This is a genomic window from Streptomyces sp. NPDC018964 (assembly GCF_044390325.1).
GTDB lineage: Bacteria > Actinomycetota > Actinomycetes > Streptomycetales > Streptomycetaceae > Streptomyces.
In genome coordinates this window covers 363,947-421,617 of the sequence record NZ_JBIRYZ010000002.1, presented here as the reverse complement: position 1 = coordinate 421,617, position 57,671 = coordinate 363,947, and the positions used below count along the sequence as shown (strand labels likewise).

Below are 57,671 nucleotides of genomic sequence, written 5' to 3'. Positions count from 1 at the left end.
GAAACTGCTGAACCGGACGCACGTGGTGGACGCGGTGGACTCGCTGCTGGCCGAGGGGCGGGCGCTGGCGGAGTCCCGGCTGTACCGGATGGTGCGCGACCACGGCCTGCCCGACCCGTGCTGGAACGTCGAGCTGCGGCTGCCGGGCGGACCCGGCCTCGGCGGTCTGGACGCGTACTGGCCGGAGCACGCGGTGGCGGTGGAGCTGGACACCCGCGCGCCGCGCCCGGGCCGGCGGCCCGACGACGAGGCCGAGTGGTCGGAGTACGCCCGCAAGCGCGAGCACCTGGAGCGCCTCGGCATCACGGTCGTCCACATCACCCCGCGCAAGCTGCGGGACGCGATGGAGCAGCAGGCGACGGTGGTCCGTACGGCGCTGATGGCCTCGGCCGACCACGGCCCGTCGGCGTATGTGGTGGTGCTGCCCCGATAGGGGGCCGGGGCGGCACCGTCAGGAGGGGAGGGGAGGGGCCGCCGGGCGGCCCCTCCCCGTGCGTGCGCGGGTCAGCGCTTCCTCAGCAGCAGTTCGGTGTTGCGGTCCCCCGGGTCGCCGGCCAGGTCCGTGCGGGAGCCGGGGACGTTGAAGGAGAGTTCGCGGTAGAGGGCGGCCAGGCCGGTCCGGGAGAGGTCGGTGAAGTCCGTGCGGTGCGGGGCCGAGGACTCGACGAGGGTGGTGAAGAGCGAGAGCGTGCCGTCCTTGTTGTCCACCAGCTCGATGACGCGGGCCAGTTGGGGGAACTCGACGTGGGAGGCGGTGGAGATCTCCCAGAAGGTGCCGCCGGACCCGGTGTGCGGGGTGATCGCGTTGCGGTGGATGTGGCCGTTGACCCAGGCGACCACGTTGCGGTGCCGGCCGAGCAGCGCGGCGACCTCCTCGCCGGTGTGGCGCCGTTCGCCGGGGCGGGCCGGGTCGGGCCGGGTGTTGTGCATGCTCGTGCTGGTGTGGTGGCTGAAGACGATGACGTACGCGTCGGGGTTCGCCCGCAGTGTCCGCTCCAGCCAGCGCAGCTGGGCCGTGCCGACGGAGCCGGTGTAGTGGCCGCCCGGGTCGGTGGTGTCGAGGCTGACGCCGAGGACGTCGTCGGTGACGCGGAAGGTGTAGTACTGGGTGCCCGTCTCGAGGTTGTCGGCGGTGTAGCCGTGGCCGACCGGGCCGGGGCCGCGGTGCGCCGGGTCCAGGTGGGCCCGCAGGTACTCGGCGGGGGTGAAGGGCGCGCGCTTCTCGTCGGGGGTGACGGAGCGCATCGAGCGGGCGTGGGCCTTGAGGAAGTCGCCGTAGCGCACGCCTTCGGGGTCGGTGGCCTTCGAGATGGTCCGCCGGAGCCGGTACGCCTCGTCCGCGGGGACGTCCATCAGCTTGCGCCCGCCGACCGCGAGGTCGGTGAGGTAGGGGTCGCCGTGGGAGGCGTAGCAGCCCAGCGGCATCGCGTCGTGGTTGCCGACGGTGGAGTACCAGGGCAGGTCGAGGCCGGGGCTGTCGACCTCGCGCAGGGCCGCCGCGAGGAAGCCGTCGAGGTGCGGGAAGCCGCGCCGCTTGTCGGCGTCGCGGAGTTCGGAGTCGGGGTGCCAGTACTGTCTCAGGCCGCTGTTCTGGACGCCCTCGTAGTGGTGCGGGTCCCCCGTGTTGGGGGTGACGCGGCCACCGCTGAGCACCGTCAGGAACCACTCCAGTTCGGAGCGGGCGTTGTTGTCCGTGTTGTCGCCGGTGGTCATCGCGAAGTGCAGCGGTGAGCCGGTGACGGGGGCGCCCCGCAGCGTGTTGATCCGTTCCACGAGGGCGACCGCGCCCTGGACGGTCAGCGCCTCCTGGGGCCGCCAGGCGTTGTCGGCCGCCGCCCGCAGGTACTCCAGGCGCAGCGGATGCTGGGCGTCGATGATGTGCAGGTCGGTGAGCTGGACGAAGGACACGAGCGGGGTGCGGCGGTCGGCGCGCCCGGAGCGCGGGCCGGCCAGGTCGTCGCGCACCACCCGGCTCCAGCCCGGTCCTTCGGCGAGGCGCCGGTATCCCGGGCCGCGGCGGGCGTCCGCCACGGCGTCGACGGTGGTGCCGCGGGTGTACGGGGCGAGCGGGGCGGCCGGTGCCTGCCGGGAGGAGGCGAGCACGGCCTCCTCCGCGGCGGGACCGGAGTCCGCCGCGGCGGCGGTGCCGCCGTCGGGCCACAGGGCGTAGCCGGCGCCGGCGGAGAGGGCCACCGCTCCGGTGGCGGCGAGGAGGGAACGGCGGTGGAGTCCAGTGGAGCCGGCGACTGAGCGTATGCGCGACATGGCGCTTGTCTCCCCGGGTGCGAACGCGTCGGCAGTGGTCGCGGGGCGCCCGCCGGGCGAACGTCCCGCTCGTACTGGATGCTTGGCACCGGGGGTGGCCCGGGCGTGAACGAGACGGCAACGCGCGACGCCGATCGCCGTACGTCGGTCCCGGACCGCCGCAGGCGTCGACGACCGCTCCCGCACTCGCCGGGGAGCGGTCACTCGGCGTTCATCTCACGGGGCAGCGGCCGGCCTCACCCCGCCTCCACCCGCCCGGCCGCGGGACGTTCCCGCCACAGTCGCAGCCCGATGTCGACCATGCGGACGCGGACCAGGTCCGGGACGGCGTCCAGGGGCTGCCAGGCGGCGAGGTCGGTGGAGCCGCCGATCTCGTTGCGGAGTTCGCCGCCGGTGATCCGGCCCTCGTAGACCAGCCGTACGCCGTGGTGGTCCACGGAGCGTCCGAAGCGGGCGGGGAAGGTGCGGCGGGTGGAGTGCACGCCGAGCAGCCCGGTGACCTCGACGCGGTAGCCGGTCTCCTCCTCGACCTCCCGCCGCACGGTGTCGTAGGGGTCCTCGCCGTGTTCCATGCCGCCGCCCGGCAGCACCCACTCGGGGACGCCGCCGGGGCCCGGTGACCGGGCGAGCAGGAACTGTCCGTCGCGCACCACCACGGCGTAGGCCGCCACCCTCAGATTCCGTCGCATCCGGGGACGCTAACCCGGCGGCCGGTGGCGCGTGGGCGACTTGTCGCCTTCGGCACCTCATCTCCCCATACGGGCACCGGGGGTTTTCCCCATACATCCATTTCGGTTCGGTCAACCCTCGCCAAACACCCGCCCCTTGCGTAAGGCTCAGCGATCGTCCGGAATCGCATTCCGGACCGTTGCGACCAGGGTCGATCGGCTCCGGTCGCCCCACGACCGTTCCTTTCCTTACAAGGGATGCCGATGACCCACTCCCCCCAGCGCGAACCGATACCGGGCGCGAGACGCGTGGCCCGCATCGCCGTGGCCGCCGGTCTCGTCGCCGCGCTCTCCGCGGCCGGGCCGATCCCCCTGGCCATGGCCGCCGACACCCCGTCGGCCGCCCCCGCCGACGCGGACGTCAAGTCCGCGCACGACAAGCTCGGCGCGGACGACGCGGACCTGCTCGCCGAGGCCAAGGCCGACGGCGCCAAGAACGTCACGATGATGATCGCCACCGCGCCCGGGAAGACCGAGCAGGTCGCCGGGCAGCTCGACGCGGTCAAGGGCGGTTCGGTCGGCCGAACCCACGACGAGCTCGGCTACGTCCGGGCCACCGTCCCCACCGGCAAGGCGGACGCGGCAATCACCGCCGCCACCAAGCTCTCCTCCGTGCACGGCGTCGACCTGCGCGAGGAGATCCCGCTGGACGACCCGACGCCGAGCGCGGACACCGCGAAGCGGGCCGGCGGCAAGGACCGCGGGCACGGCGACCGCGCCTACCCGGCTCCCGGCGAGCGGACGCCCGCGAAGAACCCGTACAACCCGTCCTTCGAGACCGGTGCCGTCGAGTTCGTCGAGGACAACCCGAAGGCGGACGGCCGCGGGGTCACCATCGGCATCCTCGACTCCGGTGTGGACCTCGGCCACCCGGCGCTGCAGAAGACCACCACCGGCGAGCGCAAGATCGTCGACTGGGTGACGGCGACCGACCCGATCGTGGACAGCGACCAGACCTGGCGCCCGATGGTCTCCTCCGTCTCCGGGCCCACCTTCACCTACGGCGGCAAGACCTGGAAGGCGCCCGCCGGTTCGTACCGGATCAGCACCTTCCTGGAGTCGTACACCACCGGCGGCGACGCCAAGGGCGACGCCAACCGCGACGGCGACACCACCGACTCCTGGGGCGTCCTCTACGACGCCGCCGCCGGCACGGTCCGCGTCGACCTGAACAACAACCAGGACTTCGGCGACGACACCCCGATGAAGCCGTACAAGGACGGCTTCCAGGTCGGGTACTTCGGCACCGACGACCCGAGGACCGACATCGCCGAGCGCCAGCCGTTCGTCGTGGAGATCCGCGAGGACGTCCCGATGGACCCCTACGGCGGTGACTGGACCGGCAAGACGGCCGACTTCGTCAACATCGGTGTCATCGAGTCCGAGCACGGCACCCACGTCGCCGGCATCACCGCCGCCAACGGCCTGTTCGGCGGGAAGATGGACGGCGCCGCCCCCGGCGCGAAGATCGTCTCCTCGCGCGCCTGCACCTGGTCCGGCGGCTGCACCAACGTCGCGCTCACCGAGGGCATGATCGACCTCGTCACCGAGCGCGGCGTCGACATCGTCAACATGTCCATCGGCGGCCTGCCGGCGCTGAACGACGGCAACAACGCCCGCGCCGAGCTCTACACCCGCCTGATCGACACCTACGGCGTCCAGCTGGTGATCTCCGCGGGCAACTCCGGCCCCGGCGCCAACACCATCGGCGACCCCGGCCTGGCCGACAAGGTCATCTCCGTCGGCGCGTCCGCCTCCAAGGAGACCTGGGCCGCCAACTACGGCTCCGTGGTGAAGACCAAGTACGCCATGATGCCGTTCTCCTCGCGCGGTCCGCGTGAGGACGGCGGCTTCACGCCGACGCTGGTCGCGCCCGGCGCGGCGGTCAACACCATCCAGACCTGGATGCCGGGCGCCCCGGTCGCCGAGGCCGGCTACGACCTCCCGGCCGGCTACGGCATGCTCCAGGGCACCTCGATGGCCTCCCCGCAGGCCGCCGGCGCCTCCGCGCTGCTGCTGTCCGCCGCGAAGCAGAAGCGCATCGACCTCACGCCCGCGGACCTGCGCACCGCCCTCACCTCCACCGCCGAGCACATCAAGGGTGTGCAGGCCTACGAGGAGGGCGCCGGCCTCATCGACATCGAGGACGCCTGGGACGCCATCCGCGACGGCGCCACCGCGCACGACTACACGGTGAAGGCGCCGGTCGACACCGCGATCGACCAGTTCCTGGCGACGCCCGGCTTCGGCACGGGCCTCTACGACCGTGAGGGCGGCCTGAAGGTCAGGCAGAAGAAGACGTACGACGTCACGATCACCCGTACGTCCGGCCCCGACCGCGCGATCCGGCACGAGCTGGACATCGAGAACGACGGGGACCACACCTTCCGCATCGTCGGCGACGACGACGTGCGGCTGCCGCTGAACGAGCCGGTCACCGTCAAGGTCCAGGCCGCGCCCCGCTCGGCCGGCATCAAGAGCGCGATCCTGGAGGCCGACGACCCGCGCACCGAGGGCGTCGACCGGCAGATCCTCACCACCGTGGTCGTCTCCGAGCCGCTGGAGCACACCTTCTCCACCTCCGGCACGGCCCAGCGCAACAGCAGCACCTCCTACTTCGTCACCGTGCCCGAGGGCGCGAAGACGCTGGAGGTCGCGATGAGCGGGCTGAAGGACGGCAGCCAGACCCGGTTCATCGCCATCCACCCGTACGGTGTCCCGTCCGACAGCACCTCGACGCCGGACTGCTACCACAACTACAACGACGGCAACGGCTGCCGCCCCGACGTGCGGTCGTACGAGAACCCGCAGCCGGGCGTGTGGGAGATCGAGGTCGAGTCGCGCCGCACCTCGCCGCTGCTCGACAATCCCTACGAGCTGGACGTCGCCGTGCTCGGCGCGGCCTTCGACCCGGAGACCGTGACCGTGTCCGAGGCGAAGGTCGGCGCGCCGGCCGCCGTCTCCTGGACGGTGACGAACGAGTTCGCCGCGCTGGAGGGCGAGCTGGTGGGCGGTCCGCTCGGCTCGTCGAAGACGGAGCGGCCGGCCATCGCGACCGGTGAGACCCGTACGACCACGGTCGAGGTGCCCGAGGGCGCCACCTCCCTCGACGTGGCCATCGGCAACGTCTCCGACGCCTCCGCCGACCTGGACCTGACGGTCTACGACGCCGACGGCAACCAGGTCGGCCAGTCCGCCGACGGCGACTCGGAGGAGTCGGTCTCCGTCGTCGAGCCGGCGGCGGGCACGTACACCGTGGAGGTCGTGGGCTACTCCGTCCCGGCCGGTTCCACGGACTACGACTACCGGGACGTGTTCTTCTCCGCCTCGCTCGGTTCCGTCGGCGTCGACGGCTCCGCGACGGTGGAGCTCGGCACGGGCGACTCGGCGACCGTCTCCGGCGACGTCACCGTCGCCGCGGCGGCCCCCGAGGGGCGTGCGTTCTTCGGACGGGTCCAGCTGGTGAACGCGCGCGGCACGGTCGCGGGCGTCGGCAGCGTGGCGATCGAGAAGGTCACTCCGTAGGGAACCGGCCGGTTCGGACAGGGGCGGGCGTCCGTTGCGGGCGCCCGCCCCTTCGTCGTGCTCAGCCGCAGGTGAGGGTGCGCGATGCGGGGAGCGAGGCGGTGATCCGGACCCGTTCGGGTGCGATGTCCGCCTCCCCGACGACCACCGTGTCCGGGTGGACGCCCTCGGCGGGCATGCCGACCAGCACCTGGTCGCCCTCGTGCAGCGGGGCGTCACCGACGGGGTCGTGGAGGAAGGTGACCTCGCCCTCGCCCTTGTAGTAGCGGCTCGCCCTCAGCGTGACGCGTTCCGCCCCGGCCCCCGGCATCTGGTCCACCGTCAGCACGGTGCCCTCGGCGACGAGGCGGGCGCAGGCGAGGTAGCGGGGACTGCCGAAGGCGGCCCCGCCCGCGTCCTTCCCTCCGGCCTCCTCGGAGTCGGCCTGCGCGGCGGAACTGCCCGCGTCCGAGTCGGCCGCTCCCCCGGTCTGCGTCACGAGCCACCCCATACCGACGACGACGGTGGCGGCAGCGGCGGCCACGAGGGCGCCGAGGGCGGCCTTGAGGGGCCGCCGCCGGCCGCGGTGCGGTCCGCGGGGGCCGCGTACGGTGCCGGGGCGCCCGCCGGCCGGGTGCCTCACCGCCGGCCGGGCGGCCGGCGGCCCGTCCCCGGAGCGGGGCCCGGCCTCCGGTTCCGGACCGGCCCCCGGCCCGCCGGCGAGCCGCCCGGCCCCGCCTCGCCCCGCCGGCGCACCGGCACCCTCCCCGTCCTCGGCCGCCCCGGCGAGAGCGTCCCCGATCAACGCCAGCTGTTCCCGCAGCACGGCGACGTCGACGACGGCCGCCCGGTGCGCGGCCACGACCCCCGGATCCTGCCGTGCCCGCACGGACAGGGGCTCGTCGAGAAGGACGGCCATCAGCGCGTCCATACCGCCGGGGGCGGGACCGTAGCCCTCTCGGTCATCGTGCGCGGAGCCGCCGCCGTGGGCGCGGCTGCCGCGCCCGGGAGCCCCGTCGCCGGGACTGTCACCCTCGCGCGCAGGGTCGCCGCCGCGGCCGACGGGCGCGGGGCCGCCGGACTCCCGGCTGCCCTGCCCAGACCTGCCGCCCTCACGGTCCTCGTGCGCAGGGCCGCCGCGACCGGCGGACGCGAGACCCCCGCGCCCGAGCCCCCCGTCGCCGGGGCTGTCGCCCTCGTCGCCCTCTCGCACAGGGCCGCCGCCGTGGACGCGGCTGCCCTGCCCAGGCCCCTCGTCACCGGAGCTGCCGGCTTCGTGACGGTCGTGCGGGGTGGGTTCTTCGTGGTGCGGGGTTTCCTGCTCGGGGCCGGGTTCGGCGGGGTTGTCGCGGGACGGGTCCCGGTGTTCGTCGTGGGCCGGCATGTCACACCACCTCGTCCTCGTGCAGGCGGGCGCGCAGGGCGCGTACCGCCGTGTGCAGCCTGCTCTTGACCGTGCCCTCCGGGACGCCGAGCTGCTCGGCGATGGACCGTACCGGCAGGTCGGCGTAGAAGCGCAGCACCACCACCTGGCGCTGCGCGTCGGGCAGCTCGTCCAGGCCGCGGGCGACGGCGAGGGAGAGCAGGCTGGTCTCCTCGCCGGACGGAACCGTCTCCGCCGGACGGAGCGCGGTGAGGCGCTCGCCCAGCCGCTCCTGGCGCCGCTTGGCGCGGTGCCAGTCCATGGCGAGGTTGGAGGCGACGACCGCCGCCCACGCCGAGACGTCCCGCGGCGCCTCCCGCCCGCTCGCGGCGCGCTCCAGCAGCCGCAGGCGGACCTGCTGCACCCCGTCCGGCAGGTCCGCCTGCGGTACCCCGCCCAGTGCGAGCACCGCCCGCACCCGGCGCTCCTGCGCCGCGTCCAGCGGGTCGTCGTCCGTGGCGACGTACGACGACCCCCGGCCGCGCCGGGTCCTTCCGCGCAGCACCGGCCACCCCCTCACGCTGTTTCCCCTACGACGCCGGTCCCGCCCGGAACGTTCGACGGGGTCCTCCGGATCCGGCCGAGGCGTACGTCACACCACGTGTGGACGGGGGCGGACCGGGCAGGGGACCTTGCGGTCCGCGGCCCCCGAAAGCTGAATTCATGCAGTTCAGAGGGGTGACGGCCGAAGGTTCGCAGCCGGTGGCCGCGGCCGGTGCGTCCCACGTGGTGGGCGGCACCCGCAAAGAATTGGACAGGCGGGCCGTGGTCGGCCGCATCATGGAAGAGCCTCGGCCAGGCATTCAGGAACAAACCAGGACACAGAGGGAGTCGCCGTGAGGGTCGGAATCGTCGGAGCCACCGGTCAGGTGGGCACGGTCATGCGCAGGATCCTCAAGGAGCGGAACTTCCCGGTCACGGAGCTGCGCCTGTTCGCCTCGGCCCGTTCGGCGGGTACGGAGCTGGACGGCGTGACGGTGGAGGACGCGTCCACCGCCGACTACAGCGGCCTGGACATCGTGCTGTTCTCCGCGGGCGGCGCGACCTCGAAGGCGCTGGCCGAGAAGGTCGCCGCGCAGGGCGCGGTCGTGATCGACAACTCCTCCGCCTGGCGCAAGGACCCCGAGGTCCCCCTCGTCGTCTCCGAGGTGAACCCGCACGCGATCGCGAACCGCCCCAAGGGCATCATCGCCAACCCGAACTGCACGACGATGGCCGCGATGCCGGTGCTGCGTCCGCTGCACGCGGAGGCGGGCCTCGAGGCGCTGGTCGTCGCCACGTACCAGGCGGTGTCGGGCTCCGGCCTCGCGGGCGTGGCGGAGCTGCACGGCCAGGCGCAGAAGGTGATCGACGAGGCCGACAAGCTGACCCACGACGGTGCGGCGGTCGACTTCCCCGAGCCCGGCGTCTACAAGCGCCCCATCGCCTTCAACGTGCTGCCGCTGGCCGGCAACCTCGTCGACGACGGCCTGAACGAGACCGACGAGGAGCAGAAGCTGCGCAACGAGTCCCGCAAGATCCTGGAGATCCCCGGGCTGAAGGTCTCCGGCACGTGCGTGCGCGTCCCGGTGTTCTCCGGGCACTCGCTGCAGATCAACGCCCGCTTCGCCCGCCCGATCAGCGTCGAGCGCGCGACCGAGCTGCTGGCGGACGCCCCCGGTGTCGTCCTCACCGACATCCCCACCCCGCTCCAGGCCGCAGGCCAGGACCCGTCGTACGTCGGCCGGATCCGCCCCGACGAGACGGTGGAGCACGGCCTCGCGCTGTTCGTCTCCAACGACAACCTCCGTAAGGGCGCGGCGCTGAACGCCGTGCAGATCGCGGAGCTGGTGGCGGCGGAGCTGAGCGCGTAACGCGCCGCGGGCATGACCGAGGGGGCCGTCCACCGGTGGGCGGCCCCCTCGGGGCGTTCGGAGCGCCGGATGCCGCCGCGGCCGGCCCACCGGCGCCGGCACGCGTCCCCACCCGCGTGCGGGGCCACCGGCCGGACCCGTTCCGGCAGGCCCGACACAGGGGAATCCCCACGGTCCGGCTCGGTCGTCGCCTCATCCCGGCGCCGCGTGGAAGGATGGCGCAACCCACACATATCGAGGAGATGACCGCGTGCCTGGCACAAACCTGACTCGCGAAGAGGCGCGGCAGCGGGCGAAGCTGCTGACCGTTGACTCGTACGAGATCGATCTCGACCTCTCCGGCGCGCAGGGTGGGGGCACCTCCCGCTCGAGCGAAGCCGAGAGTGGGGGAGGTACCTACCGGTCCGTGACCACGGTGCGCTTCGACGTCGCCGAGGACGGCGACGGCGCGGAGTCCTTCATCGACCTGGTGGCCCCCACCGTGCACGAGGTGACCCTCAACGGGGACTCCCTCGACCCCGCCGAGGTCTTCGCGGACTCCCGCATCGCCCTGCCCGGCCTGCTGAAGGGCCGCAACATCCTCCGGGTGAGCGCCGACTGCGCGTACACCAACACCGGTGAGGGTCTGCACCGGTTCGTCGACCCGGTCGACGGCCAGGCGTACCTGTACACCCAGTTCGAGGTGCCCGACGCCCGCCGCGTCTTCGCGAGCTTCGAGCAGCCCGACCTGAAGGCGACCTTCCAGTTCACCGTGAAGGCGCCCGAGGGCTGGACCGTCGTCTCCAACTCGCCCACGCCGGAACCGGTGGAGAACGTCTGGACGTTCGAGCCGACCCCGCGCATCTCGTCGTACATCACGGCCCTGATCGTCGGCCCCTACCACTCCGTGCACAGCGTCTACGAGAAGGACGGCCGGTCCGTCCCGCTCGGCATCTACTGCCGTCCGTCGCTGGCCGAGCACCTCGACTCCGACGCGATCTTCGAGGTCACCCGGCAGGGCTTCGACTGGTTCCAGGAGAAGTTCGACTACGCGTACCCGTTCGAGAAGTACGACCAGCTGTTCGTGCCGGAGTTCAACGCGGGCGCGATGGAGAACGCGGGCGCGGTGACCATCCGCGACCAGTACGTCTTCCGGTCGAAGGTGACGGACGCGGCGTACGAGGGGCGCGCGGAGACCATCCTGCACGAGCTGGCCCACATGTGGTTCGGCGACCTGGTCACCATGGAGTGGTGGAACGACCTGTGGCTGAACGAGTCGTTCGCCACCTACACCTCCATCGCCTGCCAGGCGGCGGCGCCGGGCTCGAAGTGGCCGCACTCGTGGACGACCTTCGCGAACTCCATGAAGACCTGGGCCTACCGCCAGGACCAGCTGCCGTCCACGCACCCGATCATGGCGGACATCCGCGACCTGGACGACGTGCTGGTCAACTTCGACGGCATCACGTACGCCAAGGGCGCGTCCGTGCTGAAGCAGCTCGTCGCGTACGTCGGCGAGGACGAGTTCTTCCGGGGCGTGCAGGCGTACTTCAAGCGTCACGCGTACGGCAACACGCGCCTGTCCGACCTGCTGGGCGCGCTGGAGGAGGCCTCGGGGCGCGATCTGAGGACCTGGTCGAAGCAGTGGCTGGAGACGGCCGGCATCAACGTGCTGCGCCCGGAGATCGAGACGGACGCCGACGGTGTCATCACCTCCTTCGCCGTCCGCCAGGAGGCCCCGGCGCTCCCGGCCGGCGCCAAGGGCGAGCCGACGCTGCGCCCGCACCGCATCGCGGTCGGCGCCTACGACCTCGACGCCGACGGCAGGCTGGTGCGCGGCGAGCGCGTCGAGCTGGACGTCGACGGCGAGCTGACGGCCGTACCGCAGCTCACCGGCAAGCGCCGCCCGGCGGTGGTGCTCCTCAACGACGACGACCTGTCGTACGCCAAGGTCCGCCTGGACGAGGCCTCGCTGGCGTTCGTCACCGAGCACCTGGGCGACTTCGCGGAGTCCCTCCCGCGCGCCCTGTGCTGGGCCTCCGCCTGGGACATGACCCGGGACGCGGAACTCGCCGCCCGCGACTACCTGTCCCTGGTCCTGTCGGGCATCGGCAAGGAGTCCGACATCGGCGTCGTGCAGTCGCTGCAGCGCCAGGTGAAGCTGGCGATCGACCTGTACGCGGACCCCAACGCCCGCGAGGCCCTGCTGGCCCGCTGGACCGACGCCACGCTGGCCCACCTGCGGTCCGCCGAGCCGGCGAGCGACCACCAGCTGGCGTGGGCGCGGGCGTTCGCGGCGACGGCCCGCACGCCGGAGCAGCTGGACCTGCTGGAGGGCCTGCTGGCCGGTACGCAGACCGTCGAGGGGCTGGCCGTGGACACGGAGCTGCGCTGGTCGTTCGTGCAGCGGCTGGCGGCGGTGGGCCGGTTCGACGAGGCGGAGATCGCGGGCGAGTACGAGCGGGACAGGACGGCGGCCGGTGAGCGGCACGCCGCGACCGCCCGCGCGGCCCGCCCGACCGAGGAGGCCAAGGCGGAGGCGTGGGCCTCGGTCGTCGAGTCCGACAAGCTGCCGAACGCCGTCCAGGAGGCGGTCATCGCCGGCTTCGTCCAGACCGACCAGCGGGAGCTGCTGGCGCCGTACACGGACCGGTACTTCGAGGTGCTGGCGGACGTCTGGGCGTCCCGTTCGCACGAGATGGCCCAGCAGATCGCGGTCGGCCTCTACCCGACGGTCCAGGTCTCCCGCGAGACCCTCGACAAGACGGACGCCTGGCTGGCCTCCGCCGAGCCGAACGCGGCCCTGCGCCGCCTGGTCTCGGAGTCCCGCGCGGGCGTGGAGCGCGCCCTGCGCGCCCAGGCGGCGGACGCGGCGGCGTCCTAGCCGGTAGGTCCCACGCGCGTCAGGGGCGCCCGGTGTTCGCACCGGGCGCCCCTGCCCAAACACCCCTTCCAGCCCCGCTCCGGGGCCAGCGGCGGCGCCGTCACACCGACGCGTGTCGCGCCGCCGGCGGTCTCCCGGTGGACCGTCACGCGCTCCCCTGTCGCGAAGGGGCGTTCGCCGGGGCCGGGCAGGGGGCCGTGACCCTCGCGCCGGACCTCTCCGGCCGTTCCGCGGCGCGGGCCGGCCGGGCGCGCGGGCCGGCCTGTCCCGCCACCGTCGCGCCGAACGCCAGCGCCATGCCCGCCAGTTGCGGCGGTGTCAGGCTCTCGCCGAGGGCCGCCCAGCCGGTCACCGCCGCCGTGAGGGGGCTGAGCGGGCCGAGGAAGGTCACCTGGGTGGCGGTGAGGCGGCCGATGCCCCGGAACCAGAGCCAGTACGCGATCGCCGTGTTCACCAGGGCGAGGTAGAGGTAGCCGCCGACCGCCGGGGCGTCCAGGGCGGGGGGCGCGCCCTCGGCCAGGAAGGCGACGGGTGCGATCAGCAGGCCTCCGGCCGTGAGCTGCCAGCCCGTCAGGGCGAGCGGGCCGACGCCCTCCGGGCGGCCCCAGCGCTTGGTGAGGACGGTGCCGGCGGACATCGAGGCGGTGGAGGCGAGGGCCGCGGCGACACCCGGCACGTCCAGCGCGCCGGCCGCCCTCAGGACCACCAGGCTGACGCCGAACGCGGCCACGACGCCGGTGACCACATGGCGGGCCGTCGGCCGCTGCCCCAGCAGCAGCGCCGAGAGGCCGACCACGAGCAGGGGGCCCACCGAGCCGACCACCGCCGCCATGCCGCCGGGCAGCCGGTACGCGGAGAGGAACAGCAGCGGGAAGAAGGCACCGATGTTGAGCGCGCCCAGCACCGTCGCCTTCCACCACCAGGCCCCGCGCGGCAGCACCCGGACCAGTGCGAGCAGGACCAGCCCGGCGGGCAGGGCGCGCACCAGACCGGTGAACAGGGGGCGGTCGGGCGGGAGGAACTCCGTGGTCACGGCGTAGGTGGTGCCCCAGGAGACGGGAGCGAGGGCGGTGAGCGCGGCGAGGGTGGCGCGGTTCGCGGCCATGACGGACGCACCTCTTCCAAATAGGTCAACGATAAGTAGCTTAGTCGCAAGCCACTTGCCTTCAAGCCACTTTCTTGCGGATGACCCGTTCCCGGCGGATACTCCTGCCCATGACCGCAGAACAGCGCCCCCAGGACCCCGTCGACGCGATCATCGAGCAGTGGGCGCGGGTGAGGCCCGATCTCGACACCGCCGGCATGGAGGTCTTCGGGCGCGTCTTCCGGCTCGCGCGCGCCATGGGCGACCGGATGGAGAAGGAGTACGCCGCGTACGGGATCTCCCGCGGGGAGTTCGACGTCCTCGCCACCCTGCGCCGCTCCGGGGAGCCCTACACCCTCTCCCCCCGCCAGCTCTCGGCCACGCTGATGCTCACCACCGGCGGGATGACCGGCCGCCTCGACAAGCTGGAGCGCGCGGGACTGCTCCGCCGCTCCCCCGACCCGCGCGACCGCCGCGGACTGCAGGTCACGCTCACCGAGGCGGGGCTGCGCCTGATCGACGCGGCGGTCGGCGCGGGGCTCACCGTCCAGACGGAGGCCCTGTCCGCCCTGGGCGGGGAACGGGCGGGGGAGCTGGCCGGTCTGTTGCGGGAGCTGCTGCTCGCGACCGAGCGGTAGGGGCCCGCCCCTCCTCAGCCGGTGAGCGCGGTCTCGGTCCCGGCGGGTCCCGCCGGGACCGACGCGCGGGGCGCGTATCCGTCGGGGCGCACCGGCACGGTCGTACGACGGGCGCCGGACGCCCCGCGCGCTCCGCCGCCGGCCGTCGCCCGCGCGCGCCCCTGTCGTCGTACGGCTCCGGGGCGATCGGCGGCGCGCGGCGGCCGCCGTGCGGGGCCGGTGGAGGAGTCGCCCACGCCGTTGACGGTGGGCGCGCTCTCGGGCCGCTCGGCGAGCCGGACGTCCGCCGGGAGCAGGGGCGTGACGACGGAGGCGCCGGGAGGGACGGGCCGGCCGTGCGGGCCCGCCGCCTCACCGCACGGTGAACGCGCCGAGGGCGCCGCTCCGTCCCGTACGGCGGACGCGCGTGCGTACGGGAGGGTCGGCGCCCTCGTGGAAGTGCGCGGGGCCGCTCGCGGGCGGCCTGCCCCGGGTCAGGCCTTGGCCTCGGCCTTGGTGGCGATGTTGGAGCTGGTCGGGTCCTTCTTCTGGTGCGACTTGTCGCCGACCATCACCAGGGCGGCGATGATCACGAACAGTGCGATCGGGGCCACGACATAGAGGCCCAGCGTCTCGATGACGCTCAGGCCCGTACCGGGGTCGTCGCCGTCGTCGCGGGTGAGCGCGAGCGCGGGGGACGACATGAGCAGCATCATCAGCGTCGTACCGGCTGCCAGGGCGCCGGCGCGCAGGGCGTTCTTCTTGTCCACGGTGCCCAAACTATCCAACGCGGTCGGGCTCCGCGCGGGCGGGGTGTCCTAAGGGGCCCGGCCGGTGCGGGCCGGGGGCGGGGTGCGCGGTCCGGCGCTCGCGGGGGACTCCCCCGGAGGGGGCGCCCCCTGCCCCGTACCCCCGGCCGGCGTCATCGCCTCAGCACGTCCATCAGTGCCCGCAGCCTCGCCGATCCCGCCAGTTCCTCCAGCGTCACCGGTCTCCCGCGGGCGTCCGCGATCGGCAGCCGCCAGTTCGGGTACTGGTCCCACGTCCCGGGCAGGTTCTGCGGGCGCCGGTCCCCGACCCCGTCCGGCAGCCACACCCCGACCATCCGCGCCGGCGTACGCAGCAGGCAGCCGTAGACGGCCCGGATCTCGGCCTCCTCGGAAGCGCCCGCCCCCAGCAGTCCCAGCCTCACGAAGAGTTCCCGCCACTCCTCCGTGTCGGCCGCCGCCTCCGCCCGCTCCTCCTCCACGGACCGTGTGAGCAGTCCCAGGCTGTCCCGGAGTTCCACGTGTTCACCGCTGAGCCGCGCGGCCGTCGGCGGCAGGTCGTGGGTGGTGGCGGTGGCCAGGCAGTCCGCGCGCCAGCCGTCCGGCGGCAGCGGGCGCCGGTCGCCGTCCCAGTCCCGTTCGAACCACAGCACCGACGTGCCGTACACGCCCCGTTCGCGCAGCGCCTCGCGCACGCCGGGCTCTACGGTGCCCAGGTCCTCGCCGATCACCACCGCCCCGGCCCGGGACGCCTCCAGGACGAGGACGGCGAGCATCGCCTCCGCGTCGTAGCGGACGTACGTGCCCTCCGTGGGCGGGTGGCCCCCGGGGACCCACCAGAGCCGGAACAGGCCCATCACATGGTCGATGCGCAGGGCGCCCGCGTACCGGAACAGCCCCCGCAGCAGGGCGCGGAAGGGGGCGTACCCGGAGGCGGCGAGCCGGTCGGGGCGCCAGGGCGGCAGGCCCCAGTCCTGGCCGCGCGCGTTGAAGGCGTCCGGGGGCGCGCCGACGGACATGCCGGCCGCGAAGTACTCCTGCTGCGCCCAGGCGTCGGCGCCGCCGGGGTGGACGCCGACGGCGAGGTCGTGGACGATCCCGACCGGCATCCCGGCCTCGCGCGCGGCCCGCTGCGCCGCGCGGAGCTGGGTGTCGGTGAGCCAGACGAGCCGGGAGTGGAAGTCGACGCGGTCCGCCAGCTCGCGCCGGGCGCGGGCGGTCCCGGGCGAGCGGGGGTCGCGCAGCGCGGCGGGCCAGCGGTGCCAGTCGGCGCCGTGGACCTCGGCGAGCGCGCACCAGGTGGCGTGGTCCTGAAGGGCCTGGCCCTGTCCGGTGCGGAAGTCGTCGTAGGCGGCGCGGCGGCCGGGTCCGAGCGGGACCTCGTGGATCAGTTCCAGCGCCTCCCGTTTGGCCTCCCACACGGCGTCCCGGTCGATCAGGGCGCCTCCGTCCAGCACCGCCCCGCGCAGCCGTCCGGCCCGCTCCAGCAGGGCGCGCACGCGGTCGCGGTCGTCGACGTACGCGAACTCGGGGACGTCCTCGATCCGCAGGTGGACGGGGTCGGGGAAGCGGCGGGAGGAGGGGCGGTAGGGGGAGGGGTCGGCCGGCGGGCCGGGGACGGCCGCGTGCAGGGGGTTGACCTGGACGAATCCGGCGCCGAGGGCGCGTCCGGCCCAGCCGGCGAGTTCGCCGAGGTCGGCGAGGTCGCCCATGCCCCAGGAGCGGCGGGAGAGGAGGGAGTAGAGCTGGACCAGGAGTCCGTACGAGCGTCCGGGCGGCGCGGGCAGCCCGGTCGGGGCGACGATCAGGTGGGCGCGGGCGGTGCGGCCGTCGGGGGCGGTGGCGGTCACCTCGTGCACGCCGGGCGGGAGGTCCTCGGCGGCGGCGCGGGTCTCGCCCTGTTCGGTGACGACGTGCAGCCGGGTGCCCTCGGGGAGCGCGGCCAGGGCGGCGGGGGCGCGGGTGCCCCAGCCGACCAGGGTGGGGGGCAGCAGCCGCTCGCCGGTCTCCCGCTCGCGGGCGGCGAGGGCGGCGCGGACGGCCCGCGGAGTGGCCGTGTCCACGCCGAGGGCGGCCAGCGCGAGGGTGACGGCGGTGGCCGAGGCCGTGACCGTGCGGTCCGGGGAGGGCTGGTAGGAGGTGGCGACGCCGTGCAGGGCGGCGAGCCGGGACAGGTCCTCGGAAGGGGCTTCGGCCGGCCGTGGCGCGCCCACCCTAGGGCTCCGGGCGGTACTGGGTCGGGAAGGAGTCGAGGCCCGAGGAGTCCGAGGTGTCCAGGGAGGCGTCGGACTCGCTGGTCAGGGGGGTGGTGTCGGCGAGCGGCGGTTCGCTGGTGAGGGGTTCGGCGTCGGGCAGCGGGGGTTCGCTGGTCATCGGGACCTCGGCGCAGGGGCCTTCCGCGCTGAAGACGCAGAAGTGCGGCTCCTCGACGTCGGCGGAGGACTCCGCCGCGGGTTTGGACAGGGCGGGTGAAGGAACGTGGGCGGGTGCGACCACAGTCGGCCTCCTCGTCGGGCACGGCGCGCGGATCACGCGGGGCGTACGGGGCGTGCGGGTTATCCCGCAGCCCTACCCAGGGGGTGCGACGCCAGACGCACAAACCCTTCCCGCGTGTTCCTGATCACATTCTTCCCCCGCCTCCCCTCTCCGCGACGGGACAAACGCGCCACAACGCCCCCTCTCATTGACACGTTCACCGCAGAAATGGTGGGCTCGGGTTCCTCGGTAACGGAATGGACACGGCCGCACCGGCCACCGGGCCGGGTGGCCCGTCGAGCGATCAGGAGGGCCCCGTGCGACTGCGGTGTGGGAGGACGGCGAACGCCGGGAGGACCGCCCTCGCCCTCGCCGTCCTCACCGGAATCCTGGGCACCGGGACCCTCGGTGCCGCGCCCGCCGCCGTGGCCGCGCCGCCCGCGCCGGGCACCACCACGGCCCCGGACGTCGGCACGGCTCGGACGGCGGAGCCGTCCGTGTGGCCGCGCCCCCAGTCCCTGCGCGCGAACGGCGCCCCGGTCGCGGTGACCGAGGAGGTCGCCCTGGCCGCGGACGCGACGGCCGATCCGTACGCCCTCGACGCGCTCCGCGCGCTGCTGCGGGAGGCGGGCGCGCGCCGGTTCACCGCCCCCGGCGCACAGGTGTCCGAGGGGGCACTCGTGGTGCGCGTGGACCGGGAACGCACCCCGGGCGACCCCCGGCACGCCCTCCCCGCAGGCGGCTACGCGCTGACCGTCGGCAAGGGTGCCGTCTCCCTGACCGGCGCGGACGGCGACGGCCAGTTCCACGCCGTGCAGACGCTGCGCCAGTTGCTGCGCCCGGACGGCGCCACGTTCACCGCGGCCGTCGTCCGCGACTGGCCCGGCACCGCCGTGCGCGGCGTCACCGAGGGCTTCTACGGCACCCCGTGGACGCACGAACAGCGGCTGGCCCAGCTCGACTTCATGGCCCGCACCAAGCAGAACCGGTACCTCTACGCGCCCGGCGAGGACCTCTACCGGCAGGCCCGCTGGCGCGAGCCGTACCCGGCCGGGCGGCGGGCGGAGTTCCGGGAGCTGGCGGAGCGGGCGCGGCGCGACCACGTCACGCTCGGCTGGGCGGTGGCGCCGGGGCAGGCGATGTGCTTCGCCTCGGACGACGACCTGCGGGCGCTGACCCGCAAGCTGGACACGATGTGGGCGCTGGGCTTCCGCGCCTTCCAGCTGCAGTTCCAGGACGTCAGCTACAGCGAGTGGCACTGCGGGGCGGACGCCGACCGGTTCGGTTCGGGGCCCGGCGCGGCCGCCCGCGCCCAGGCGCACCTGGCGAACGCGGTGGCCCGGCACCTGGCGGAGCGCCACCCGGACGCCGCCGCCCTGTCCCTGATGCCCACCGAGTTCTACGAGGACGGCTCGACGGCGTACCGGCGCGCCCTCGCCGAGGAGCTGGACGCGGGCGTCGAGGTGGCGTGGACCGGGGTCGGGGTGGTGCCGAGCACCATCACGGGAGGCCAGCTGGCGAAGGCGCGGGAGGTGTTCGGGCACCCGCTGGTGACCATGGACAACTACCCGGTGAACGACTACGCGCCCGGCCGGATCTTCCTCGGCCCCTACCAGGGCCGCGAACCGGCCGTCGCGGCGGGCTCGGCCGCGCTGCTCGCCAACGCGATGGCGCAGCCCGAGGCGTCCCGCATCCCGCTGTTCACCGCCGCGGACTTCGCCTGGAACCCGCGCGACTACCGTCCCCGGGAGTCCTGGCGGGCCGCGATCGCCGACCTCGCCGGCGGTGACGCCCGCCGCGAGGAGGCCCTGGCCGCGCTCGCCGGGAACACCGCCTCCTCGGTGCTGGGCGGCGAGGAGTCGGCGTACCTGCGGCCGCTGCTGGAGGCGTTCCGGCGGTCCCGCACTCCCCTTCCCGGCACGGACGGGACGGCGGAGGCGGCGCGGCTGCGGGCGGCCTTCGCCGTCCTGCGCGAGCTGCCGGAGCGGCTGTCCGGAACCGGGCTCGCCGCCGAGGTCGACCCGTGGTCCCGGCGGCTGGCCCGCTACGGCGAGGCGGGCACCACGGCCCTGGACCTGCTGCGCGCGCAGCGGGCCGGGGACGCGGGCGCCGCCTGGGCGGCGTACCGGCGGCTGGGCGAGCAGCGGGCGGGACTGGAGTCCTCCCGGGTGACGGTCGGCGAGGGGGTCCTCGACCCGTTCCTGAGCCGGGCGCGGCAGGCGTACGAGAGCTGGGCGGGCATCGGCCACGAGCCGCCCGCGCGGTCCGGCGACGACCGCGTCCTCGACCTCCCGCGCGCCCGGACGCTGGACGCCGTGACGGTGCTCACCGACCCGGGCACGCGGGGGGCCGTGGAGGTCCGTGTGCCGGGCGAGGGGTGGCGCCGCCTGGGCGCGCTGTCCGCGTCGGGCGCCACCGAACTGCCGTCCGGCGACGATCCGGTGGACTCCGTCCGGGTCACCGGCGCCTCCCGGATACACCACCTGGTCCCCTGGTTCGCGGACGCGCCCGCCGCCTCCGTGGAGCCGCCCGACGACCGCGCGGACACCGACATCGGCGGCACCCGGCGGCTGACGGTCACCCTCGGCTCGCTGCGCCCCGACGAGGTGCGCGGCAGGCTGACCGTGGACGCCCCGAAGGGCGTCGACGTGCGGGTGCCGAAGGACGCGCTGACCGTCCCGCGCGGCACGCCGGTGGAGGTACCGGTCGAGGTGACGGTGGATGCGGGCACGCCCACCGGGTCGTACGGCGTCCGGCTCGCCTTCGCCGGCACCACCCGCACGCTGACGGTCCACGCCGTCCCCCGCACCGCGGGCCCCGACCTGGCCCGCACCGGCCGGGCGAGCTCCTCGGCCGACGAGACACCCGACTTCCCGGCCCCGGCGGCGAACGACGGCGACCCTCGGACCCGCTGGTCGTCCCCGGTCGACGACGACGCCTGGTGGCAGGTCGAGCTGGAGCGCCCGGTGCGGCTGGGCGAGGTCGCGCTGCACTGGCAGGAGGCGCACCCGTCGGCGTACCGCGTGGAGGTGTCGGCGGACGGCCGTACCTGGCGCACGGCGGCGGAGGTCCAGGGCAGTCGGGGCGGCCGGGAGACCGTCCGCATGGACGAGCCCGGCGTCCGGCACATCCGCGTCCAGGGCGAGAAGCGGGCGACGCGGTACGGCTACTCGCTGTGGTCGGTGGAGGCGTACGCGGTCGCGGACTGAGCGTCCCGCCCACATCCTGCTGGGCCTGCTCGCCTCGGGGCCGAGCCATGGCTACGACCTCAAGCGACGCCACGACGAACGCTTCCCGCAAGCCCGCCCGCTGGCCTACGGGCAGGTCTACACGACGCTGCAACGCCTGGTCCGGGACGGCCTCGCCGACATCGAGGGCACCGACTCGGACGGTGGCCCGGAACGGACGACGTACCGCGCCACGGACGACGGGACGCGCGAACCGGCGCGCTGGGCCGGGGAGATCGCCCCGCCCGCGCCGTTCGTGACGAACGAGATCTTCGCCAAGGTCGTGGTGTCGATCCTGTCCGGCGGCGACCCGGCCGCGTACCTGCGCTCCCAACGCGCCGCCCACATGGAGCGGATGCGGGAGCTGACCGCGGTGAAGTCGGCGCAGGGCGCGGACCTGGCGACCGTGCTCTCGGCGGACTTCGCCCTCAACCACCTGGACGCCGACCTCCGTTGGATGACGACCACGGCGGCCCGGCTCACCACTCTGACCGCGGAGGTCGACACAGCATGAGCGTGGGGGACAACACGGCGGTGCCGCTGCTCGCGGGCCGCGCCCTGGTCAAGGCGTACGGCGGGACCGAGGCCCTGCGCGGCGCCTCCGTCGAGCTGCGGGCCGGCGAGATCCTCGCGGTGACCGGTACCAGCGGCAGCGGCAAGTCGACGCTGGTGCACTGCCTGTCCGGCATCGTCCGCCCCGACGAGGGGTCGGTGACGTACGCCGGTGAGCGGCTGGAGGAGCTGCCGGAGAGGCGGCTGAGCGAGCTGCCTGCTGGCGGCGGCCACCGCCCTGCCCCTGCTGGGGCGCACGATCCGCCCGGCGGAACTGCGGTACGCGTGAGAGGGCCTCAGTGTGTGCCGTCGGGTTCGGCGGCCCGGGTGATGGTCTTGACGCATCCGCCGGTGAAACCGTGGACGGTACAGCCCCGGCCGAACCTGGTGCCGCCTCACCTCGGCAGAAAGTACGCTGCCGATCATGAGTACTGAATTAGTGCAGGCGTGGCGGCGTATCGAGACTTGGCTCGCGGAGAACGCGCCTGGCTCTCATCGCTCTCTGAGGGCCCCTGCCGCAGAACTCGATATCGCCCGGGCACGCGCGTACGTACCGGTCCACAAGGATCTGGAGTCGCTGCTCAGAATCCATGACGGGACCGAGACCCATGAGATCGACGGGGATGAAGAAGGTGAAGTGAATCCCGCGGCCTGGCTGCCAGAAGGAAGCGAGTGGCTTCCGCTGGACCGGATGCTCAGTCTGCCGGCCGTCGCCCTGGCCGACCCGGACAGGCCCGACTGCGCTCCCTGGGCCGCTCCGGGGGACGGCCACGACGGGTTCGCCGTCGAAGGAAGGCTCCTCGGGGCACGTCACGCGCTTTCCCGACGACGGCCTGGCCCCGCTGGAGCCCACGCCCTCCCATCTCACGTCCCTCGCCGCGTATCTCACGGCCTTCGCGGAGGCCGTCGAGTCGGGCACGGGGCCGCTGATCACGCCCCGCAGCAGGCCCGGCATCGCCCTCGGCTGCCTGCTGTGGGAGAACCCGGAGCGGGTGTCCCTCGATGAGGTGCCCTGGCATCCCTTGCACCCCCGCCTGCTTGTCAGCACGTGAGGGTTCTCACGGTCCCAGGCGGATGGTTCCGGGGCGTGGGCTCGCTTCCCCCATTTCCCTAAACGTTATTCACAACGGACCGATCGGTGAATCACGGCCAAGCGCGCGCTGATATCTGACACTTGTCATTCATGAGTTCAGTTTCCCACCTGTCGATAGCATGAACACATGAGCGACGATGTGATCGCGGCTTGGGAACGTATCGAGTCCTGGCTGAGGCTCCACCCGCCGTCTGCCCCGGCGCCTCCCAGCGCCTCCGACGAGCTGATCGCCGAGGCAGAGATCGAGCTCGGGTTCGGCCTGCCCGCCGACCTTCGTACGCTGTGGAGGCGATGCGGCGGGCCGATCGGGCCGTTGACGCCCGAGGGCGAAGTACTGCTCGGAGTGCGCCAGGCCCTGGATGTCTACGACTTGCTGAATCACCCTGGGGCCTGGGAGAAGACATGGATTCCGTTCACCGCCGACGAGCCTGACGACCCGTTCTCCGGGACTTTCATCGACGCCGCGACAGGGTTGGTCGGGTCGTGGAACCGGCAGGACGTCTCTCACCTCTACGCCGACGGCAGCACCCTGACCGGGTACCTGACCGAGATAGCCGACGAACTTCGAGCACCAGCGTGGCGGGCGGGCGGAGCGCTGATATGACACCACTGCCGCACCGAGTCCTCCAGGCGCTCGACCGGTTCAACGCGGCCCACCCCTGGGACCACAACGCCCACTACCACCGGTGGATCCTGCGGCAACTTCCCCGCCGGTTCGGCCGTGCGCTGGACGTCGGCTCCGGCACCGGCGATCTGGCCCGGCTCCTCGCCACACGCGCCGACGAGGTCCGGGGCCTCGACTCCGACCCCGCGATCACCTCACGGGCACGCGCGCTGACCCCTGAGGCAGCGCCGGTGTCCTTCGCGGTCGCGGACGCCCTGACGGGGCTCCCCGCCGGACCCCACGACGTCATCACCTGCGTCGCCACCCTCCACCATCTGCCGTTCACCGAGGCCCTCACCGCCTTCCGGCGGCACCTGGCTCCCGGCGGCACTCTGGTCGTCGTGGGCCTCTTCCGGCCGCACACCGTCACGGACCACCTGCTCGGCGCAGCCGCCACCCCGCTGAACGCCGCCACCGGGTGGCTCAAGAACAAGGGCCGCGAAGCGCCCCGGCCCGTCTCGATGACCGCGCGGACCCGGCCGGCCGACATGACCTTCTCCGACATCGCCGGTGAGGCCCACGAGGTCCTGCCCGGCGCCCGGCTGCGCCGCCGGCTCTTCTGGCGCTACACACTCTCGTGGCGTCACCCCTGAGCGGGCAGCCGCCCCAACTCCCCCGCGAACCGCGCCCAGGCCTGCGGCGCGAGGCGGAGTATCGGACCGTCGGCAGAGTTCTTGGAGTCGCGAACGGCGACGGTCTCCGGGACGTTGAGGGCGACCTCGACGCATTCGCCGGAGGTATTGCTGTAGCTGGACTTCACGAAGACGAACTCGGACACCGGTCAAATCTCCTGTCGGACAGCCTCGATGAGCTGGACGGAGTCTCGCTGGGCAAGGCTCCGTCGCGCCGTGCGGTCGAAGAGGTCGCCGTAAGTGCTGCTTGTCGCTTCGTTCTCCACCCACACGCTGGACGCGACGGTGTCGGCCTGGACCACGTCCACCGCCTCGTCCTCGTTGAACGACAAGATGGTGAACGGGCCCGTGACGCACGGGTGCCCGCCGGCGTGGAACGGCAGAACCTGGAGACGTACGTTCTCCAGTTCGGCGATCTCCAGGAGCCGTTCCAACTGTCCTCGCATGGTCGCAGAACCGCCGATCAACTGCCGCAACGCCGCCTCCCAGACGACGGCATACACCTTGAGCGGACGCTCCCCCGTCAGACGATTCTGCCGACGCATCCGGATGTCGACGACCCGCTCGATCTCCGCAGGGTCCTCCCAGGGACCGACGCCCTCACCGACCGCCAGTGCTCGTGCGTATTCGGGGTCTGGAACAGGCCCGGCACCAGCGAGAGCTGCCACGTACGCACACGACTGGCCGCGTCCTCCATGGCGATGTACTCGGTCAGCGCGCCCGGGTGGGGTGAGTCCTGCCACCACCCCTTCGCCTTGCGCCTCTCACGGTCGAGCCTGGCCAGTTCCAGCAACTGGGCCACGGACTTCCCGTCCGTCAGACCGTAGAACTCGCACAGCGCGCGAATGTCGGGATCGCGCATCGGCACCCAGCCGCGCTCCATCTTGACGATCTTCGAGTTGGTCGCGCTGATGACCTCGGCGACCTGCTGCTGCGTCTTGGCCGCGGCGTCCCGCAGGCGCAGGAGTTCACCACCGAGTCTGCGCCCGAGCACAGTTGACGTCCGGTTCCCGAGTTGTGTGGTTCGAGTCACCCCCACATGGTGCCGGACTCGACACACAGCGTATCGCGGAGACAAATGTCTCCGTTTCGGTTGCACCGAGCGCAACTCGGCCGCTGCTTCCGGTACCCAGCCGCTCACTCTGCGGTCCGCACTCGGCGGAAGCGCACCGTCCTGCCCCACGCAGGCACGGCAGAGACACCGCCGTCCCCACTCGGAGGCATCCCCCATGGCAGAACCCGCCCCTTTGCCCGTACCGCTCCCCCTTCACGAAGACCGGCTCGACTACACCCCCACCCAGTGCAGCGTCCCCCTCGCCCGGCGCCATGCCGCGCGGCTCGTAGCTGAATGGGGGCAGCCAGGACTCGCCGACGACGTCGGCCTCGTCGTGTCGGAGCTGATGACCAACGCCCTGCTGTACGGCAGCGTCCGGGGACGGCTCATCCGCGTTCACGTCACCCTCGGTCACCGCATTCTGCGGGTCGAGGTGAGCGACCCGCGAGGCGAGCGGCTGCCGAGGCCGCACCCCGCGGGGGGTGACGCCGATCAGTTCGGACGGGGGCTCCTCCTGGTCGAGGCGGTCACCGGGCGGTGGGGACGGGAACCGCGGGCCGTCGGCAAGACGGTGTACGCCGAGTGGGACGTCCCCGGGCGGACGCCGCCCACATCACGGGCCCCGCTACAGAAGGCGTGAACACATGGCACCAGCGTGTTCACGCCCCCCAGGCGCGGGTCCCGGTGCCGGCCGATGCCGTGAACCGGCGTCCCCGCGGCCGTCGATAGACGGGGTGTGAGACTGTTCCGCCCCATGGGGGGCCACCGGGAGAAGGACGCGGGGGACTCCGACGCAACGCTGCTGAGGGCCGTCGCGGGTGGGGACCCGACGGCGCTGGCCGCGTTGTACGACCGGCACGCGGGCTGGTTGTACGCGCGGCTGAGCCGGCGCTGCGCCGACCCCGAGACCGTGCGGGAGGTGCTCCAGGACACGTTCGTCACGGTGTGGCGGTCGGCGGACGCCCACCGCGGCGAGCAGGCCGGCGGCTGGCTGTGGACCATCGCCGCGCGGCGGCTGGTCGACACGTACCGGGCGCAGGAGCGGGCCGCGCGGCTGCGCACGGCGCCGATGGAGGAGGCGTGGGACGGCCTCCCGCCGGCCGGGGCCGCGGCGCCGTCCGCCGAGGACCGGGTGCTGGCGGGCCTGGAGTACGGGGATGTGGGCACCGCCCTCGACCGGATCTCACCCGAACTGCGGGAGGTGCTGCGCGCCACGGTCGTCGACGGGCTGAGCACCCGTGAGGCCGCGCGGCTGCTGGGCATTCCCGAGGGAACCGTCAAGTCCCGCGCGATGCGCGCCCGCGCCGAACTGCGGGCGGTCCTGGCACAGATGAGCCCGTCACCGATGGGAGGTCCGGCATGACCGGCTGGCACGCGTCCGACCACCTCGTCACCCGTTACGCCGACGGCTGCCTGCCGGAGGCGGACGCGTGGTCGCTGGAGAAACACCTGGAGTCCTGCGTCGACTGCGCGCTGCGCGTCTCGCGGGCGGTACGCGCGACGGCGGCGGGCCCGACCCTGGCCGGCATCCGTGAGGCGGTACTGGCCGACGTCCGCGAGACGGCCCGGACCGACACGGTGGCCCGAACCGGCGTGTACAAGGCGGTGCCGGCCGGAGCGGTGCCGGTGGTGTCATCCGGGTACGGTCCGGTCTCCGGGGCGCCGGTTCCCGCGCGGCCTGCCGGATTTCCGGGCCGGGCCGGGCTGAGGGCGTTCCGGTGGCCGTCCGCCGGTCCGAGGACCGTGCGCGTGCTGTGGGCCCTGGGGCCGGCCGTGCGCGGTGCCTGGCTGCCGGCCGTGCTGCTCGTCGCCGTCGGTGCCGTCGCGCTCGCCCACGGGGCCGGCTTCGCCCACGCCCGGCCCTGGCTGCTGGCCCTCGCCCCGGTCGTGCCGGTCGCCGGGGTCACTCTGTCCTACGGGCCGCACGCCGACCCGATGCACGAGATCACCGCGGCCACGCCCTCGGCCGGGCTGCGGCTGGTCCTGATGCGCACGGCCGCCGTGCTGGCGGTGAGTCTGCCGCTGCTGACCCTCGCCGGGGCGCTGCTGCCGTCCACGGGCGCCCCGAACGCCGCCGCCTGGTTGCTGCCCGGTCTCGCGCTGACCCTGGCCTCGCTGGCTCTCGCCGGGTACGTCGGCCTGCGCGCCGCCACCGCCGTGACCGGCGGTGGCTGGCTGTGCGCCGTCCTCGGTCCGGTGCTCGCCGCCCCCGGCGGGCCCACCGCCGAGCTGGGCCTGCGGCTGTCCTCGTACCTCGGTGGCGCCCCGGCGCAGGGAGGCTGGGCGGCCGCGGCCCTCTTGTCCGCCGCCCTGCTGGCCGCGCGCCGCCCCGCCTTCCACTTCCTGGAGAAGAGTTGAGTACGGCTCCGCACACCGTGTCCCGTCCCGCGCCCGAAGCACCGACCGCCACCGTCCGGACCACCGGCCTGCACGTCCGGCACCGCAGAACCGTCGCCCTGGACTCGGTGGACCTGGACTTCGGACCCGGCGTGCACGGTCTGCTCGGTCCGAACGGTGCCGGCAAGACCTCGCTGATCCGCGTCCTCGCCACGGTCGCCGAACCGTCCGGCGGCCGGGTGCAGATCCTCGGCCACGACACCCGCGACCACCGGCGGCGCGGCGAGGTCCGCCGCCACCTGGGCTATCTGCCGCAGGACTTCGGCTACTACCCGGGCTTCACGGTGCGGGAGTTCGTCGCCTACGTGGCCTGGCTGAAGGAGATGCCCGCGGACCGCGTCCCGGCCGCCGTCGAACGGGCCGTCGCCCGCGTCGGCCTGGCCGACCGCATCGACGTGAAGGTGCGCAAACTGTCCGGCGGCATGATCCGCCGCGTCGGCATCGCGCAGGCCGTCGTGAACGATCCCCGGGTGCTGCTCCTCGACGAGCCGACCGCCGGCCTGGACCCGGAACAGCGCTTGGAGTTCCGCGAGTTGTTGCGCGAACTGGGCGCCTCGTCCACCGTCATCGTCTCCACCCACCTGGTGGAGGACGTGGCGGCGGCCTGCACGGAGGTCACTCTCGTCGACGCGGGCCGGATCGCCTACCGCGGGACGCCCCCGGCGCTCGCCGCTCTCGGCGAGTCGGCGGGCGGCCCCGGCGACCACCCGATCGAGCGCGGCTACACGGCGGCGCTGCGGGCGCACCGTGCTCCGGGGGCGCGGGCGGGCCGGCCTTCGGCTTGTGAAGGGACGGCCCGATGACCCTCCTGACGGAACGGGCGCCCGGGAAGCGCGGTGCGTCGCCGCGCCCGCTCCGTGCCCTGCACCCCCTGCGGGCGGAGGCCGTGCGCGGGTTCGCCCCCTGGGCCGGGGTCGCGATGACGCTCACGCTCGTGGTGGCGCTGGCGGCCGGATCGGAGCGGTGGCAGGGGGGCTGGGCGGAGACCCGTGACCAGGTGCACACGACGGCGATGCTCCTCGGTGTCCCGCTGGCCCTGGCGGCCGGTTGCTGGCAGGGCGGCCGGGAACGCAGGCGCGGGACGGGGGAGTTGCTGGCGACGGCCGTGCGCGGCCGGACGGCGGCGTTCCTCGCGTCGGCCCTGCCGGTCGCGCTGTGGCTGGTCGCCGGGTACGCCGTCGCGACGGCGCTCGCGCTGCTCGCCACCTGGTACTGCGCCATGGGCGACCGGCCCCGCCTGGGCACACCGCTCGCGGACGCCGCCGTCGTGGCGTGCGCCGCGCTGACCGGGCAGGTCGTGGGCCGACTGGTGGCCTGGCGGCTGGCGGCGCCGCTGCTGGCGGCGGCCGGGTACGTCGTGCTCGGTGTCGCCGGGTACGGCGATCCCGGCTCCGCCGGTCACCTGTCGCCCTTCACCGATCACCCGTCGGCCTCCGTACCGGTGTGGTGGCAGCCCCTGGTGACGGTGGCGTGGACGGGCGGGCTCACGGCTGCCGCGGTCCTCGCGTACACCGCGCGCCGCCGTACGCTCGCCCTGCTGCCGCTGGTGGCCGCGGCGGCCGCCGGGACGCTGCTCGTCCAGACCGGCGACGGCCTGTGGCGCACCGATCCGCTCGCCCGGCGCCAGGTGTGCGACGCCTCCACCACCCCGCAGATCTGCGTGAACGCCCGCTACGAGAAGCTGCTCCCCCAGATCACCGAGGCACTGTCCGGAATGACGGGCCGTCTGGAGGGCGTGGAGAACCTGCCGGTGCGCTTCGAGGACCGGCCGGGACGGCCGGGACCGGACGAGGTGGAGCTGCCGATGATCACACCGATCGGCTGGTCCGTCGTACGGGGGCGGCTCACGGATCCCGAGGAGTACGCGTGGGCGGCGGGGATGACGCTGCAGGGCCGCGGGGAGTGCGACGAGGTGGCGCCGCGGGTGGCCGCCGCGGACGACGCCGTCGAGTACCACCTGGCCCCCAGCCCGCTGCGGCGGCGGTTCGACGAGCAGTACGCGCGGGGCAGCGCCGCCGAGCGCGCCGCGCTCGGGGAACGGCTCGCGGCGCGCGAACGGCTGGCGTCGATGGGTGAGGAGGAGCGCCGCGCGTGGCTGTCGGCGTACTTCGCGACGCGGGGCGAGTGCGACGCGAAGGGGGTGCCGGCACTGTGACGCACGGCTTCCTGCTGTACGCCCGCGCGCGCACCGTTCCGCGCACCGTGCTCGTGCTCGTCGCGACCGCCGCCCTCGCCGTCCTGGGTGCCCGGAACCTGAACGCGTACCTGGACCCGTCCCGGCAGGTCCCGGTCGTCGCGCTGGCGCCGCTGTTCGCGGCGGCGGTGATCGGCACCGGTCTGCACAGTGCGTCCGACGAGCTGGACCGCACCGCGGTGCGCCCCTGGTGGCGCCGGCGCCTGGCCCATCTGCTGGCGCTGACCGGCTGCGCCGCGCTGCTGCTGGCGGCGACCGTTCACGGGCATCCTTCCCCGTTCGGCCCCGCGGCCATGATCCGCAACACCCTGGGGTGCGCGGGCCTCACCGCGGGCGCGGCCGCCCTGCTGGGGGCCCGGCTGAGCTGGCTGCCGGTCTTCGGTTACGTCAGTGCCGTGTACATGGGCTCGGCGAACGCGCGCGGCCTTCTGGTCCCGTTGTGGGCGTGGCCGGTGCAGCCCGCCGGGCAGCGCATCGCCTGGGTGACCGCCGCCGTACTCCTGGTGGCGGGTTCGGCGCTGTACGCCGTACGCGGGGCGCGGCCCGAGGGGCGGCGCGGCTGACGCGCCGCGCGGGGTGATCGCCCCGGTCCCGGGGGAACGGGGGTTCACCGGGGCCGGGCGGTCGCGTCGTCCTGAGCGCTCGGAGTCATGTGTTCTTTTGAAAAGCGGGAGCATTTCGGCCTCCGATGTTCAGAGTCCGCTCATTTGAGTGCGCGAGTTACATGCGCCCACCAGATGCTCACGCTTTTCGGCAGGGGAGGTGTCATGGGCTCTCGGGGAATCGTGTCCCGCCGGATGGTCCAGGCGGTCACGTACAGGGAGTACGCGGGTCACCGCCGTACCGGCGCGGCCCGCCGGCCGCCGGATGGCATCGACGGCGGGCCGGCCGCGCGCGACGCCGGGGCCGTCGTCCCCCGGGGCGGCCGACGTACGGCTCACCGGAACACGTCGGGCGGGATCGCTCACACCACGAAGCGGGACGCGATCCTCCTCGACGCCCCGGCCATCCGCGCGGTGAGCCGTTGCCGGGGCCGCGCCCGGCGGCGCCGAGCAGTCCGGACAGGGGCTTCTCCTGGTCGAGGCGGTCTCCGCGCGGTGGGGCCGGGAGCCGCGGGCCGTGGGCAGGACGGTGTGCGCCGCATAGGACATTCCCGCCCCGGAGCCCGTCCGCGTGAGCGCGAACACCTGACGCCGACGTGTTCACGCCGAGCGGAGCACCCCGGAGCACCCCGGAGCCGGGCCCCTGTCATGCGTAGGCCCGGATACGACGTCAGGCGGAGATGCCGTCGATCCGGGCCATCGCGTCGTCCGCGCCGTACGGCTGCAGGTACGGCAGCCAGCGCGGGTCCCTGTGGCCGGTGCCGATGATGCGCCAGGCCAGACCGGTGGGCGGGGCGGGTTTGTGGCGCAGCCGCCAGCCCAGCTCGAACAGGTGACGGTCGGCCTTCACGTGGTTGCAGCGGCGGCAGGACGCCACCACGTTGTCCCAGACGTGCTTGCCCCCGCGACTGCGCGGGATGACGTGGTCGACGCTGGTTGCGACGCCACCGCAGTACACGCACCGGCCCCCGTCACGGGCGAACAGCGCCCGGCGGGTGAGTGGAACGGGCCCCCGGTAGGGGACCCGCACGAAACGCTTGAGCCGGACCACGCTGGGTGCGGGGACTGTGACGGTCGCGCTGTGCAGATGGGCGCCGGTCTCCTCGAGGCAGACTGCCTTGTTCTCGAGGACGAGCACGAGCGCGCGGCGGAGCGGTACGACGCCGAGCGGCTCGTACGACGCGTTGAGGACCAGGGCATGCGGCACGGACGGCCTCCTTGTACGCCGGCGGCGCGTGGCTCGCGCCGGGACGATCCGTAGTCAGTCTCCCCTCATGCCTGGTGGACGCGCCACCATGTCCCGGTAACGGGCTGGGGGTGTTCTCGACCACATCCCGATTCATCCCCAGGATCATGGCCTGTTCAAGCGCGGGTGAGGACGGTCTCTTCTTCACACATGGGGCCGATCCCCGCACAATGCCCCGTTAGTGTGGTGGTTCTGCCCGTCCGGTGACCCGATCGTGACCTTGAAGACCTTGACCGCCGCACCGGGGGCAGACATGCACCTGGAGGTACCTGCCGTGTCCTTGTCCGCCGTCCTGTCGGCCGCCGATCCGTCGCCGACGCCCTCGGAGTCCGGGACACCACGGGTGCCCACGCTCCAGGACGCCCAGGAGACCGCCGGCAACGCCGCCGGCTGGGTCGAGGAGAACTGGTCGACGTGGCTCGCGATCGGGCTCAGGGTCCTGCTGATCCTGGTGATCGCGACGGTGCTGAGAGTCATGGTGCGGCGGGCGATCACCAAGCTGGTCGACCGGATGTCCCGGACCGGCCAGGCCGTGGACGGCACCGCGCTCGGCGGTCTGCTGGTCAACGCCGAACGGCGCCGGCAGCGCTCGCAGGCGATCGGCTCGGTGCTGCGCTCGGTGGCGTCGTTCCTGATCCTGGGCACGGCCGCGCTGATGGTCCTCGGCACCTTCCAGATCAACCTGGCCCCGCTGCTGGCCTCGGCCGGTGTCGCGGGTGTCGCGATCGGTTTCGGCGCGCGCAACCTGGTCACGGACTTCCTCTCCGGCGTCTTCATGATCCTGGAGGACCAGTACGGCGTCGGCGACACCGTCGACGCGGGGGTGGCCTCCGGCGAGGTGATCGAGGTCGGGCTGCGGGTGACCAAGCTGCGCGGCGACAACGGCGAGATCTGGTACGTCCGCAACGGCGAGGTCAAGCGCATAGGCAACCTCTCCCAGGGCTGGGCGACCGCGGGCGTCGACGTCACGGTCCGTTCCGACGAGGACCTGGACCGGGTGAAGGCCACGCTGAGCGAGGTCGCCGAGAAGATGGGCAAGGAGGAGCCCTGGAACGAGCTCCTGTGGAGCCCGGTCGAGGTGCTCGGCCTGGACTCGGTCCTGCTGGACTCGATGGTGATCCGCCTCTCGGCGAAGACCATGCCCGGCAAGTCCCTGACCGTGGAGCGGGAGCTGCGCTGGCGCGTCAAGCGCGCCTTCGACGCGGCGGGCATCCGCATCGTCGGCGGCGCCACGGCCACGGAGGACGTGGCGGCCCCCGACCCCACGGCGGGCATCGCGCCCCCGTCGGTCTACTCGAGCACGGTCTCACCGCAGTCGGCGGCCGCGTCCCCGCTGCCCCCTCCGAGCACCATGAAGTGACCGTCGGCCCCGAAGGGCGGCACCCGGAACTCCCCGGGCGCCGCCCTTTCCCGTACCGCTCCTGACCCTCCCCGCGCGGGAACCGAACTGATTTCCCAGGCGTGTTCGTGGGCAGGGTGAGGGCGGAATGTCCGGCAATCGCACCGCAATCACATCAAGATCGCGCCAAGGCCGGTGCGCATGTCAGTCGCGGCGGCGATACTTGCCGCGAGGGATGACCACGGGGGAGGTCACATGACACGCACACCGAACGGCGCGGCCCCGCCCGGCACCGGCACGCCCGTGCCCACGCTGCCGGCGGTGCCGCCCCAGCCCACCCCCGCCGCCGTCCCCGCCCCCGCCGCGCCACCGCCGGAGAACCGCCGCACCGCCTTCGCCGAGGGCGCCGACCGCCTCCGCAGGGCCGCCACCACCGAACCCGGCCGCCTCCGCATCATCGGCGCGGTCCTCGCCGCCCTCGTCGTCACCTTCGGCGCGGTGACCGCCTGGCAGATGACCGACCGGGCCGCGGCCGCCGACGACGTCCTCACCAGCAGCCAGCCCCTCAGCTCGGACGCCGCGGACATCTACCGCTCCCTCGCCGACGCCAACACCGCGGCGTCCAGCGGCTTCCTGGCCGGCGGTCAGGAGACCGCCGCCTCCAGGGACCGCTACGAGAGCGGCATCCGCACCGCCGCCGCGAAGCTCGTCAACGCCGCGGCCAACTCGGACCCCGGCTCCCCCGCCGCGAAGACCGTCACCAGGCTCAACCGCCTGCTCCCCGAGTACAAGGGCCTGGTGGAACGCGCCCGCACCTACAACCGCCAGGGCTTCCCCGTGGGCGGCGCCTACCTGCGGTACGCCAACGAGAAGATGCAGGAGGAGATGCTCCCGGCGGCGGAGGACCTCTACACCAGGGAGAACCAGCGCCTCCGCGACGACTACGCGGACGCGACCCCCTACCCCTGGCCCGCCATCGCCCTCGGCGTCCTCGCCCTGGCCGCCCTCGCCTGGGCCATGCGCCGCACCTACCTGCGCACCAACCGGGTCCTCAACCACGGCCTGGTGGCGGCGACGGCGGCGGCCACCGTCGTCCTCCTCTGGCTGACGGTCGGCCACACCCTCGCCCGCTCGGGCCTGAACGACTCCTACGACCACGGCGTCCGCTCGCTCGACGTGCTGCACGACGCCCGGATCGCCTCCCTGAAGGCGAGGGGCAACGAGAACCTGACCCTGGTGGCCCGCGGCGCCGAGACGACGGAGGTCGGCGGCGAGACGTTCGACGCCTACGACCACGACTTCGGCCGCGACATGGACGCCCTCGGCAAGGGCCTGGCCCGGGCGGAGCGCCTCGCGGACGACGACAGCGGCACGAAGCCGGTCTCCGCGGCGGTGGGCAACATGACGGAGTGGAAGAAGCGCCACGCGGCCGCCCGTGAGCAGGACGAGAACGGCAACTACCAGCGGGCGCTGGACATGGTGATCGGCGCGAAGGGCGCGACCGGCGAGTGCTTCGACAACGTCGACAAGAACCTGGCCGCGGCGCTCGCGCACGAGGAGAGCGAGTTCGAGCGGGCGGCCGGTGACGGCCGGGACGCGCTGACGGGCCTGCCGGCCGGCGCGGCCGTGCTCGCCGTGCTGGGCGCGGCCGGCGCGGTGCTGGGCATCGGCCGCAGGCTGTCGGAGTACCGGTGAACGGGCGCGTGAAGGAGCCGGAGGGGGCCATGACGACGATCGCACGACACCTGCGGGCCCGGCTGAAGGGCTGGGGCGGAGTGGGCGCGATGGCGACCGCCTGCGCCCTGACCCTGGTCTTCGCGCTGGCGCTGGCCTGCGTCGGCGCTCCGGCCGCCGCTCCCCCGAAGGCCCCCGGCCAGACGGTGTCCCACACCGCGCGGGCCCAGGCGGACGAGGACTGTCCGGCCCCGGAGAAGCAGACCCTCTCCCCCTCCGGCGCCGACGGCCCCACCATCGAGGAGATCAAGAACCGCCGGGGCGAGAAGCGCAAGCTGATCGTGGGGGTCGACCAGAACAGCTACCGCTGGGGCTACCGCGACCCCAACAGCGGGGAGGGCGGCACCCTCGAGGGATTCGACATCGACCTGGTGCACCGCATCGCCGAGGACATACTCGGCGACCGCGACGCGGTCCAGTTCAAGGCGATCCCGACCGACCAGCGCATCCCGGCGATCAAGGCGGGCCGGGTCGACATGGTCGTCCGCACGATGACGATCAACTGCGACCGCATCGAGGACGTGGCGTTCTCCGCGCCGTACTTCAGGACGGGCCAGCAGGTCCTGGCCCCGAAGTCCTCACCGGTCCGGGGATACGACGAGACGCTCGCGGGCCGGAAGGTCTGCACGGCGACCGGCTCGACCGCGTACACGAAGCTGAAGGAGGACAAGGAGGCGGACAGGCTGCCGGCGTCCACCGACATCCGCACCACCGTCCCCAACCAGCTGGACTGCCTGGTGCGGCTGCAGCTCGGCGAGGTCGACGCCGTGGTCACCGACGGCGCGCTCGCGGCCAGCCAGGCCGCGCAGGATCCGACGGTCCAGCTCAAGGGCGAGGCCTTCACGACCGAGTACTACGGCGTGGCGATGAGGAAGGACGCGGACGACCTGGTCCGCCGGGTCAACCGGATCCTGGTGGACTTCCGCGAGGACGCCACGGACGGCTGGCAGGACGCGTACACCGAGTGGCTCTCGGCCACGCTGGGCGCCGACTCCTCCGGGTCGAGGCCCCCGGCCCCGGAGTACCTGCGCGAGAGCTGATCCCGAACCGGCCCCGGCCGGCCCCCCCCAACCGTCAACAACCCACCAGCGAGAGGTGATCGATGGCCGACACGGATCCCACCGGGCCGGTGATGGACCGGGACGAGGTGGACCGTGCGCTGGCGCGGCTCGGCGCGGAGCACGAGGCGATCGAGACCTCGCTCCTCGCCCTGCAGGACCACGCGGGCCGAAGACTCCTGGAGGGCGCGCGGCTCACCGGCATCACCGAGGAGCGCTGGACGGCCACCGAGGCGTCGATCACGCTGCTGTGGACGTACTTCGACGCGTACACGGACGCGCTGCGCACGGCCCGGGACATCCGTTCCCGCCGCCGCTGGTCCAGCCGTGAGGACCTGGTGGAGCTGACGGAGCTGCTGCGCGGCGACTCGGTGACCGTGGCGGGCGGTCTCACGGCGGCGGCCGGCGCGCCGACGCTCCACGCCGCCCCCGGGAAACTCAGCGAACGCTACTCGCTGGCCGCCCTCGTCGACCGGATGAACGAGCTGTACGCGACCTCGCTGGACATGGTCGTCGCCGCCGACGCGGTGTGGTCGGCGCTGCCCGCCCGGATCGACCTGCTCGCCGCCGAGCTCCAGCGCACCGCCCGGCTCGCGCACTCGGTCGGGGTGCGCCCCGGCGAGCATCCGGCGGGCGACGACCTGGAGCGGATCACCCGCACGCTGACGAAGCTGCGCGAGCAGGTGGTGTCCGACCCGCTGGCGTACTGGAAGCGGGCGGAGGGCAGTTCGGCGCCCGGCGGCGGACGGCCCGACACCACGGTCTACGACCGTGAGGCGCGCGCGCTGGAGGACGTGCGCCGGGAGATCGACGCGGTGCTGACGGTCCGCCAGGACGCCGAGAAGCGGATCGTCAGGCTGCGGGACGTGCTGTCCCGCGCCGACCGCACCCTCGCCGAGGCCCGCACCGCGCGCGGCGAGGTGCTGGCGAAGATCGCCGCGACGGAGGTGCCGGTGGTCAGCGGGCCGCCGACCGTGCTGCAGGAGCAGCTGTCGACGGCCGCCGAGTACCGCAGACACGCCCAGTGGCACCGCCTGTCCCCGCTCCTGGAGTCCCTCGAGCAGAAGGCGGAGGACGAACTGCTGCGCGCCCGCGAGTCGTTGACCGCGGTGACGGCACCGCTGGCGGTCCGTGCCGAGCTGCGCGGCCGGCTGGACGCGTACAAGGCGAAGGTGGCCCGGCACGGCCTGGCGGAGGACCCCGAACTGGTGGAGCGGTACGAGAGGGCGCGCCGGATGCTGTGGAGCGCGCCCTGCGATCTGCGCGCCGCCGACCGGGCGGTGCTGCGCTACCAGCAGGCCGCCGCGGAGGCCCTCGGCACGGCGCCGCGGGTGCCGGACCAGGGTGTGCCCGACGACCGGAGGGAGCCCGGCGCATGAGCGACGAGGAGGAGGCCGCGTCATGAGCGAACCGGAGAACCGGGCACCCGGGACCGGGTGCCAGCGCCCCGGCTGCGGCGGCGCGTACGAGGACGTCGGCGGCGGCGAGCTGTACTGCGACACCTGCGGCCTCGCCCCGGTGGTGTCGCCGACCGGCATGGTCGGATCGGCCCCGACCGGCATCACGGCGGGCGGCCGCGGCTCGGCGGGCAGCGGGCGTTCCAGCGGCCGCAGCGCCCGCAGTTCCCGCACGTCGTCCCAGTCGTCGAGGTCCCGGCGTTCGGTCTCCGGGCGGCTCTCCCGTTCGCTGTCGGGCCGGGCCACGGGCCGTTCGGTGTCGGTGCGCAGTTCCGGCGCGGGCGCCGGCTCGTCCGGCCGGGGCCGTCTCGGTGCCGGTCTGGTCGAGGTGCCGCCGATCCCGCGTCCCGATCCGCGCGCGATGGTGCTGGAGAACCCCGAGGTGCCCGAGCGGAAGCGGTTCTGCTCGCGGTCGGACTGCGGGGCGCCGGTGGGCCGGGCCCGCGGCGGCCGGCCGGGGCGCACGGAGGGCTTCTGCACCAAGTGCGGCCACCCGTACTCGTTCGTCCCGAAGCTGCGGGGCGGCGACGTCGTGCACGGCCAGTACGAGGTGGTCGGCTGTCTGGCGCACGGCGGTCTGGGCTGGATCTACCTCGCCGTGGACCGGGCGGTCTCGGACCGCTGGGTGGTGCTGAAGGGCCTGCTGGACACGGGCGACCAGGACGCGATGGCGGCGGCGATCTCCGAGCGGCGCTTCCTCGCGGAGATCGAGCACGCCAACATCGTGCGGATCTACAACTTCGTGGAGCACCTCGACCAGCGCACCGGCTCCCTAGACGGCTACATCGTCATGGAGTACGTCGGCGGCAAGTCGCTGAAGGAGATCGCCAACGGCCGCCGCACCCCGGAGGGCAGGCGCGATCCGCTGCCGGTGGAGCAGGCGTGCGCGTACGGCATCGAGGCCCTGGAGGCGCTCGGCCACCTGCACAGCCGGAACCTGCTGTACTGCGACTTCAAGGTCGACAACGCGATCCAGACCGAGGACCAGCTGAAGCTGATCGACATGGGCGCGGTGCGGCGGACGGACGACGAGGAGTCGGCCATCTACGGCACGGTCGGCTACCAGGCGCCCGAGGTCGCCGACGTCGGCCCCTCGGTGGCGTCGGACCTGTACACGGTGGCCCGTACGCTCGCCGTCCTCACGTTCGACTTCCAGGGTTACACGAACGTCCACGTGGACTCGCTGCCGGACCCGGACACCATCGAGGTGTTCCGGCGGTACGAGTCCTTCTACCGCTTCCTGGTCCGTGCCACCGACCCGGACCCGGCCCGCCGGTTCGCCTCCGCGCAGGAGATGGCCGAGCAGCTGACGGGCGTGCTGCGCGAGGTGGTCTCCCTGCAGTCGGGGCGCGCCCGCCCCGCGCTGTCCACGCTCTTCGGCCCGGAACTGCGGGTGACGGACACGGAGTTGTTCCCCGCGCTGGACGGGGACGTCTCCCGCCTCGGCCCCCGCCGGGGCCGCCCCCGCAAGGGGGCGCCCCCGGCGCTCCCGCCCGCCGCCGGCACCTCCGTCCTCGTCGAACGCGTCGACTGCGCCGCCGCCGCGCTCGCCCTGCCCGTGCCGCACGTGCACCCCGCCGACCCCAACGCCGGTTTCCTGGCGGGTCTGCTGGCGTCCGCGCCCGGTGAGCTGATCAACGCGCTCGCCGCCGCGCCCGCCCCGTCGACGGAGACCCGGCTGCGCGAGGTCCGCGCCCGGCTGGAGACCGGCGAGTGGCCCGTCGCGCTGGCGGTGCTGGGCGCGCTGGAGGAACGGGATCCCGACGACTGGCGGGTGGTCTGGTACCGGGGGGTGGCCGCGCTCGTCACCGGCGACCACGAGGGCGCCGCGCTCGCCTTCGACGCGGTCTACGACGCGTTCCCCGGTGAGACCGCGCCGAAGCTGGCGCTCGGCGTGTGCGCGGAGGTGCTGGGCCAGTTGGACAACGCCGCCGAGTACTACCGCCTGGTGTGGTCGACCGACCCGAGCCATGTGAGCGCCGCGTTCGGGCTGGCCCGGGTGCAGTTGGCGGCCGGGGACCGCGGTGGTGCCGTGCGGACGCTGGAGTCGGTGCCGGAGTCCTCCATCCACTACACGGCCGCGCGGGTGGCGTCCGTCCGGGCGCGGCTGCGCGGGCGTGCGGCCGCCGCCGGTGACGTACCGTTCCTGGACGACCTGACCGCCGCCGCCGGGCAGGTCGAGGCCCTGGAGGCGTACGGTCTGGACCCGGCGCGGCGGGAGCTGTTGTCGGCCGAAGTCCTCGGCTGCGGGCTGGACTGGGTACTCTCCGGGGGCCAGGGTTCCGCTCCTCCCGCCGCCGGGGGGCGGACGCTGCTCGGCAGCGGTCTGGACGAGCGGGGCCTCCGTTTCGGCCTGGAGCGTTCGTACCGCACGCTGGCCCGGCTGGCGCGCAGCGGCGAGGAGAGGATCGACCTGGTGGAACGTGCCAATCGTTACCGCCCCCGGACGTGGGTGTAGTTGATGTCGCAGATGCCTCAGCAGGCCGCTCTGTCGAAGTGCCCGAGCTGCGAGGAGCCCCTCGAGTCGGGTGACCGTTTCTGCGGTGCGTGCGGATACGACCTGTCCGCGGTCCCCGCACGGCCGCGGGACGAGCCGACGATCGCCCTGAACGGCGCGGTGCCGTCGCAGGCCCCGGCGGAGCGCGGCCTGCCCCGGCCTCCGTCGGCGCCGCCCGCCGCACCGGCCTGGCCCGTCCCGGACGGCCCCGCCGCCCCCGTGCCCGACACGTCGGCCGGCCATGGGGCACCGGTCAGGGGAACGCCCGTACCGCCGCCTCCGGCACCCGGCACCCCACTGCCGCCGCCGGCCGCCCCGGACATGCCCGCATACCCGCCGACTCAGGGCGCCCCTGTGACGCCACCCCCAGCGCCCGGCGCCCAAGTACCGCCACCTTCCGCCCCGGGCGCCCCCGCATCCCCACCGGCCCAAGGCACCCCCATGCCGCCACCACCGGCACCCCCCGCCCCGGACGCCCCCGCGCCTCCGCCGGCCCAGGGCGCCCCGGTGTCGTCGTCCCCGGCGCAGGTGACGCCCGTGCCCGCGCCCCGTGCCGAAGGCACCCCCGCGGCGACGGGTGCCGTACCGCCGCCCCCGCCCGCGGAACCCCCCGTACCGTCGTCCGGGGTGCGCTTCGACCGGCGTGCGCGGTCGGAGGAGCGGGCCGCCGCCGACCGACCGGCCGCGCAGCCCGACGAGTACCCGCTCCAGGCGCCGGACCCGCGGGTGGCGGCCGAGCAGGCGGCGGCCGAGCCGGTTCCGGCCGCCGGTGGCGCACCGGTGTGCGTGGCCTGCCGTGCGGGCCGGGTCGACGACGACGGCTACTGCGAGAACTGCGGTCACGCCCAGCCTCGCGAACGGGACCACATGGAACAGGACCACGGCCCCGTGGCCGCGGTCAGCGACCGCGGCCTGCGCCACCACCGCAACGAGGACGCCTTCGCCGTGAGCACCACGGCGCTGCCCGACGGTTCCCCCGCCTCCGTGGCGATCGTCTGCGACGGCGTCTCCTCCGCCACCCGCCCCGACGAGGCGTCACTCGCCGCCTCCCGCGCGGCGAACGAGTCCCTGCTCGCGGCCCTGCCGCGTGGCACGCACCCGCAGACGGCGATGCACGACGCGATCGTCGCCGCCGCCGACGCGGTCAACGCGCTGGCCGACGAGCCCGCGGGGGCCCGCGAGCACGCCCCGCACCAGAACGCCCCGGCGTGCACCATCGTCGGCGCCGTGGTGACGGCCGGTCTGCTGGTGGTCGGCTGGGTCGGCGACAGCCGCGTCTACTGGGTGCCGGTCGACCGCTCCGCCCCGGCGGCCCGGCTCACCGAGGACGACTCGTGGGCCGCGCAGATGGTCGCCGCGGGTCTGATGGGCGAGGCCGAGGCGTACGCCGACCAGCGCGCGCACGCGATCACCGGCTGGCTCGGCGCCGACGCGTACGAACTGGAGCCGCACACCGCCTCGTTCAAGCCGGACCGGCCCGGTGTGGTCGTGGTCTGCACGGACGGCCTGTGGAACTACGCGGAGTCGGCCGACGAGATGGCCGGGGCCGTGCCCGCGGACGCGGCCGTACGGCCGCTGCACGCCGCCCGGGTGCTGGTCGGTCACGCCCTCGACGGCGGGGGCCACGACAACGTAACAGTGGCCCTCGTGCCGTTCCCGGCCGTCCCGCAGGGGGCAGGATCGGCCTGAGGCCGCTTGCGGGACGCCTCGCACGGGGAAGCCTCGACGGACCGGAGGGGACCGGTCCGTCATCCGTCGTCGCCCCGCGCCGCCGGGGCAGCCAAGGGGGAGCGAACAGGCATGGCCAATTTCTCGAAATCGAACGTGCCGCAGTTCTCGGTGGACGTGAACCAGAACGTGTACCTGCCGGAGGGCGGCCGCGAGGTCCACGCCATCGTCACGGTGACCGCGACCGGCGGCGGCACCGTCGGCAGCGCGGTGGCGGCACCCCATCTCTACTCACCCGGCCAGGGGCCGTCGGCGGCCGTGGTCCTCATGGTCGACTGCTCGGGCTCGATGGACTACCCGCCGACCAAGATGCGCAACGCCCGCGACGCCACGGCCGCCGCGATCGACGCCCTGCGCGACGGCGTGAACTTCGCGGTGGTCGGCGGCACGCACGTGGCCAAGGAGGTGTATCCGGGCGCCGGCGGCCTCGCGGTCGCCGACGCCTCCACCCGTGAGCAGGCCAAGCAGGCGCTGCGGAAGCTGAGCGCGGGCGGCGGCACGGCGATCGGCACCTGGCTGCGGCTGGCCGACCGGCTGCTGGCGTCGGCGGACGTGGCGATCCGGCACGGCATCCTGCTCACCGACGGCCGCAACGAGCACGAGTCGGCGGAGGACCTGAAGGCGGCCCTGGACGCCTGCGCCGGACGGTTCACCTGTGACGCCCGCGGGGTGGGCACCGACTGGGAAGTGAAAGAAGTCACAGCCATCGCCTCCGCCCTCCTCGGCACCGCCGACATCGTCGCCGACCCGGCCGGTCTCGCCGCCGACTTCACGCGGATGATGGAGACGGCGATGGGCAAGGAGGTCGCGGACGTCTCGCTGAGGCTGTGGACCCCGGTCGGCACGACGGTGAGGTTCGTCAAGCAGGTCGCGCCGACGGTCGAGGAGCTGACCGGACGCCGTACGGAGGCGGGTCCGCGCGCGGGCGACTACCCGCTGGGTTCCTGGGGGGACGAGTCCCGCGACTACCACGTCTGCGTCGAGGTGCCGCCCGCGGGCATCGGGCAGGAGATGCTGGCGGCCCGGCTGTCGCTGGTGATCCCGCAGCCGTCCGACGGCGGCGTGCGCAGCCTCGGGGCGCAGGGTCTGGTCCGGGCCGTGTGGACGGACGACGTGGTCGCCTCGACGTCGATCAATCCCCAGGTCGCCCACTACACCGGGCAGGCGGAACTGGCGGAAGTCATCCAACAGGGTCTGGATTTGCGCAAAGAGGGGGATATCGACGGAGCGACGGCCAAACTGGGCAGGGCCGTGCAGCTCGCGAGCGCGTCCGGCAACGCGGATACTGCGAAACTGCTTGCGAAGGTAGTGGACGTGGTCGATGCCGCGACAGGTACTGTGCGACTGAAGGCGAAGGTCGAGGAGGCCGACGAGATGACGCTCGAGACTCGGTCGACAAAGACTGTTCGTGTAAAGAAGTGATCCGTAAGTAGCCGAGCCTGACCCCTCGGGGTTGGAGAAACCGGCCGGAACCGGCCGGACAAGGAGAGGGGGAAGCGCCGACATGCCGACCTGCCCGAACGGACACCAGTCGGGTTCCGACGACTGGTGCGAGGTGTGCGGTCACCGCATGGCGGGTGCCGTGCCCCCACCTCCTCCCCCGCCGCCCGCGCCCGGCGGCGGCTACGGATTCCCGCCGCCGGGCGGCCCTGGCGGCGGCCCCGGTGGTCCTGGTGGTTTCGGTGGCCCCGGTGGCGGCTCGCAGGAGCTGTGCCCGCAGTGCCGTACGCCGCGTGAGGGCGCGGCGCCGTTCTGCGAGGAGTGCCGGTGGAACTTCCTGACGAACACGGCGACCTCGTACACCCCGGCCGCCCCGCGTCCGCCGGCCCCCGGCCCGGGTCAGGGGCCGGGTCAGGGTCCGGGTGGGCCCTTCCAGCAGCCGCCCGGCGGACCGTCGTACGGCGGCGGCGGTGACTCGTTCGACTACCAGGGCTCGCGTCCCTCGCAGGTGAACCGCCCCGCCGAGCCGATCCCGCCGGGCCCGCCCGGCTTCGGCGGCGACCCCTCACGACCTGTACCGCCCCCACCGGGTCCGTCCGGCCCCGGCGGCTTCGGCGGTCCCGGCGGGCCTGGCGGTTCCGGTGGTCCCGACGGGCCTGGTGGGCCTGGTGGGCCTGGTGGGCCGAACGGTCCCGGAGGACCTGGCGGACCTGGCGGGCCTGGCCGCTTCGGTGGCCCCGGTGGACCCAACGGTCCCGGGGGCTTCGGTGGGCCTGGCGGTCCCGGCGGGCCCAACGGTCCTGGTGGTCCGAACGGTCCCGGCGGTCCCGGAGGCTTCGGTGGCCCCGGAGGACCTAACGGTCCCGGTGGCCCCGGTGGCCCGAACCGCCCCGGTGCTCCGCAGGCGTTCCAGTCCGGGCCTCCGGCCCCGCCCGGATTCCCGCAGGAGACCGGCCGCCCCCAGCCGGGCGGGCCGCCCTTCGGCGGCGGTGACAACGACTGGGTGATCTCCCCGCCGACCGGCGGCCCCGGTGGCCCGGGCGGCCCCGGTCCCGGTCCCGGTCCCGGCGGTCCGAACGGCCCCGGTCAGCGCGGCGGTTACGGCTACCCGCAGCCCGGCGCGACCCAGGCGCCGCCCGGACCCGGCGGCTTCCCGCAGCAGCCCCGGCAGCCGCAGGGCCCGGCGACCTGGACCGCGACCATCGGTCCGGACCGCGAGTACTTCATGGCGATGATGCAGCGCTCCGGCCCCGAGGCCGCGGGCCTGAACCTGCCCGCGTACTCGCCCGAGCAGCAGCGCACGCTCACCGGCAACCAGATCACCATCGGGCGCCGCCGCCACTCCACCGGCGACACCCCCGACATCGATCTGTCGACCCCGCCGGAGGACCCGGGCGTCTCCCACCAGCACGCGGTGCTGGTGCAGCAGCCGGACGGCACGTGGGCGGTCGTCGACCAGAACTCGACGAACGGCACGACGGTCAACGGCTCGGACGAGCCGATCCAGCCGTTCGTCCCGGTCCCGCTCCAGGACGGCGACCGGGTCCACGTGGGCGCCTGGACGACGATCACCATCCGCCGGGGCTGAACCCGGCCCTACGCGGCCGGGCACCGGCCGGACGTGCGGCCCTTCGGAGTCGTCCGGCCAGGCGCGGCCGCCCCCGGCGTCGACGTGAGGCCGCAGCGTTCACGCTGCGGCCTCCCCTCACGCTCACAGAGGCCGTACACCTCCCCCGGGCCGCGGCCGGGCATTGGCCGGACGTGCGGCCCTGCGGGGTCGTCCGGCCAAGCGCGGCCGCCCCCGGCGCCGACCGTGAGGCCGCAGCATTCGCGCTGCGGCCTCCCCTCACGCTCCCAAAGGCCGTACACCTCCCCGGTACGAGGGCGTCGGCGGTCAGCGGCAGCAGGAACCGGAACAGACCGCTCCCCCGGACCGCGGCCGGCAGCCCTTCCAGATCGGGCCGCTCCTGCGACGACCGGCTCGCGCCGCGCAGCGGGACGAAGCGGGCGGGCGTGTGCGGGAAGCGCCCCTCGGCGTGCCCGGCGTCGCGCACGGTGCGCGCGACCAGGCCGGTGGCGAACGGGGCGAGGATCCGCCCGCCCGGACGGCACCGGGCGAGCCGGGCGCGCGGGACGGACGGCGGGGCGCAGGCCGCGCCGATCCGGTCGACCGAGGGAAGCGCGTGCGGGCCCTCCGCGCGGCCCGCGGGCTCACGGTCCCGTCCGCCCGTGCCTCCGCGGGAGGGCGGTCCTAGGCCTCGAGTCCTATGCCGTCGCGTCTGAGACCATGGACGGCGTGACAGAGATTCGGCGCGGCACGCTTCAGGAGCAGACCTTCTACGAGCAGGTCGGCGGGGAGGAGACCTTCCGCCGGCTCGTCCACCGTTTCTACCAGGGGGTGGCCGAGGACCCGCTGCTGAAGCCCATGTATCCCGAGGAGGACCTGGGCCCGGCCGAGGAGCGGCTGACGCTGTTCCTCATGCAGTACTGGGGCGGTCCGACCACCTACAGCGAGAACCGCGGCCACCCGCGCCTGCGGATGCGCCACGTCCCGTTCAAGGTCGACCGGGCGGCACACGACGCCTGGCTGAAGCACATGCGCGACGCCGTCGACGAACTGGGCCTGTCCGAGGAACACGAACAGACCCTGTGGAAGTACATGACGTACGCGGCGGCATCGATGATCAACTCCCCGGACTGAAACAGCCCCTCCGGCGTGTGAGGAGCGGGGGTCCAGGAGGCGGAGTCCCTGGGAACGGACGGGACGGGAAGGGGCGGCGGGGGCGAGGAGAACCCCTCCCCCACCCCCGACCACATTCCGGTCATCCGTCCCCGCATTCCGATCACAATCCGGTCAAGCCCACCCCCTGAACGGTTACCTCCGCCACACCCCTCTGACAGCATCACCCGGGGGTCCGGACGACCACGGGGGGTTGCGGTGCCATCCGCAGGGGGCTCGGCGAGATTCGTGCTCGCCCGCGCACACGCGCACAGACCCCTCCTCGCGGCCGCCCTCCTCACCGTCCTCCTGACCACGGCCGTCCTGGCCACCCTCACCGCCTACTCCACCGCCGTCGGCGACGCCTCCCTGCGCCACGCCCTGGCGGCCCCCCGCGACGCCGCCGACACCACGCTCACCGTCGAGGCGGAGGCCGTCCCGCCGGACCGCCGCACCGCCGCCGACACCGCCGTACGCGAAGGCGCCCGGAAGGCCTTCGACGGACTGCCGGTGACGCTGCGCACCCTCACCCGCTCCGGCCCGTACGCCCTGCCCGGCTCCCTCCGGCCGCCGGGCGCACGCGCGGAGGCGGACGAACCCGACCTCACGCACTTCGCCGCGCTCGACCGCACCCAGGTGCGCGTCACCGAAGGCCGGATGCCCGCGGAGAGCGGCGGCACCGGGATCGAGGCCGCCCTCCCGGAGACCGCCGCCCGTGCCCTCGCCCTGGAGCCGGGCGCCCGCCTCACCCTGGACGACCGGCTCGACGGGCCGCCCGTGACGGTCCGGATCACCGGCCTGTACCGGCCCGTGGACACCGCCGCGCCCTACTGGCGGCTGGACGACCTGAACGGCCGGGGCATCGTCCAGGGGCACTTCACCACGTACGGCCCCCTGCTCGCCGACCCCGCGGTGTTCGCCGGAGGCGACGTCAGCACGGGCCCCTCGGGCTGGCTGGCGTCGGCCGGCTTCTCGGCGATGACGACCGGGCGGATCGACGCGCTGCGCGAGGCGGTGCGCCGGGGCGTCGCCACCCTGCCCGAGGCCGAGGCGCTGGACGGCACGGCGACCGCCACCAGCGAGCTGCCCGCCGCGCTGGACCGCATCGAACGCTCCCTGCTCGTCTCCCGCTCCACACTGCTGGTCATCACGGTCCAGCTCGCCCTCCTCGCCGCGTGCGCCCTGCTGCTGGTGGCCCGGCTGCTGAGCGCCGAACGCGCGGACGAGACCCGGCTGCTGCGGGCCCGCGGCGCCTCCCGCGCCCAGGTGGCCCGGCTCGCCGCCCTGGAGGCACTGCTGCTGGCCGTGCCCGCGGCGGCCTGCGCCCCGCTGCTCGCGGGACCGCTCACCCGGCTGCTGGCCGGGCAGGGCGCGCCGGCCCGGATCGGACTGCACCTGGACACCTCCGTCGGCGCGGTCGCCGGACGCGGCACGGTGTGGCTGGTGGCGGCGGGTGTGGCGCTGGGCTGCGCGCTGGCCGTCACGGTCCCGGCGCTCGTCTCCTCCTTCACGGCCGGCCGTACCGAGCCGCTGCCGGGCGTGGTGCGCGCGGGCGCGGACGTGGGTCTGCTGGTGGTGGCCGGTGTGGCGTACTGGCGGCTGAGCCGCCGGCCCTCCGGTGCCGTCGGCGAGGACCTCGGCGTCGATCCGCTGCTCGTGATCACCCCGGCGCTGGCGCTGCTCGCCGGTACGGTGCTGACGCTGCGGCTGCTGCCGCCGGTGGCGCGGCTGGCCGAGCGCCGGGCGGCGCGCGGCCGCGGGCTGCCGGGGGCGCTGGCGGGCTGGCAGCTCGGCCGCCGCCCGATGCGCGGGGCCGGGCCGGTGCTGCTGCTGGTGCTCGCCGTGGCGCTGGGCATGCTGGCGATCGGCCGGGGTTCCTCGTGGGAGCGCTCGCAGGACGACCAGGCGGATTTCCGGGCCGGTGCGCCGGTGCGGGTCCTGGCCGCCGGGGAGGAGGCGTTCGGCCGCGGTCAGGCGTACGCGGCCGTACCCGGCGTACGCGCGGCCGCCCCCGCCTTCCGTACGACCGTGCCGCTGTCCGGCGGGCGGACGGCGACCGTGCTGGCGCTGGACACCGCGCACGCGGCGGACACCCTGCTGATGCGCTCCGACCTGGCGCCTGTGCCGTCGCGCGCGCTGGTGTCCGGGCTGTCGCCCAAGGGCGCCGCGGTGGGCGTCCGCGTGCCGGCGGGCACCGCGCGGCTGACGCTGACGGCGGCGCTGCGGGGCGCGGACGCGCGGACCCCGGTCGACGTCACCGCCACCGTGGAGGACTCCTACGGCACCCCGTACGCGCTCGGTCTCGGCGGGCTGCGCGCCGACGGGCGCCCCCACGACCTCACCCTCGACCTCGGGGCGGCCGCCGAGGCGCCGCCGGGCGCGCTGACACTGACCGGGCTCCGGCTGGAGCTGCCCCAGCCCGTCGGGAAGGCCGAGCGGCACCGCCTCACCCTGGCGGCGCTGACCGCCACGGACGCCGGCGGCCGGGACCGGGAACTGTCGCCGCCGGCCGGGTGGAAGGTGTCCGTCCGTGCCGGTGGTACGGCGTCCTCCCCCGGCGGGGACACCGGCCCGGTCCCGCCCCGTGTGGTCCCCGGCGACCCGACGACCGTCGTCTACGGCACCGGTCACCTCCCCGCGGACCTGGCCTGGCGGCCCTCGCCGCTCACGGTCGGCCTCCAGGTGCCGCAGCCGCCACCGGCCGAGGTCACCGCCGTGGCGACGGACCGCTACCTCGCCTCCGCGGGCGCGCGTCCGGGGCAGCGGGTGGACGTGCGGCTCGGCGGGGCCACCGTGCCGGTGCGGATCGTGCGGGCGGTGCGGGAGCTGCCGTCCGCGCCGCCCGGCGGGAAGGACGACGGCGGGGCCCTCCTCGTCGACCTGCGGTCCGTCAACCGGACGATCCAGGCGCGCCAGGAGGAGGGCGTGCCGCCGAACGAGTGGTGGCTGGCGACCGAGCCGGGCGCGTCGGCGCGGGTGGCGGGGGCGCTGCGCGACCGGCCCGACGTCGATCCGTCCCGGGTGGTGGTGCGGGACGAGATCGCCGCGGAGCTGCGCGACGACCCGTTCGGTGCCGGGCCGGGCACGGTGTTCGGGGCGGCGGCCCTCGCGGCGGCGGCGCTGACGGCGGTCGGGTTCGCGGTGAGCGCGACGGGGTCGCTGCGGGAGCGGTCCGCCGAGTTCGCGGTGCTGCGCGCGCTCGGCGCCTCCCGGCGGCGGCTGGCCCGGGTGGTCCTCGTCGAGCAGGGGGTGCTGGTCGGTCTGGCGCTGGCGGTGGGCGTCCTGCTCGGCGCGGTGCTGGCCCGGGCGGTGATCCCCTTGGTCATGCTGACCGCGGAGGCGACCCGCCCGGTCCCCGGGGTCCTGGTGGAGCTGCCGCCCGCCCGGGTCGCCGTCCTCCTGGCCGCCGTGGCCGCGGCACCCCTGCTGATCACGGCCGTACTGGCCCTGCGCAGGGCGGACCCGGTGACGTCGCTGCGGGAACGGGGAGGCGAACGAGGGTGAGCGTCCTGACCGTACGAGCCCCACGGGCACGCACCCGGCGCTGTGGCAGCCCGGCGCTCCCCGCCGCCACCGCCACGGCCCTGGCCACCGCCGCTCGTCACGGCCGTACCGCCGCGGGAACGGGAGGCGAGTGACGTGACCGTGCGGACTCCGGGACGGGCGCGGCCGGTCGCGCCCTGGGTGCGGACCCGGCTGCGGTCGGCTCCCGGTGCGGCGGCGGCGCTCGCGCTGCTGGTGGCGGTGACCGCGTTCCTGGCCGCCGCGCTGCCGCTCGCGGTCGACCGGTACGGCGACGCGGGGCTGCGCCGGTCGCTGGAGGCGGCCGGGCCCGGCCGCACCGCCGTCCAGCTGTACGCCTCCCAGGACAGCGCCTTCATGCCGTACGAGGAGTGGGAGGCGCGGCTGCGCCCGGACGCCGTGCGCGGCGCCTACGCCGAGGTCTTCGCCCTGGCCGGCCGCTTCCTCCCGCTCGACCCCGGGCAGTCGTCCCACGGGGTGCGCACCACCCGGCGGCTGGCGGCCCCGGACCCGTACCTGTCCCGGCCGGACGGGATCGCCCCGGAGTTCCACCTCGTCGCCCCGAGCGGACTCGCCGGCCACGCGCGGGTGCGGGAGGGCCGGCTGCCGGCGGCCCCGGACGGCGTCGACGCGGCGACTCCGGCGGTGGAGGCCGCCGTCACCACCGAGACGGCCCGGAAGCTGAACATCGAGGTGGGCTCGGTCGTCCACGTGCCCGGTGTGGAGCGCGCCCCGCTCGCGGTGCGCGTCACCGGCACCGTAGAACCGCTCGCGCCGCGCGGGGCGTACTGGTCGGCCACCCCCGTGCTGCGCGGCCCGAGCCTGCTGACCGTCCCCGGCGACCCGCAGCGCAGCGTGTTCTGGTCCGGCGCGCTGCTGCTGCCCCCGGAGGCGGCGCCGGTGCTGCTGGGCACGGGCGGGCTCCCCGAGCGGTACTGGACGCTGGCCCCCGAGGTGTCCGCCCTGCGCGCTCACGACCTGCCGCGGCTGACGTCGGCCGTCGCCTCGCTGGAGGCGGGCCCGCTGCTGCGGCGGGCCCGTGCCGCCGCCTCGCCGGCCGTGGACGCGGAGACCTCGCTCGGCGAGGTGTTCGCCGGGTACACCGAGCTGCGCTCCGTCATCGGCCCCCTGGTCGCCGTCGCCGCCTTCGGCACCGGCACGGTCGCGGCCGTCGTCCTGCTCATGGCGGGCGGTCTCGCCGCCGACCGGCGCCGCGCCGAGCTGACCCTGCTGCGCGCCCGCGGCGCCTCCCTGCGCGGTCTGACCGGCCGGCTGCTGGCGGAGACGGCGGTGGTCGCCGTGCCGGCGGCCGCCCTGGGCCTGGCCGCCGCCCTGCTCGTGGTCGACGGGGGCCGGTCGTCGTACGCGGTGGCCGCCGCCGGTGCCGTCGCCCTGCTCGCCTGTGCGGCGCTGCCGCTGCGGGCCGTCGCCGCGCACCGCGCGGTGCGGGTGCACGCCGCCCGTGACGACCTCGTCTCGGTCCGCCCGTCACGGCGTCGCACGGTCGCCGAACTCACGCTGCTCGCCCTGGCGGCGGGCGCGGTCGTCGCGCTGCGCACGCGCGGCGCGCCGGACGGCGAGGGGGCGTCCGGGGACGGGCTGGTGTCATCGGCCCCGGTGCTGGTGGGGATGGTCGCCGCGCTGGTCCTGGTCCGTCTGTACCCGTGGCCGTTGCGCGGGCTGGCCCGCCCCGCCGGGCGGCTGCGGGGCGTGGTGGGGCCGCTGGCGCTGGCCCGCGCGGGCCGTGCGTCCGGGTCCGCGGTGCTGCCCCTGCTCGCCCTGCTGACGGCGCTGACCACGGCCGCCTTCGGCGGTTCCGTCCTCACCGGGGTGGCCGACGCCCGGGACCGCGCGGCCGTCCTCGCCGTCGGCGCCGACGCACGTGTCGAGGGAATGCGGCCGTTGCCGTCCGGTCTCGCCGACCGGGTCCGGCGCGCGCCCGGTGTGCGGGACGTCACCGCCGTGAGCGTCTCCTACGACGGCCGGCCCGCGGGCGGCGGCCCGACCGTGCCGGTGGCCGGTGTCGACCCCGCCGGTTACGCGGCCCTCAGCCGGCACACGGGCATCGGCGCCTTCGACCCGGACGGGCTGAAGGCGTCCGGTTCCGGGCCCCTGCCCGCCCTGGCCTCCCCCGAGGTCGCCGACCGCCACGGCACCGGGCGGTTCCGGGTGCGCCTGGACGACGGCGCCGACATCACCGTACGGATCGTGGCGGTGCGTGAGCGGACCCCGGCGCTGGCCGGGCTGGACTTCCTGGTCGTGGACCGCTCCGGGCTGCCCGACGGGCCCGGCCGCCCGACCGCGCTGCTGGTGACCGGCGACCGGCCGGACGCGGGCGCGCTGCGCGAGGCGGCGGGCGGCGCCGCGCAGGTGCGGCTGCGCGCGGAACAGTTCGCGAAGTACGTCGACTCGCCCCTGCAGTCCGGCGCCGAGCGGGTCTACACCGCGGCGGTGGCGGCGGGCGCCGGGTACGCCGTGCTCGCCCTGCTGCTGACCCTGCTGCGGGCCGCGCCCGAACGCGCCGCGCTGCTGGCCCGGCTGCGCACCATGGGCCTCACCCGCGCCCAGGGCCGCCGCCTGCTGGTGCTGGAGTCCCTGCCGCAGGCGCTGCTCGCGGCGGCCGGCGGCACCGTCACGGCGTGGGCCGCCGTCCGGCTGCTGTCGCCCGGCATCGACCTGACGACCGTCGCCGTCTCCGCCTCCTCGTCCCCGGCGGGGCGGGCGGTGCTGCGCACCGATCCGGTGTCCCTGCTGGTGCCGGCGCTGGCCGTGGTGGCCGTCACCGTCGGGATCGCGGCGGCACAGGCGTGGTGGACGGGCCGCGTGGGGTCGGTGCGGGAGCTGAGGGCGGGTGACGCCCGGTGATCCGCCCGGCCTCCTCCCCGGCGGCGCTCCCCTCGACGTCCCGCCCGTCGCCCGCGACGTTCCGCCCCTCGCCCACACCCGCTCCCGGCTCGCCCGTGCGCTCTCCCACCTCGCCCACGCCCTCCCCCGGCTCGCCCGCACCCTCTCCCGGCTCGCCCACTCCCTCTCCCGGCTCACCCACGCCTTCCCCCGCCTCGCCCCGGCCGCCACGGCCGTGGCACGGTCGCCCCCGTTCCCGGCTCGGGATCCCGGTGGCCGCCCGGCCGCACGGCGGCCGTGCCCGCCCGCGCGGTGCCGCGGCGCCCGACTCCCGCCCAGGAGGCCCCCGATGATCCCGGATCCCACGCTCGCCGAGCTGGCCGGCCGCGTCGCCGCCGACCGCGGCCGCCCGGCCTACGGCCATGACGCGCTCATCACCTGCGACCGCCTGGTCCGCGTCTTCACCGCGGACGGGGTGGAGGTGCAGGCGCTCCAGGGGCTGGACCTCCTGGTGCGGGAGGGCGAGCTGATGGCGCTCGTGGGCGCGTCCGGCAGCGGCAAGTCGACCCTGATGAACATCCTGGCCGGCCTGGACACCCCCACGGCCGGCGCGGCCCGCGTGGCCGGCCGCGATCTGCTCACGATGACCGCGAAGGACCGGCTCGCCTACCGCCGTGAGGTCGTCGGCTTCGTCTGGCAGCAGACCTCCCGCAACCTGCTGCCCTATCTGACCTCGGCGCAGAACGTCGCCCTGCCGATGCAGCTCGCCGGCCGCCGCGGCGGCCGCTCCCGGTCCGCGCGCCGGGCCCGCGCCGAACGCGCGCTGGAGCTGCTGGAGCTGCTGGAGGTGGCGGACTGCCGTGACCGCCGCCCGCACGAGATGTCCGGCGGCCAGCAGCAACGCGTCGCCATCGCCGTGGCCCTCGCGGGCGACCCTTCCGTGCTCCTCGCCGACGAACCCACCGGCGAACTGGACTCCCACACCGCGGAGCAGATCTTCACCGCGTTCCGCACCGCGAACGAGCGGCTCGGCACGACCGTCGTGATCGTCACCCACGACCAGGCGGTGGCGGGCGAGGTCCGCCGCACGGTCGCCATCCGCGACGGCCGCACCTCCACCGAGGTGCTGCGCCGCAGCGAGGTCGACGCGGCCACCGGCCACGAGACCGTCGTCGCCCGCGAGTACGCCATGCTCGACCGCGCCGGCCGCCTCCAACTGCCCGCCGAGTACACGAAGGCGCTGGACATGCGTGACCGCGTCGCGCTGGAACTGGAAGCCGACCACATCGCCGTCCGCCCGGACGACAGCGAAGGACGGTGAACGGGCCGACCTCAGCGCACGCTGAGGCCCAGCGCCCCGAGGCCCGCCCGGCGCACGGCGACCGACCCGTAGGGCGTGCGCAGCCGGAGCCAGGCCCCCGAGGAGAACAGTCCCTGTTCGCCGCCCCGCAGGAACCCCAGCGACTGGGCGGCGTGCACCGCCCGCACCGGAAGCCCGGTCTCGGCGACCGTGCGGGACCAGATCTCCCGCCCGATCCGGTCGAGCTCCGCCCTGGTGCGCCGCTCGGGCGCCAGTTCCTCCGTACGGGAACGGAACTCCGCGACCGACGCGGCGACGAGCCCGCGCAGCTCCCGCGGCGCCGGCAGTCCGGGCTCTGCCCGCCAGCCGCCGCGCGGCGGCAGCACCCCGGCCCACGGCGGCCCGGTCACCGCGCCCGGCACGGTGGCCGTGGCGGCGGACTCGTCCACCGACTCCAGCAGCTCACCGGCGGACACGGTCACGTCCAGGGCGACGTCGAGCCCGTCCTCGTACGGCTTCGCCAGCCGTACGGCGCGCACGGCGAGCACCTCGAAGGAGGGCGGCCGGCCGAAGACGGCGAGCGCCGTGCCGGCCGCCTGCAACCGCACCGCGGCGGAACGGTCGTAGTGCAGCAGCCGGGAGAGGAAGGCCGCGAGGTCCGCGGTCTCCCCCTCGTCGGCGAGGTGGAGCGCCGTCATGCGGCGGCGGCCTCCTCCTCTTCACCGGCGGGGTCGTCCGTGTACTCCCGGAGGAACTCGCGCTCCTCCTCGGTGAGCCGGCGCGGACGCTGCGCCTCGAAGTCGAACGGCACGATCACCGTCGACGCGCGGACGTAGACGAGGTCGTCGTCCTTCACCTCGTAGGTGAGGGTGAAGGACGCCGCCCTGATCTCGGTGACCCACAGCTCGATGTCGACCGGGTGGTGCCGGTGGACGAGCTGCCGCTTGTAGTCGATCTCGTGGCGCGCCACCACGGACCCCTGCTTGAAGTCCTTCTCCGGGCGGAACAGGAAGTCGATGCGGGCTTCCTCCAGGTAGCGGAGGAACACCACGTTGTTGACGTGGCCGTACGCGTCCATGTCCGCCCAGCGCAGCGGGCAGCGGTAGATGTGCCGCAAGAGATCAGCCCCGGGTCAGCTTCTTGTAGGTGGCACGGTGCGGGCGCGCGGCGTCCGCGCCGAGCCGCTCGACCTTGTTCTTCTCGTACGACTCGAAGTTGCCCTCGAACCAGAACCACTTGGACTCGCCCTCGTAGGCGAGGATGTGGGTGGCGACCCGGTCCAGGAACCACCGGTCGTGGGAGACGACCACGGCACAGCCGGGGAACTCGAGCAGGGCGTTCTCCAGGCTGGAGAGCGTCTCGACGTCGAGGTCGTTGGTCGGCTCGTCGAGGAGCAGCAGGTTGCCGCCCTGCTTGAGGGTGAGCGCGAGGTTCAGGCGGTTGCGCTCACCGCCGGAGAGCACGCCGGCCGGCTTCTGCTGGTCCGGGCCCTTGAAGCCGAAGGCCGAGACGTAGGCGCGGCTCGGCATCTCGACCTGGCCGACGTTGATGTAGTCGAGCTCGTCGGAGACGACCGCCCACAGCGTCTTCTTCGGGTCGATGTTCTCGCGGCTCTGGTCGACGTAGGAGATCTTGACGGTGTCGCCGACCTTGATGGACCCGGAGTCGGGCTCCTCGATCCCCTGGATCATCTTGAACAGCGTGGTCTTGCCGGCGCCGTTCGGGCCGATGATGCCGACGATGCCGTTGCGCGGCAGCGTGAAGCTGAGGTCGTCGATGAGCACCTTCTCGCCGAAGGCCTTGCTGAGGTTGTTGACCTCGACGACCACGTTGCCCAGGCGCGGACCCGGCGGGATCTGGATCTCCTCGAAGTCCAGCTTCCGCATCTTGTCGGCCTCGGCGGCCATCTCCTCGTAGCGGGCCAGACGCGCCTTGGACTTGGCCTGCCGCCCCTTGGCGTTGGACCGCACCCACTCGAGCTCTTCCTTGAGCCGCTTCTGCCGCTTGGCGTCCTTCTGGCCCTCGACCTTGAGGCGGGTGGCCTTGGTCTCCAGGTACTTGGAGTAGTTGCCCTCGTAGCCGTGGAGCCGGCCGCGGTCGACCTCGCAGATCCACCCGGCGACGTTGTCCAGGAAGTACCGGTCGTGGGTGACGGCCACGACGGTGCCCTCGTACTTGGCGAGGTGCTGCTCCAGCCAGTTCACCGACTCGGCGTCGAGGTGGTTGGTGGGCTCGTCGAGGAGCAGCAGGTCGGGCGCTTCCAGCAGCAGCTTGCACAGCGCCACGCGGCGCTTCTCGCCACCGGAGAGGTTGGCGACCGGCCAGTCGCCGGGCGGGCAGCCCAGGGCGTCCATGGCCTGCTCCAGCTGGGCGTCGAGGTCCCAGGCGTTGGCGTGGTCGAGCTGCTCCTGCAGCTTGCCCATCTCGTCCATGAGCTCGTCGGTGTACTCGGTCGCCATCTGCTCGGCGATCTCGTTGAACCGGTCGAGCTTGCCCTTGACCTCGGCGACACCCTCCTGGACGTTCTCCAGGACGGTCTTGTCCTCGTTCAGCGGGGGCTCCTGGAGCAGGATGCCCACGGTGTAACCGGGGGTGAGGAAGGCGTCACCGTTGGACGGCTGCTCCAGCCCCGCCATGATCTTCAGAACGGTCGACTTACCGGCGCCGTTCGGACCGACGACACCGATCTTCGCCCCCGGCAGGAAGCTCAGGGTGACGTCGTCGAGGATCACCTTGTCGCCGTGCGCTTTGCGCGCCTTGCGCATGGTGTAAATGAACTCAGCCAAGAGAAACCGTCCGGCAGCTTGAAATCAGGCAGTGGGCAGATACACCCCATCTTGCCGCACCGCCACCCCTGGGTGGAAACGCGTATGGTCCGGGGCCTTCGACCTGGGGTTTCACGGACGGCACCGGAGACCCGACCGTCACCGCCAGCCGTTCTCGGGCTATCGTGCCGCCGTGACCAGCCCGGCGGAGCGCCCCCTCCTCTTCCTCGACGTCGACGGGCCCCTGATCCCGTTCGGGCCGCCGTCCGGTCACCCGCGGGCCGCTGCCGCCGCCCCGGCGCCCGCCGGTCCGGGGAACCCGCTGCTGACCCGGCTCGATCCCGGGATCGGGGCGCGCCTCCTGGCTCTGGACTGCCGTCCCGTGTGGGCGACGACGTGGCTGGAGGAGGCGCACGAGGTCGTCACCCCGCGCATCGGGCTGCCGAGGCTGCCCGTGGTGAGGTGGCCGGACACCGGCGCGGAGGAGGGCCCGCGGGGCCTGCACTGGAAGACCCGTCCCCTCGTCGAGTGGGCCGGCGGCCGGCCGTTCATCTGGGTCGACGACGAGATCGGCGCCATGGACCGCCGCTGGGTCGCCGCCGGCCACCCCGGGCCGTCACTGCTTCATCGGGTCGACCCGGCCAAGGGCCTCGAAGACGCCGACTTCCACGCGCTCGCCCGGTGGCTCGATGCCGTCGTGCCGGAATGAGCACCGCCCCAGGGATCCGGCGGCGCGCCCTCGACGGAACCGCCCCGCTGCTGACGGCCGCCGCGGGCAGCCGGACACGACCGGGACGGCCGGCCCCGGCTGCGGGACCGACCGGTTCCCCACCCCTCGCGCTTCCTCCCGGTGAGAAGAGAGACAAGGAGACACGGTGCCGCTGTTCTTGATGGGTGTGCTGCTGCTCATCGGTCCGGCCACCGCGGTGGCCGGCATCGTGACCGTTGTCCTGCTGCTGAACAACCCGCCCCTGCCCCTGTCCAGGCTCTGCGCGGTTCTCGTTCTGGTCTTCGTCTCCTCGGCGGCGGCCGTGTACTGCTACGGCTGGTTCTCCGTCACCGCGGGAGGGCCGTTCCCCCAGTTGTGCGAGGACCGGAACGCCTCCGGTGCGGAGTTGGCAGGCGTCGAGCAGGCGTACTGGCCCCTTCGCAGCGCCTGCGTCTACGCCGACGGTGCGACGGTGGAGCACGTCTCCACGTCGGTCAACGTGTTCGTCTGCCTGCCGGCGGGTCTTGCCGTCGTCCTGGCCTGCGCCGGCGCGGTCCTGCACCGGCGGACCTCCACGGCCTCCGAGGGGTCGCGGCGACGGCGGTGACGGCGCCGAAGCGTTCCGGCCCGCGCTCGTGGCGGCGGTGGAGGCACCGGCGGCGGGACGGCCGGGACACGGTCCGCTCATGCCGCCGGACGTCGGCATGAGCGGGCGCCGGGGGTGTCTCAGTCCCCGGTGGGGGTGTTCCCGCGGCGGGTGAGGACCAGGCCCGCTCCGCCGAGGACGACCAGGGCGATGGCGGTGCCGGCGATCCACGGGGTGGCGCTGGAGGAACCGGTCTCGGCGAGGTTGGTGTCGGTGGGGGTGACGGCGACGGGAGTGGGGCTCGGGCCGGTGAGGGTGTGGGTGGTGGTGCCGATCTCGGCGGCTCGGGTGACGCAGTCGAGCATGCCGGTGAACCGCTGCTCGAAGCCGTCCGGCCCCTCGACCGTGAAGTCGTACGGCCGGTCCTCGCTCAGCGCGACCGTCACCGTCCGGGACTCGCCGCCCGCGACGGTGTGCTCCGCGCCCGCCACCTCGAAGGTGAACGGCTCGTCGTCCTGGTTGGCGACGGTGACGTCCACACCGCCCTTGGCGCAGTTCTCGCGGGCGGACAGCGCGGGTATCGCGCCCTTGAGCGCCCAGCCGGCGCTCGCCGTCGCCGACACGGTCGACTCGCTGGACCCGGCGAGGATCTGCGTCTGGCTCCGGCCCTCGGAGACGAAGGCGCGGCCGACGGGCACCGTGGTCGACGCCTGCGCGGTGAGCTTCGCGGTGC

Annotated in this window: 44 protein-coding genes and 2 pseudogenes (2 of these 46 running past the window's edge); 30 read left to right on the top strand and 16 right to left on the bottom strand. The window is 74.3% G+C overall.

Going from position 1 to position 57,671, the window contains the following annotated elements:
* Positions 1-433: the 3' end of a hypothetical protein gene (locus ACH5AO_RS04635; RefSeq protein WP_398921719.1), read on the top strand. 614 nt of this gene lie to the left of the window's left edge; the window shows 433 of its 1,047 coding nt (coding positions 615-1,047); its start codon lies off the left edge, out of view; it ends in the stop codon at positions 431-433.
* 71 nt (positions 434-504) lie between these two features.
* Here the strand turns inward: ACH5AO_RS04635 and ACH5AO_RS04630 are convergent, their stop codons facing one another.
* Positions 505-2,265 (bottom strand): TIGR03767 family metallophosphoesterase, encoded by a 1,761-nt coding sequence (locus ACH5AO_RS04630; RefSeq protein WP_398921717.1) that lies wholly within the window; start codon positions 2,263-2,265, stop codon positions 505-507.
* Positions 2,266-2,501: 236 nt separating this feature from the next.
* Positions 2,502-2,954, bottom strand: coding sequence for an NUDIX hydrolase (locus ACH5AO_RS04625; RefSeq protein ID WP_398921715.1), 453 nt, complete (start codon positions 2,952-2,954; stop codon positions 2,502-2,504).
* A 243-nt stretch (positions 2,955-3,197) separates the two neighbouring features.
* Here ACH5AO_RS04625 and ACH5AO_RS04620 point away from each other — a divergent pair, with 243 nt between their 5' ends.
* A complete protein-coding gene (locus ACH5AO_RS04620) occupies positions 3,198-6,518 on the top strand; it encodes a S8 family serine peptidase (RefSeq protein WP_398921713.1) in 3,321 nt (1,106 codons plus the stop codon).
* A gap of 61 nt (positions 6,519-6,579) precedes the next feature.
* On the opposite strand, the gene ACH5AO_RS04615 is transcribed toward ACH5AO_RS04620, so the two are convergent.
* Positions 6,580-7,881 (bottom strand): hypothetical protein, encoded by a 1,302-nt coding sequence (locus ACH5AO_RS04615; RefSeq protein WP_398921711.1) that lies wholly within the window; start codon positions 7,879-7,881, stop codon positions 6,580-6,582.
* Between the two features lies 1 nt (position 7,882).
* Positions 7,883-8,425: a sigma-70 family RNA polymerase sigma factor gene (locus ACH5AO_RS04610; RefSeq protein WP_398781865.1), complete on the bottom strand. Its 543-nt coding sequence runs from the start codon at positions 8,423-8,425 to the stop codon at positions 7,883-7,885.
* A gap of 331 nt (positions 8,426-8,756) precedes the next feature.
* Between ACH5AO_RS04610 and ACH5AO_RS04605 the strand changes: the two genes are divergently transcribed.
* Together ACH5AO_RS04605 and pepN are read left to right on the top strand one after the other, a co-directional pair.
* Complete coding sequence (locus ACH5AO_RS04605; protein WP_398921709.1) at positions 8,757-9,773, top strand: aspartate-semialdehyde dehydrogenase; 1,017 nt, start codon at positions 8,757-8,759, stop codon at positions 9,771-9,773.
* A gap of 250 nt (positions 9,774-10,023) precedes the next feature.
* Positions 10,024-12,636, top strand: coding sequence for an aminopeptidase N (gene pepN / locus ACH5AO_RS04600; RefSeq protein WP_398921707.1), 2,613 nt, complete (start codon positions 10,024-10,026; stop codon positions 12,634-12,636).
* 145 nt (positions 12,637-12,781) lie between these two features.
* Here pepN and ACH5AO_RS04595 read toward each other — a convergent pair whose 3' ends face one another.
* Positions 12,782-13,741, bottom strand: coding sequence for an EamA family transporter (locus tag ACH5AO_RS04595; protein WP_398921705.1), 960 nt, complete (start codon positions 13,739-13,741; stop codon positions 12,782-12,784).
* A 110-nt stretch (positions 13,742-13,851) separates the two neighbouring features.
* Between ACH5AO_RS04595 and ACH5AO_RS04590 the strand changes: the two genes are divergently transcribed.
* On the top strand, positions 13,852-14,358 hold the full coding sequence (locus tag ACH5AO_RS04590; protein WP_398921703.1) for a MarR family winged helix-turn-helix transcriptional regulator: 507 nt from the start codon (positions 13,852-13,854) through the stop codon (positions 14,356-14,358).
* A gap of 14 nt (positions 14,359-14,372) precedes the next feature.
* On the opposite strand, the gene ACH5AO_RS04585 is transcribed toward ACH5AO_RS04590, so the two are convergent.
* From ACH5AO_RS04585 to ACH5AO_RS04570, 4 genes are all read right to left on the bottom strand, one after another.
* Positions 14,373-14,594 carry a hypothetical protein gene (locus ACH5AO_RS04585; RefSeq protein WP_398921701.1) on the bottom strand — a complete coding sequence of 74 codons (222 nt, stop codon included), beginning with the start codon at positions 14,592-14,594 and terminating at the stop codon, positions 14,373-14,375.
* A 237-nt stretch (positions 14,595-14,831) separates the two neighbouring features.
* A complete protein-coding gene (locus ACH5AO_RS04580; RefSeq protein ID WP_398921699.1) occupies positions 14,832-15,107 on the bottom strand; it encodes a hypothetical protein in 276 nt (91 codons plus the stop codon).
* Positions 15,108-15,259: 152 nt separating this feature from the next.
* Positions 15,260-17,317 (bottom strand): 4-alpha-glucanotransferase, encoded by a 2,058-nt coding sequence (gene malQ, locus ACH5AO_RS04575; RefSeq protein WP_398921696.1) that lies wholly within the window; start codon positions 17,315-17,317, stop codon positions 15,260-15,262.
* Between the two features lies 1 nt (position 17,318).
* A complete protein-coding gene (locus ACH5AO_RS04570) occupies positions 17,319-17,600 on the bottom strand; it encodes a hypothetical protein (protein WP_398921694.1) in 282 nt (93 codons plus the stop codon).
* A gap of 296 nt (positions 17,601-17,896) precedes the next feature.
* Here ACH5AO_RS04570 and ACH5AO_RS04565 point away from each other — a divergent pair, with 296 nt between their 5' ends.
* From ACH5AO_RS04565 to ACH5AO_RS04545, 5 genes and pseudogenes are all read left to right on the top strand, one after another.
* The gene (locus ACH5AO_RS04565; protein ID WP_398921693.1) at positions 17,897-20,788 is read left to right on the top strand and encodes a beta-N-acetylglucosaminidase domain-containing protein; all 2,892 of its coding nucleotides are present in this window, start codon (positions 17,897-17,899) and stop codon (positions 20,786-20,788) included.
* 13 nt (positions 20,789-20,801) lie between these two features.
* Complete coding sequence (locus ACH5AO_RS04560; RefSeq protein ID WP_398922009.1) at positions 20,802-21,320, top strand: PadR family transcriptional regulator; 519 nt, start codon at positions 20,802-20,804, stop codon at positions 21,318-21,320.
* Positions 21,317-21,574: pseudogene (locus ACH5AO_RS04555) on the top strand (ATP-binding cassette domain-containing protein); the annotation flags it as partial. The gene ACH5AO_RS04560 and the pseudogene ACH5AO_RS04555, both read left to right, overlap by 4 nt.
* A gap of 1,004 nt (positions 21,575-22,578) precedes the next feature.
* Positions 22,579-23,055 (top strand): SMI1/KNR4 family protein, encoded by a 477-nt coding sequence (locus tag ACH5AO_RS04550; protein ID WP_398921691.1) that lies wholly within the window; start codon positions 22,579-22,581, stop codon positions 23,053-23,055.
* On the top strand, positions 23,052-23,708 hold the full coding sequence (locus ACH5AO_RS04545) for a class I SAM-dependent methyltransferase (RefSeq protein WP_398921689.1): 657 nt from the start codon (positions 23,052-23,054) through the stop codon (positions 23,706-23,708). Before ACH5AO_RS04550 ends, ACH5AO_RS04545 begins: the two co-directional genes overlap by 4 nt.
* On the opposite strand, the gene ACH5AO_RS04540 is transcribed toward ACH5AO_RS04545, so the two are convergent.
* Together ACH5AO_RS04540 and ACH5AO_RS04535 are read right to left on the bottom strand one after the other, a co-directional pair.
* Positions 23,699-23,893 (bottom strand): DUF397 domain-containing protein, encoded by a 195-nt coding sequence (locus ACH5AO_RS04540; protein WP_398921687.1) that lies wholly within the window; start codon positions 23,891-23,893, stop codon positions 23,699-23,701. The genes ACH5AO_RS04545 and ACH5AO_RS04540 overlap by 10 nt on opposite strands.
* Before the next feature lie 3 nt (positions 23,894-23,896).
* Positions 23,897-24,978: pseudogene (locus tag ACH5AO_RS04535) on the bottom strand (helix-turn-helix domain-containing protein).
* On the opposite strand from ACH5AO_RS04535, the gene ACH5AO_RS04530 reads away from it, so the two are divergent.
* The 6 genes from ACH5AO_RS04530 (at position 24,977) to ACH5AO_RS04505 (ending at position 29,955) form a co-directional block, all read left to right on the top strand.
* Entirely contained in the window at positions 24,977-25,441 is a 465-nt protein-coding gene (locus ACH5AO_RS04530) for an ATP-binding protein (RefSeq protein WP_398921685.1), read from the top strand. The pseudogene ACH5AO_RS04535 and the gene ACH5AO_RS04530 overlap by 2 nt on opposite strands.
* Positions 25,442-25,555: 114 nt before the next feature.
* Positions 25,556-26,164: an RNA polymerase sigma factor gene (locus tag ACH5AO_RS04525; RefSeq protein ID WP_398922007.1), complete on the top strand. Its 609-nt coding sequence runs from the start codon at positions 25,556-25,558 to the stop codon at positions 26,162-26,164.
* Positions 26,161-27,159, top strand: coding sequence for a zf-HC2 domain-containing protein (locus ACH5AO_RS04520; RefSeq protein WP_398921683.1), 999 nt, complete (start codon positions 26,161-26,163; stop codon positions 27,157-27,159). The genes ACH5AO_RS04525 and ACH5AO_RS04520 overlap by 4 nt, the downstream gene beginning before the upstream one ends.
* A gap of 17 nt (positions 27,160-27,176) precedes the next feature.
* Positions 27,177-28,001 (top strand): ABC transporter ATP-binding protein, encoded by an 825-nt coding sequence (locus tag ACH5AO_RS04515; RefSeq protein ID WP_398922005.1) that lies wholly within the window; start codon positions 27,177-27,179, stop codon positions 27,999-28,001.
* The gene (locus ACH5AO_RS04510) at positions 27,998-29,353 is read left to right on the top strand and encodes a hypothetical protein (RefSeq protein ID WP_398921681.1); all 1,356 of its coding nucleotides are present in this window, start codon (positions 27,998-28,000) and stop codon (positions 29,351-29,353) included. Before ACH5AO_RS04515 ends, ACH5AO_RS04510 begins: the two co-directional genes overlap by 4 nt.
* Positions 29,350-29,955 carry a hypothetical protein gene (locus ACH5AO_RS04505; protein WP_398921680.1) on the top strand — a complete coding sequence of 202 codons (606 nt, stop codon included), beginning with the start codon at positions 29,350-29,352 and terminating at the stop codon, positions 29,953-29,955. The genes ACH5AO_RS04510 and ACH5AO_RS04505 overlap by 4 nt, the downstream gene beginning before the upstream one ends.
* A gap of 709 nt (positions 29,956-30,664) precedes the next feature.
* On the opposite strand, the gene ACH5AO_RS04500 is transcribed toward ACH5AO_RS04505, so the two are convergent.
* Positions 30,665-31,201 (bottom strand): HNH endonuclease, encoded by a 537-nt coding sequence (locus ACH5AO_RS04500; RefSeq protein ID WP_398921678.1) that lies wholly within the window; start codon positions 31,199-31,201, stop codon positions 30,665-30,667.
* Positions 31,202-31,514: 313 nt separating this feature from the next.
* Here ACH5AO_RS04500 and ACH5AO_RS04495 point away from each other — a divergent pair, with 313 nt between their 5' ends.
* The 12 genes from ACH5AO_RS04495 (at position 31,515) to ACH5AO_RS04440 (ending at position 52,899) form a co-directional block, all read left to right on the top strand.
* A complete protein-coding gene (locus ACH5AO_RS04495; RefSeq protein WP_398921677.1) occupies positions 31,515-32,600 on the top strand; it encodes a mechanosensitive ion channel family protein in 1,086 nt (361 codons plus the stop codon).
* A 234-nt stretch (positions 32,601-32,834) separates the two neighbouring features.
* Complete coding sequence (locus ACH5AO_RS04490; RefSeq protein WP_398921675.1) at positions 32,835-34,274, top strand: hypothetical protein; 1,440 nt, start codon at positions 32,835-32,837, stop codon at positions 34,272-34,274.
* 29 nt (positions 34,275-34,303) lie between these two features.
* Complete coding sequence (locus ACH5AO_RS04485; RefSeq protein WP_398921672.1) at positions 34,304-35,353, top strand: glutamate ABC transporter substrate-binding protein; 1,050 nt, start codon at positions 34,304-34,306, stop codon at positions 35,351-35,353.
* A 62-nt stretch (positions 35,354-35,415) separates the two neighbouring features.
* Positions 35,416-36,750: a hypothetical protein gene (locus tag ACH5AO_RS04480; RefSeq protein ID WP_398921670.1), complete on the top strand. Its 1,335-nt coding sequence runs from the start codon at positions 35,416-35,418 to the stop codon at positions 36,748-36,750.
* A 22-nt stretch (positions 36,751-36,772) separates the two neighbouring features.
* The gene (locus tag ACH5AO_RS04475; RefSeq protein WP_398921668.1) at positions 36,773-39,286 is read left to right on the top strand and encodes a tetratricopeptide repeat protein; all 2,514 of its coding nucleotides are present in this window, start codon (positions 36,773-36,775) and stop codon (positions 39,284-39,286) included.
* Positions 39,287-39,289: 3 nt separating this feature from the next.
* Positions 39,290-41,014, top strand: a complete 1,725-nt coding sequence (locus ACH5AO_RS04470) for a PP2C family serine/threonine-protein phosphatase (RefSeq protein ID WP_398921666.1) — start codon at positions 39,290-39,292, stop codon at positions 41,012-41,014.
* A 111-nt stretch (positions 41,015-41,125) separates the two neighbouring features.
* Positions 41,126-42,475, top strand: coding sequence for a VWA domain-containing protein (locus tag ACH5AO_RS04465; RefSeq protein WP_398921664.1), 1,350 nt, complete (start codon positions 41,126-41,128; stop codon positions 42,473-42,475).
* Between the two features lie 82 nt (positions 42,476-42,557).
* On the top strand, positions 42,558-44,081 hold the full coding sequence (locus ACH5AO_RS04460; RefSeq protein ID WP_398921662.1) for an FHA domain-containing protein: 1,524 nt from the start codon (positions 42,558-42,560) through the stop codon (positions 44,079-44,081).
* A gap of 699 nt (positions 44,082-44,780) precedes the next feature.
* Complete coding sequence (locus tag ACH5AO_RS04455) at positions 44,781-45,194, top strand: globin (protein ID WP_398921661.1); 414 nt, start codon at positions 44,781-44,783, stop codon at positions 45,192-45,194.
* Between the two features lie 267 nt (positions 45,195-45,461).
* On the top strand, positions 45,462-48,716 hold the full coding sequence (locus ACH5AO_RS04450) for an FtsX-like permease family protein (protein WP_398921659.1): 3,255 nt from the start codon (positions 45,462-45,464) through the stop codon (positions 48,714-48,716).
* A 135-nt stretch (positions 48,717-48,851) separates the two neighbouring features.
* The gene (locus tag ACH5AO_RS04445; RefSeq protein WP_398921657.1) at positions 48,852-51,599 is read left to right on the top strand and encodes an FtsX-like permease family protein; all 2,748 of its coding nucleotides are present in this window, start codon (positions 48,852-48,854) and stop codon (positions 51,597-51,599) included.
* Positions 51,600-51,927: 328 nt separating this feature from the next.
* Complete coding sequence (locus ACH5AO_RS04440; RefSeq protein ID WP_398922003.1) at positions 51,928-52,899, top strand: ABC transporter ATP-binding protein; 972 nt, start codon at positions 51,928-51,930, stop codon at positions 52,897-52,899.
* Positions 52,900-52,910: 11 nt separating this feature from the next.
* Here the strand turns inward: ACH5AO_RS04440 and ACH5AO_RS04435 are convergent, their stop codons facing one another.
* From ACH5AO_RS04435 to ettA, 3 genes are read right to left on the bottom strand one after another with little or no spacing between them, the layout of a single operon-like run.
* Positions 52,911-53,576 (bottom strand): hypothetical protein, encoded by a 666-nt coding sequence (locus ACH5AO_RS04435; RefSeq protein WP_398921655.1) that lies wholly within the window; start codon positions 53,574-53,576, stop codon positions 52,911-52,913.
* Positions 53,573-53,995, bottom strand: a complete 423-nt coding sequence (locus tag ACH5AO_RS04430) for an acyl-CoA thioesterase (RefSeq protein WP_398921654.1) — start codon at positions 53,993-53,995, stop codon at positions 53,573-53,575. The genes ACH5AO_RS04435 and ACH5AO_RS04430 overlap by 4 nt, the downstream gene beginning before the upstream one ends.
* A 4-nt stretch (positions 53,996-53,999) precedes the next feature.
* Positions 54,000-55,664 carry an energy-dependent translational throttle protein EttA gene (gene ettA / locus ACH5AO_RS04425; RefSeq protein ID WP_398921652.1) on the bottom strand — a complete coding sequence of 555 codons (1,665 nt, stop codon included), beginning with the start codon at positions 55,662-55,664 and terminating at the stop codon, positions 54,000-54,002.
* Between the two features lie 172 nt (positions 55,665-55,836).
* On the opposite strand from ettA, the gene ACH5AO_RS04420 reads away from it, so the two are divergent.
* Both ACH5AO_RS04420 and ACH5AO_RS04415 read left to right on the top strand, forming a co-directional pair.
* Positions 55,837-56,352 (top strand): hypothetical protein, encoded by a 516-nt coding sequence (locus ACH5AO_RS04420; RefSeq protein WP_398921650.1) that lies wholly within the window; start codon positions 55,837-55,839, stop codon positions 56,350-56,352.
* 166 nt (positions 56,353-56,518) lie between these two features.
* Positions 56,519-56,959: a hypothetical protein gene (locus ACH5AO_RS04415; protein WP_398921649.1), complete on the top strand. Its 441-nt coding sequence runs from the start codon at positions 56,519-56,521 to the stop codon at positions 56,957-56,959.
* A 119-nt stretch (positions 56,960-57,078) separates the two neighbouring features.
* Here ACH5AO_RS04415 and ACH5AO_RS04410 read toward each other — a convergent pair whose 3' ends face one another.
* Positions 57,079-57,671: the 3' end of a Cys-Gln thioester bond-forming surface protein gene (locus ACH5AO_RS04410; RefSeq protein WP_398921647.1), read on the bottom strand. It continues 820 nt past the right edge of the window; the window shows 593 of its 1,413 coding nt (coding positions 821-1,413); its start codon lies beyond the right edge, outside the window; its stop codon occupies positions 57,079-57,081.

What these genes read in the sequence shown, in the direction of transcription:
- ACH5AO_RS04630 (WP_398921717.1), bottom strand. Translation starts at nt 2,265, where the DNA reads ATGTCGCGCATACGCTCAGTCGCCGGCTCCACTGGACTCCACCGCCGT.
- ACH5AO_RS04625 (WP_398921715.1), bottom strand. Translation starts at nt 2,954, where the DNA reads ATGCGACGGAATCTGAGGGTGGCGGCCTACGCCGTGGTGGTGCGCGAC.
- ACH5AO_RS04620 (WP_398921713.1), top strand. Translation starts at nt 3,198, where the DNA reads ATGACCCACTCCCCCCAGCGCGAACCGATACCGGGCGCGAGACGCGTG.
- ACH5AO_RS04615 (WP_398921711.1), bottom strand. Translation starts at nt 7,881, where the DNA reads ATGCCGGCCCACGACGAACACCGGGACCCGTCCCGCGACAACCCCGCC.
- ACH5AO_RS04595 (WP_398921705.1), bottom strand. Translation starts at nt 13,741, where the DNA reads ATGGCCGCGAACCGCGCCACCCTCGCCGCGCTCACCGCCCTCGCTCCC.
- ACH5AO_RS04590 (WP_398921703.1), top strand. Translation starts at nt 13,852, where the DNA reads ATGACCGCAGAACAGCGCCCCCAGGACCCCGTCGACGCGATCATCGAG.
- ACH5AO_RS04550 (WP_398921691.1), top strand. Translation starts at nt 22,579, where the DNA reads ATGAGCGACGATGTGATCGCGGCTTGGGAACGTATCGAGTCCTGGCTG.
- ACH5AO_RS04545 (WP_398921689.1), top strand. Translation starts at nt 23,052, where the DNA reads ATGACACCACTGCCGCACCGAGTCCTCCAGGCGCTCGACCGGTTCAAC.
- ACH5AO_RS04530 (WP_398921685.1), top strand. Translation starts at nt 24,977, where the DNA reads ATGGCAGAACCCGCCCCTTTGCCCGTACCGCTCCCCCTTCACGAAGAC.
- ACH5AO_RS04525 (WP_398922007.1), top strand. Translation starts at nt 25,556, where the DNA reads ATGGGGGGCCACCGGGAGAAGGACGCGGGGGACTCCGACGCAACGCTG.
- ACH5AO_RS04520 (WP_398921683.1), top strand. Translation starts at nt 26,161, where the DNA reads ATGACCGGCTGGCACGCGTCCGACCACCTCGTCACCCGTTACGCCGAC.
- ACH5AO_RS04510 (WP_398921681.1), top strand. Translation starts at nt 27,998, where the DNA reads ATGACCCTCCTGACGGAACGGGCGCCCGGGAAGCGCGGTGCGTCGCCG.
- ACH5AO_RS04490 (WP_398921675.1), top strand. Translation starts at nt 32,835, where the DNA reads ATGACACGCACACCGAACGGCGCGGCCCCGCCCGGCACCGGCACGCCC.
- ACH5AO_RS04485 (WP_398921672.1), top strand. Translation starts at nt 34,304, where the DNA reads ATGACGACGATCGCACGACACCTGCGGGCCCGGCTGAAGGGCTGGGGC.
- ACH5AO_RS04480 (WP_398921670.1), top strand. Translation starts at nt 35,416, where the DNA reads ATGGCCGACACGGATCCCACCGGGCCGGTGATGGACCGGGACGAGGTG.
- ACH5AO_RS04475 (WP_398921668.1), top strand. Translation starts at nt 36,773, where the DNA reads ATGAGCGAACCGGAGAACCGGGCACCCGGGACCGGGTGCCAGCGCCCC.
- ACH5AO_RS04470 (WP_398921666.1), top strand. Translation starts at nt 39,290, where the DNA reads ATGTCGCAGATGCCTCAGCAGGCCGCTCTGTCGAAGTGCCCGAGCTGC.
- ACH5AO_RS04465 (WP_398921664.1), top strand. Translation starts at nt 41,126, where the DNA reads ATGGCCAATTTCTCGAAATCGAACGTGCCGCAGTTCTCGGTGGACGTG.
- ACH5AO_RS04460 (WP_398921662.1), top strand. Translation starts at nt 42,558, where the DNA reads ATGCCGACCTGCCCGAACGGACACCAGTCGGGTTCCGACGACTGGTGC.
- ACH5AO_RS04455 (WP_398921661.1), top strand. Translation starts at nt 44,781, where the DNA reads ATGGACGGCGTGACAGAGATTCGGCGCGGCACGCTTCAGGAGCAGACC.
- ACH5AO_RS04440 (WP_398922003.1), top strand. Translation starts at nt 51,928, where the DNA reads ATGATCCCGGATCCCACGCTCGCCGAGCTGGCCGGCCGCGTCGCCGCC.
- ACH5AO_RS04435 (WP_398921655.1), bottom strand. Translation starts at nt 53,576, where the DNA reads ATGACGGCGCTCCACCTCGCCGACGAGGGGGAGACCGCGGACCTCGCG.